Genomic DNA, 57,452 nt, shown 5'->3' with positions numbered 1-57,452 from the left:
AACCGCAGACATGGTCTGCTCACGGTTAACCGGGCGGAATGGCTTGTCTTTATGATGGCTGACCTGAACCGGCAGACTTTCGCCTTTCGGCGTCGTCAGGTTCGCGTCAACTTCCCAATATTCTTCTGGTACAAACGCTTTAATTTCACGTTCGCGGTCAACAACCAGACGCACAGCAACAGACTGTACGCGGCCAGCAGACAAACCACGGGCAATCTTCTTCCACAGCAGTGGCGACACCATGTAGCCCACAACGCGGTCCATAAAACGACGCGCTTGCTGTGCGTTAACACGGTCGATATTCAACTCGCCCGGTTTTTCGAATGCCTGCTGAATAGCATTTTTAGTGATTTCGTTAAACACCACGCGGCTATAGCGGGATTCATCACCACCGATCACTTCCCGCAGGTGCCATGCAATGGCTTCCCCTTCGCGGTCAAGGTCGGTTGCGAGATAGATATGGTCTGCTTTTTCAGCCAGTGATTTCAGTTCTGAAACCACTTTTTCCTTACCAGGCAGCACTTCGTACTGTGCTTCCCAGTTGTGCCATGGATCGACACCCATACGATTTACGAGCGCACCGCGTTCATCCTTTTTGACCTTTTTGGTCCCTTTGGTGGAGGCGGAGTCAGCGCTCTTCTTGGTGGTTGATCCACTGGTCGGCAAATCACGGATATGACCGACGCTGGACTTAACCACGTAGTCATTCCCGAGATATTTGTTGATCGTTTTGGCTTTTGCCGGGGACTCAACGATGACGAGAGCTTTACCCATATTCACCTTTACCTAATGTAATTCTTCCAGGAGACGTCGCACGCTAGTTGCACCTTCCACTGGCGACGCGCTTTTCTATATTGCGACAGCGTCAATGGATATCAACTCTTTTTTCATCACCGTCCGGATTAAGCGAACATTCGCAGGTGATTGAGATAACGAGTCTTTCGCATCGGTGACATAGCACGACGGAACTTTGGTTGAATGTCAAGCAATTCCGTTGCCAGATTTGCGAAAGCGTCACACTCTACCTGATAAAATGAGTTACGCAACTTTATTAGCATGCAGCACCGATTCCTGCCAGCACAGTAAACTGATTAAATCACCTTAGGTTTACAGGGAGATATTGCCCTTTGCAGTATAGCGGAAGTACACTACTGCCAGTTTTTAAAGGAGGAAATCATGAAACCGACCACTCAACCTATCGATAAACAGTCGCTAATTATTGAAGCCAACAAAGTAATCCGTGCCCATGAAGATTTCATGCATGGAATGGAAGCAACTGACGTCGAACAAAAAAACGGAGTGCTGGTATTCAAAGGTGAATACTTCCTTGATGAGCAAGGCTTACCTACCGGCAAAAGCACCGCAGTATTTAATATGTTTAAACATCTTGCACATGTATTTGCTGAAAAATATCACCTGCAAGACTAAACAAAAAAAACGAGGCCAAATGGCCTCGTTTTTAATCACGCAATGAATTTGATTACAACAGTGGTTTTTCACCACGTTGCCACCAGCGCAGCAACAGATTATCAAGACTGTTTGCCGCACTACCGGTAAAACGGTCCATCATTTTTTTACGGCGCGTATAGTGAACGTTGATCACTTCGCGGTCTTTCATCAGATTAATCAGCAAATCATCGCTGGTGCTCACCGCATCGACCAACCCTTTATCTAAAGCTTGAGTGCCGTACCAATGTTCACCTGTCGCCACAGAATCAATGTCTAATGATGGGCGCATATCGTGTACAAACTGCTTAAACAGCTGATGGGTTTCGTTAAGGTCTTCACGGAATTTCTCGCGCCCCTGCTCGGTGTTTTCACCAAACAGTGTCAGTGTGCGTTTGTACTGCCCTGCAGTATGCAACTCAACATCTATATCATTGCGTTTTAGCAAGCGATGGAAGTTTGGAACCTGCGCCACAACACCAATCGAGCCGATAATAGAAAACGGTGCAGCGACAATTTTATCCGCCACACACGCCATCATGTAACCACCGCTGGCAGCGACTTTGTCCACGGCAACCGTCAGACGTACTCTACTGTCACGCAGACGCTGTAATTGTGATGCTGCGAGCCCGTAGCCATGAACGACACCACCGGGGCTTTCCAGACGCAGCAGAACCTCATCTTCAGGTTTCACCACGGCCAACACAGCGGTTATCTCTTCGCGCAAAGAAGTGACTTCGTGAGCATCCATACTTCCTTTAAAATCCAATACATAAAGTGTTGGTTTGTCAGAAATAACCGTTTCACCACGTTTAGCGCGTGCTTTAGCTTGTTTCGCTTCGAGTTTGTGCTTTTTCTTTTGAGCTTTATGCCAGAGTTTTTGCTGATGGCCATCAAGCCTTGCCACCTGCATTTCTTCCTGCATTTCCTGGTATTGTTCACTTAAATTGGTGAGATGCAGCTCACCTCGCTGATGTCTTTTACGACTGGCAACATTCACAATAATCGTGACAAGTATGCCAATAGCCGCAACGACCGTGATAATTTTCGCCAAAAACAACCCATAATTTGCAATCAGATCCACGCTTTCCGCCTTCCATTCAGAGCATTAAATATCTGTCGCCCAGTGTAACCGAGCCGTGATTCTACGTCTGCAAGCAACTATAAATGCTGCGAGCCCTGTTCCTGAATGTCTTTATCGACATGAAACTTTTGCAAAATGTTAATCAAAGGTATTGTCTCCTGTCGCCTGATTGAAATAGCCAGTTCTTTCAGGCATAAAGCCTAAAGGTTATAAATCCGAGAAATAAGACGTGAGCAAAAGCATCGCGCGAGGAGTTGAGAGTGCACTATCAACCGAAAACAGATTTACTGCTAAATCGCATCATTTTAGTCACCGGTGCCAGTGATGGTATCGGACGAGAAGCCGCGTTAACTTATGCACGTTATGGCGCAAGAGTCATTCTACTTGGCCGCAGCGAAGATAAACTGCGTAGAGTCGCTCATGAAATCAATACCCGTTATGGCAGCTTGCCAAACTGGTTTACCCTGGATTTTTCAAACGCAACACCTGAAGACTGCCATACCCTTGCGCAAAAGCTTGCGGGACTTATTCCCCGCTTAGATGGTGTGCTGCACAATGCTGGTATTCTCGGCGATATTTGCCCAATGGATGAACAAGATCCGCAAACGTGGCAGAACGTGATGCAGGTAAATGTTAACGTCACGTTCTTCCTGACTCAGGCATTACTTCCTTTATTACTCAAATCTGATGCCGGTTCGCTAGTGTTCACAAGCTCAAGTGTAGGCCGTCAGGGGCGTGCAGGTTGGGGTGCTTACGCGGTATCAAAATTTGCCACCGAAGGTATGATGCAAGTGCTGGCGGAAGAATATAAACAACATAATTTACGCGTCAATTGCATAAACCCCGGTGGGACACGCACTGCAATGCGTGCTAGTGCATTCCCCACAGAAGATCCTGAAAAGCTGAAAACGCCACGGGATCTCATGCCGCTCTATTTATGGCTGATGGGCGATGACAGTCGTCGTAAAACAGGCATGAGCTTTGATGCTCAACCCAACCGCAAACCAGGAATTTCCGAATGAGTGAAGATCGTCACCAACAGCGTCAGCAACGTCAAAAAGAGAAAGTCGATGCACGAGTCGCTGCTGCACAAGAAGAACGAGGCATTTTGATTGTCTTTACCGGAAACGGAAAAGGTAAAACCACAGCGGCCTTTGGCACCGCCACTCGTGCGGTAGGCCACGGTAAGAAAGTAGGCGTAATCCAGTTCATCAAGGGCCAGTGGCCAAATGGTGAACGTAATCTATTAGAACCAATGGGTGTTGAATTTCAGGTGATGGCGACCGGTTTTACCTGGAATACGCAAAATCGTGAAACCGATACTGCAGCGTGCCTGGAAGTGTGGGAGCATGCAAAGCGTATGCTGGCAGACGAGACGCTGGATATGGTTATCCTGGACGAAATCACCTATATGGTCGCTTACGATTACCTGCCGCTGGAAGAGCTTCTGGCGGCGCTGACGCAGCGTCCTGTCAATCAGACGGTTATTATTACCGGCCGCGGTTGTCATCGCGATATTCTGGAAGTGGCGGATACGGTTAGTGAGTTAAGGCCGGTGAAACACGCCTTTGACGCGGGTGTTAAAGCGCAAATTGGTATTGATTATTAAAAAATAACCCCTCAATTGAGGGGTTTAGTTTTTAGCTGCTACGCCCACCGCGACGGCCGCCGCCGCTACCAGTAGTTTGCGTATGGCGTTTCACCGCACGACGAATCTGGTTCGCCTTCATGCGGCGACGGTCCTTCTCTACCGCCACTTTGCTTTCAGTCTCTTCCTGCAACTCTACCAGTTTACGCAGGTAGTTAGTTTGACCCAGGTCCAGCTCAGTGTAACCACCACGTGGCAGGCCTTTTGGCAACTGGATGTCACCGTAGCGCACACGAATCAGGCGGCTAACCTGCACACCGACTGCTTCCCACAGGCGGCGTACTTCACGGTTGCGGCCTTCAGTCAGAGTAACGTTGTACCATTGGTTAATGCCTTCACCACCGGTAAATTTGATGGTTTTAAACGCGGCCGGGCCATCTTCAAGCTGCACACCGCGGCCCAGTTGCTTCACTTTTACGTCGTCAACTTCACCGAACACACGTACTGCGTATTCTCGCTCCACTTCACGACTTGGGTGCATCAGGCGGTTTGCCAGCTCACCGTCGGTGGTGAAAAGTAATAAACCGCAGGTATTCACATCCAGACGACCGACAGCAATCCAGCGCGCGCCGCGCAGTTTTGGTAAACGATCAAATACGGTTGGGCGCCCTTCCGGGTCATTACGCGTACACAATTCGCCTTCTGGCTTGTAGTAAGCCAACACGCGGCAAATTTGTTCTGCAGATTCTTTAATGGAAATCAGGTGACCATCAATACGGATTTTCAGGGCCTGTGTTACTTCAACACGGTCACCTAATTTGGCAATTTTGCCATCCACACTGACACGGCCGGCAGAGATAATGGTTTCAATCTCACGACGTGAACCATGGCCTGCACGGGCCAAAACTTTTTGTAACTTTTCGCTCTTATCGCTCATTGAGCTTCCTCGGGTGTCGCCTTCACAGGCGTCGAATTGGGATAATGAAGCATATCAGCCCCATTTTAGGCCGCACAGTATAGCCGCAGATGCACTTATAAGAAAGGCTTAGCGTCACCGGCGCCTTCGCGGATAACAACAGGTGCATCCTCAGTTAAATCAACAACCGTAGTCGGTTGCTGCCCAAGGTAACCACCGTGGATAACTAAATCGACAACCTTTTCGAGACGATCTTTAATTTCTTCTGGATCTGACTCGGTAAATTCACTGCCAGGCAGCATCAATGATGTTGATAACATCGGTTGATCCAGTACTTCCAGTAACGCCAGCGCAATCGGGTTGGACGGAACACGTAAGCCAATCGTTTTACGTTTTTCCTGCAACAAACGGCGCGGGACTTCTTTGGTGCCTTTTAAAATAAAGGTGTAATTACCTGGCGTGTTATTTTTGATTAAGCGAAACGCCACATTATCAACAAATGCATATGTTGAAAGCTCGGACAAATCCCGGCACATCAACGTAAAATTATGCCCATCAGGCAAGTGGCGAATGCGGCAAATGCGCTCCATTGCCGTTTTATCTTCAAGTTTACAGCCCAATGCATAACCCGAGTCGGTTGGGTAGACAATAACGCCGCCCTTACGAACAATTTCAACGGCCTGGTTAATCAGACGCTGTTGTGGGTTATCCGGGTGAATATAGAAAAATTGACTCATAGTGCCCTCTCTTTTGCAATGTGCCCGCTATCCCAATTCTGCCAGACAGGTACTACACCGCCAGGCAGCCAGAGCTTGCGCCCAAGCTCAATCCACGCACACGGCATATGGAAATCTGAGCCCTGCGACGCCAGCAAATTAAATTGCTGTGCGTAACTTGCAAGCTGGGTGCGCTCATTTGGGGCTTGCTGACACTGCGCGACTTCCATCGCATCGCCACCACTTTCGGCAAACTGCGCCAGCAACCTTTTCAGCCATTTAGCGGTCAGATCATAACGGCCCGGATGTGCCAGAACCGCCTGACCGCCAGAATGATGAATCACATCAATAGCTTGTTCTATTGTACACCACTGTGGCGGAACGTAACCGGTTTTCCCTTTTGCAAGATATTTCTTAAACACATCAGCCATTGTATTGGCTTTGCCACATTCCACCAGATAACGGGCAAAATGGCCGCGGGTCACTTCACCACCGTTGGCGTGGCGCATGGCACCTTCAAGCGCGCCGGGGATATTCGCCTTTTCAAGCCGTTCAGCGATTAAAGCCGCGCGTTGTACACGACGTTCACTTTGTTCGCCCAGAAACGCCAGCAGCGCGGGGTGATGTTCATCAACACCTAGCCCAACTATGTGTATTTCATGGTTTTCCCAAACGGTGGAGATCTCCACACCGCTGATTAAACGCAAAGGCAATTGCAGACGTGATACCGCTTCCCTTGCAGCAGCAATTCCGGCTACTGTGTCATGGTCGGTGATTGCCAAAATACCAACACGCATATCCACGGCTCGTTGTACTAACGCTTCTGGCGTTAACAGGCCATCTGATGCGGTGGTATGGCTATGTAAGTCGTAAATCACCGCTAGTGTTGGTTGGCTCAAAATAACTCCGGGTTTGTTAATAAAAAGAAAAACGCCGCTCATGATAGCGATTTTCCTTCATAACTAAAAATCGCTATTGACTTTGATTCATCGAACTAGTTAACTAGTACGCAAGTTCACGCGAGAAAGGTATCTGATAATGAAAGCGATAATCCGCATGCATAGCTGGTGGCGTACTTCCTGATAACGGGCAGTGTAATCGCTATGGCTGTAGTTCAGCCCAGATACCAGGCCCGCCAATGAAGCGGGCTTTTTTTTGAACAAAATATGAGAGCAAAAAATGCAAACACAAAAACCAGCGCTCGAATTACTGATTAACGACGCGCCATATCGTGATAACCCGACAGCCGTTTTTCACCAGCTGTGCGGCGCACGTCCTGCAACCTTGCTGCTCGAATCCGCCGATATCGACAGTAAGGACGATTTAAAAAGCCTGCTGTTAGTTGACAGTGCGCTGCGTATTACCGCCTTGGGTGACACTGTCACTATTCACGCCCTTTCAGAGAATGGTGCATCATTGCTTCCATTGCTGGATGCGGCGCTGCCTGCAGGCGTTGAGAATAAGCATTCCCCACAAGGCCGCGTGCTGCGCTTCCCGGCTATCAGTTCGCTGTTGGATGAAGACGCGCGCCTGTGTTCCCTGTCAGTTTTTGATGCGTTCCGTATCATGCAGGAGCTGGTAACAGTGCCCGAAAACGAGCGTGAAGCGATGTTCTTCGGCGGCTTGTTTGCATACGATCTGGTTGCAGGGTTTGAAGACTTGCCCGCTCTCAAGCAAGACAACAACTGCCCTGACTACTGTTTCTACCTGGCAGAAACATTGTTGGTTATCGACCATCAGAAAAAACACACCCGCATTCAGGCCAGCTTGTTCACCCCATCAGCTTCTGAAAAGCAGCGTTTGATTCAGCGTTCTGAACAACTTAGCAAGCAGTTGCAACAGGAACCTTCTGCGTTGCCAGTGCAAAAAGTTGAACGCATGACCTGCGAATGCAATCAGAGCGATGAAGAGTTTGGCGATGTGGTGCGCAAAATGCAGAAAGCCATTCGCATCGGTGAGATTTTCCAGGTTGTCCCATCGCGCCGTTTCTCACTACCGTGCCCTTCTCCACTTGCCGCTTACCAGACACTGAAGAAGAGCAACCCAAGCCCGTACATGTTCTTTATGCAGGATAACGATTTCACTCTGTTTGGTGCGTCACCAGAAAGCTCGCTCAAATATGATGCGAAATCACGTCAGATTGAAATTTACCCCATTGCCGGTACTCGTCCACGCGGTCGCCGTGCTGATGGCTCGCTTGATCGTGACCTCGACAGCCGCATTGAGCTAGAAATGCGTACTGACCATAAAGAGATGTCCGAACATCTAATGCTGGTTGACCTGGCGCGTAACGACCTGGCACGTATTTGCACGCCGGGCAGTCGTTATGTTGCTGACCTGACTAAAGTCGACCGTTACTCCTTTGTGATGCACCTGGTTTCTAGGGTTGTTGGCGAACTGCATAAAGACCTCGACGTACTCCATGCTTACCGGGCCTGCATGAATATGGGCACGCTGAGCGGCGCCCCGAAAGTGCGCGCTATGCAGTTGATTGCCAAAGCTGAAGGTGTTCGCCGTGGCAGCTACGGCGGTGCCGTCGGCTACTTCACCGCTCATGGTGATTTAGACACCTGTATCGTTATTCGCTCCGCCTATGTCGAAAACGGCATCGCCACGGTACAGGCAGGGGCTGGCGTAGTGCTTGATTCCGTACCTCAGTCTGAAGCTGACGAAACCCGTAACAAAGCCCGCGCTGTACTGCGCGCTATCGCTACCGCGCATCACGCACAGGAGATTTTCTGATGGCTGACATTCTGCTGCTCGATAATATCGACTCGTTTACCTATAACCTGGCCGATCAGCTGCGTGCTAACGGACACAATGTCGTCATCTACCGTAACCATGTTCCCGCACAGACCTTAATTGAGCGACTGGAAACCATGGACAACCCGGTTCTGATGCTCTCACCAGGCCCTGGCGCGCCAAGTGAAGCGGGCTGTATGCCTGAATTGCTGACTCGTTTGCGTGGTAAGTTGCCGATTATCGGTATCTGTCTGGGTCATCAGGCTATTGTTGAAGCTTATGGTGGTTATGTCGGCCAGGCGGGTGAAATCCTGCATGGTAAAGCATCAATTATCTCCCATGACGGCGAAGCCATGTTTGCCGGTTTACCCAACCCACTACCGGTTGCGCGCTACCACTCATTAGTTGGCAGCAATATTCCTGCGGGTTTAACCATCAACGCTCATTTTGATGGCATGGTAATGGCCGTTCGCCACGATGCTGACCGTGTGTGTGGTTTCCAGTTCCACCCGGAATCGATTCTGACCACTCACGGCGCGCGTTTACTTGAGCAGACTCTCGACTGGGCATTGCTGAAGTTAAAACAAGCCAACACGCTGCAACCGATTCTCGACAAACTGTATAAAGCGCAAACCCTCAGCCGTGAAGAGAGCCACCAGCTATTTGCCGGAATTGTGCGCGGTGAACTCAAGCCAGAACAGTTGGCGGCAGCACTGGTAAGTATGAAAGTGCGTGGTGAACATCCTAATGAGATTGCTGGTGCAGCCACCGCATTGCTCGAAGCCGCAGCGCCATTCCCAAGCCCGGACTATCCGTTTGCCGATATTGTCGGTACTGGTGGCGATGGCAGCAACAGCATCAATATTTCCACTGCCAGCGCATTTGTGGCTGCGGCCGTGGGCCTGAAAGTGGCGAAACACGGTAACCGTAGCGTTTCCAGTAAATCTGGCTCTTCCGACTTACTGGCCGCGTTTGGTATTAATCTTGAAATGAGTGCCGAATCATCTCGGAAAGCACTTGATGATTTGGGCGTTTGTTTTCTGTTCGCACCGAAATACCACACCGGATTCCGCCATGCGATGCCTGTGCGTCAGCAGTTAAAGACGCGCACCTTGTTTAACGTGCTTGGGCCCTTGATTAACCCGGCACATCCACAAATGGCGTTGATTGGCGTTTATAGTGCGGAACTGGTGCTGCCGATTGCTGAAACACTGCGCGTGTTGGGTTACAAACGGGCAGCAGTCGTACATAGCGGTGGAATGGATGAAGTTTCACTGCATGCCACCACACAAGTTGCAGAGCTGCATGACGGCGAGATCAAAAGCTACCAGTTGGAAGCGACTGACTTTGGCCTTCCTGCTTATCACCAGGACCAGCTTGCAGGCGGCACACCGGAAGAAAACCGTGACATTCTCAGCCGCCTGTTACAAGGTAAAGGAGAGACAGCTCATGAGTCCGCTGTGGCGGCAAACGTCGCAATGTTAATGCGTCTACATGGGCAAGAAGATCTCAAAGCGAACGCACAACGAGTGCTGGAAGTATTACGCAGCGGCGCAGCATACGACCGGGTAACAGCACTTGCAGGAAGAGGATAAGTCATGCAGGACACCGTATTAAAGAAGATCGTCGATGATAAGGCGATTTGGGTTGAAGCGCGTAAGCAACAGCAACCCCTGGCAAGTTTCCAGAACAACATTGTACCGGCGACACGTAACTTCTATCACGCACTGCAAGGTGCCCGTACCGCCTTCATTCTGGAGTGCAAAAAAGCCTCTCCATCTAAAGGCGTGATTCGTGATGATTTCGACCCGGCGCGTATTGCGAATGTTTATAAACATTACGCTTCCGCTATTTCAGTACTGACTGATGAAAAATATTTCCAGGGCAGCTTCGATTTCCTGCCTATCGTCAGCAACATCGTCACGCAGCCAGTATTGTGCAAAGACTTTATTATCGACTCGTATCAGATTCACCTGGCCCGTTTTTATCAGGCCGATGCTTGTCTGTTGATGTTGTCTGTTCTTAACGACGAGCAGTACCGTCAGCTTGCCGCTGTGGCACATAGCCTGAATATGGGCGTGCTGACCGAAGTGAGCAATGAAGAAGAGCTCGAGCGCGCAATCACCCTGGGCGCTAAAGTTGTCGGTATCAACAACCGTGACTTGCGTGATTTGTCCATCGATCTGAACCGTACGCGCCAATTAGCGCCACGTTTGGGACACGGAGTGACAGTTATCAGCGAGTCTGGCATCAGCAACTACGGGCAAATCCGCGAACTTAGCCACTACGCTAATGGCTTCTTGATTGGTTCAGCCTTGATGGGCGAGGACGATCTGAACGCAGCGGTGCGCCGTGTGACGTTAGGCGAAAACAAAGTATGTGGTCTGACACGTCCACAAGATGCCCGCGCTGCTTATGAAGCAGGTGCTATCTATGGCGGCCTGATCTTCGTGCCATCCTCACCGCGCTTTGTTAGCGACGAAACCGCCACATCGGTGATTACCGCAGCCCCACTGAAATTTGCTGGTGTGTTCCGCAACACTCCGGTGAGTGACGTAGTGCAGAAAGCCGAAAAATTCACTTTGTCTGCTGTGCAACTGCATGGTGATGAGAATCAGGCATATATCGACGAGTTACGCACAATACTTCCGGCGAACGTGCAAATCTGGAAAGCCCTGAGCGTGAAAGAGAGTTTACCGGCGCGTGATTTAAACCACGTCGACAAATACCTCTTCGACAACGGCCAGGGCGGCAGCGGCCAGCGTTTTGATTGGTCCCTCCTGGCAGGTCAGAATCTGGAAAACGTCATTCTGGCTGGCGGACTGGGTGCAGATAATTGCGTCGAAGCAGCAACAACAGGCTGCATAGGTTTAGATTTCAACTCAGGTGTCGAAAGCGCACCGGGTATTAAAGATGCTAACAAGCTGGCAGCCGTCTTCCAGACGCTGCGGGCTTACTAAGGAAAATATCATGACTTTACTTAATCCCTATTTCGGTGAGTTTGGTGGCATGTACGTGCCACAAATCCTGATGCCTGCACTGCGTCAGTTAGAAGAAGCGTTTGTTGCCGCGCAAAGCGATGCTGAGTTTCAGGCTGAATTTAATGACCTGCTGAAAAACTACGCAGGCCGCCCAACTGCACTGACCAAATGCCGTAACCTGACAGCTGGCACCAAAACCACCTTGTATTTAAAACGTGAAGATTTACTGCACGGCGGCGCACACAAAACCAACCAGGTTCTCGGCCAGGCTTTGCTTGCTAAGAAAATGGGCAAAACTGAAATCATCGCCGAAACGGGTGCCGGTCAGCACGGCGTGGCTTCTGCACTGGCAAGCGCCCTGCTCGGCCTGAAATGCCGCATCTATATGGGTGCAAAAGACGTGGAGCGTCAGTCGCCGAACGTGTTCCGTATGCGCCTGATGGGTGCTGAAGTGATTCCAGTACATAGCGGCTCCGCCACGCTGAAAGATGCCTGTAACGAAGCATTGCGCGACTGGTCTGGCAGCTATGACACCGCGCACTATATGCTCGGCACCGCAGCAGGCCCGCATCCATTCCCGACCATCGTGCGTGAGTTCCAGCGCATGATCGGTGAAGAAACCAAAGCGCAGATTCTCGAAAAAGAAGGCCGTCTGCCAGATGCTGTTATCGCCTGTGTGGGCGGTGGTTCCAATGCCATCGGTATGTTTGCAGACTTTATCAACGATGCAAAAGTCGGCCTGATTGGTGTTGAGCCAGCCGGGCACGGTATTGAAAGCGGCGAGCACGGCGCACCGCTGAAACATGGTCGTGTTGGCATCTATTTCGGGATGAAATCCCCGATGATGCAAACTGACGAAGGCCAGATTGAAGAATCTTATTCTATTTCTGCCGGTCTGGATTTCCCGTCTGTAGGCCCACAGCATGCGCACCTGAACAGCATTGGCCGCGCCGATTATGTGTCCATCACCGATGACGAAGCACTTGAAGCATTCAAAACGTTGTGTCGCAGTGAAGGCATTATCCCGGCCCTGGAATCTTCCCATGCACTGGCGCACGCGCTGAAAATGATCAAAGAAAATCCAGAAAAAGAACAGCTGCTGGTGGTAAACCTCTCCGGCCGTGGTGACAAAGACATCTTCACCGTTCACGACATTTTGAAAGCGCGAGGGGAAATCTAATGGAACGTTATCAACACGCATTCGAACAGTTGCAAGCTCGTAAGGAAGGCGCTTTTGTTCCTTTCGTAACACTTGGTGACCCATCCCCGGAGCAATCGCTAAAGATTATCGACGCGCTCATTGAAGCGGGTGCCGATGCGCTGGAGCTGGGCATTCCCTTCTCCGACCCGTTAGCAGATGGCCCTACCATTCAGAATGCGGCACTACGTGCCTTTGCCGCAGGCGTTACACCAACGCAGTGCTTTGAAATGCTGGCAGCGATTCGCCAGAAACACCCGACCATTCCGATTGGCCTGCTGATGTATGCCAACCTGGTTTATAACCGTGGCATAGACGAGTTTTACGCGTTGTGTGCCAAAGTCGGTGTCGATTCGGTGTTAATTGCCGATGTGCCAATCGAAGAGTCTGCGCCCTTCCGCCAGGCAGCAATGCGCCACAATGTCGCACCTATCTTCATTTGCCCGCCGAACGCTGATGATGCGCTGCTGCGTGAAATCGCAACGCACGGCCGCGGTTATACCTACCTGTTATCTCGTGCCGGTGTAACGGGCGCCGAAACGCGCGCGCAATTGCCGCTTCATCATCTGGTAGAGAAATTGACAGAGTTTGGTGCCGCACCGTCATTGCAGGGCTTTGGGATTTCCGAACCTTCACAAGTTAAAGATGCCATCAGCGCAGGTGCAGCAGGGGCGATTTCTGGTTCTGCCATCGTGAAAATTATCGAGAAGAATCTGGATAAGCCTGATGTGATGCTAAGTGAGCTGAAAGCGTTTGTTCAGAGTTTGAAAGCTGCAACACGCACAGCTTAATCTTAAATTTAGGCTGAAATAAATGTCGGATATCGCCTTGCGGCATCCGACATTCTCTTAATATCAGAAGCGATAACCTGCCGAGAACATAAATACCCACGGGTCGATCCGTGTTTTGATATTCTGCTCTTCACCACCTGCTTTAAACTTCACTTCGGTATCGATATCCATATACCAGACGGACATGTTCAACAGCCAGTTATCATTAACCATGTAATCCAGCCCGACTTGCCCCGCCGCCCCCCATGAATCTTTCACGCTAAGATCGGTTAAGCCAGCATCTTTGCCAGTCTGGTTAAAGTCGGTATCAAAAAAGGTGGTGTAGTTAATGCCGGCACCAATATATGGACGCACTTTGCTTTTCGCATCACCAAAGTACCACTGCGCCATCAGCGTTGGTGGTAATTGGCGAACGGTAGCCAGATCACCTGTCGGGCCTAAACCAACGCGATGGCGAAAAGGTGTAGCCGCGAGCAACTCAATGCCGATGTTATCGGTCACCATATAGTCAAATGTCAGTCCCAGTTGGGTATTGTTGCTGACGCTAAAACCGCCCATGCCAAGCACATTGTCAGAACCTTCCGTTGGGCGCACGGTTGCAGAACCCGCACGCATGAAGAATTCACCTTGTTGATGCGCCAACACTTCACCAGACAAACAGGTTAATGCGAGTAACGCCACAGATAATTTTTTCATAGCCCTCTCCTTGTTATGGTTTTATAAAGCGGGCTGAATATACCCATTATTGGGTACAAAGTGATCTAGCATCGATCACACTTCATTGGATAATTTAACATTTAATGATCTGGATTAATTTTTCGCATTTTGCTTAAAGTCACACCTTTTATGTCGTTTGATCCGTAGCAAGACATGATCTGGTACAGGTAACGTTATTCAGCATCAAGAGCGAAATTGAGCAGCACTGCAGTGCTGCCCATTTGACTGGTGGTTAAAACACTTTGTTTAGCTAATCGACTTTGGTCTTTTCTTGAGCATCAAAAATTTAGAAAATTTTGATTTAGCTCAAAACATATTTGCCCGTGAAGATCTATTTATTTGCCGTTAAATCATCTCGTCTCAATACAACAAAAAAGGAGGAATGATGATGTTGACCTATGATTGCTACCGTAACGCTATTACAACTGGCAGCCGTGTTATGGTGTTCAATAAAGGTCTGACTGGTGTCATTAAGACCATTCACGGCGAAGGTAAATCAGCCGAGCAAATTCGTCGTTCTGAATGTGTTGAAATCGAAGGTTGCGAAGGGGTGTTCTGCCCGATGGAGTTAGTTAGACTTGAACTTCACTGATAGGGCTTATTGAGTGAGCACTTTGTTTGTACAAATAAGATAAACCTAAAAACAAATTGTTTAAGGCCACCGAACAGGTGGCCTTATTTGAATAGGGCATCAGAGCAAGGTGGTTTTGAATATTACTATCTACTCCAGGTAATTTATTGTTTCACCCACACTAGCTGATCGACCTGAAAGCCGAGACTGCGCGCGGTGTTCAGGTAATCTTGCTTCACCGCATCCGGAATGGTTGGCGTACGCGACAGTATCCACAAATAGTCACGGTTCGGCCCACTCACCAGTGCGTACTGGTAATTATCATCAAGCCGTATCACGTTGTAGCCGCCGTAGAACGGACCAAAGAATGAAACCTTGAGCGCGGCTGTTGTAGGTGCACCGGTGAATGAGGCTTTCCCTTCACTCTCATTCCATTTGTTTTTAATCGGATCATATCCACGATTGAGTACGCTGATACCGCCATCGGGGCGCGTGCCATAGGTAGCTGTTACCTGCTCAAGTCCACGTTCGAAGCGATTTTCAAGGCGAGCGACTTCGTACCATTTACCAAGGTAGCGGTTGGCATCAAAGTTAGTTATTGGTTGAACGCCTTTCGGTGGCGTGGGAGATTTACAAGCAACCAGTGTCAGTGCGATAGCAACACCGGTTACAACGGGCCATAGCTTCATAAGACCTCCTTTCGTCTGCGCGGTTGGAAGTAAAGTGTAGTGCAAACACCCTGCTCTTCATTCAGGCAGCAAATATTCGTAGTATATTGAGATTAATCTTTGTCATCAGGTGTACTTTATGCCCTATTCCATCGGTGAATTTGCCCGGCTTTGCGGGATAAACGCAACCACACTACGCGCCTGGCAGCGTCGTTATGGTTTAATCAAACCGTTGCGCACCGATGGCGGCCACCGCCTGTATAGTGATGACGATGTCCAACAGGCGCTTAAAATTCTCGACTGGGTGAAAAAGGGTGTCCCTGTCAGCCAGGTGAAGCCCTTGTTGGCCCGTCCGGAAGCACGCCGCACAAACAACTGGCTCACCCTTCAGGAGAGCATGTTGCAGAAGTTGAAAGAGGGAAAAATCGAATCTTTGCGTCAGCAGATTTACGATTCAGGCCGCGAGTATCCGCGCCCAGAGATAGTCACCGAAGTCCTGCGGCCGCTGCGCAGTAAAGTCTCGGCCAACATCCCCGCGATGATGACGTTGCGTGAAGTCCTCGATGGCATCATCATCTCCTATACCTCATTTTGCCTCGAGGGTGATAAAAAAGCGCCGGGAGATAATTACCTGATCACAGGCTGGCACCTTAGCGACCCATGTGAAATCTGGCTCGAAGTGCTTAAACGCACGGGTCAAGGGTATCGTATTGACGTGCTCCCCGTGCCGCCTGCCATATTGGCACCCGAGATCTTCCCGGAGCGAAACTGGCTGCTGGTCACCACCGGTAAAGTTACCGCTGCCCGCAAAAAACAGATCGCAATTTGGCAGCAACAGGTCGTTTCGCTCGACGTTATTTCGCTCTAAAACCGTTTCCCCACACCCGTTCCCTCTCCATGATAAGCAACTGTAAAAAGTTACTTATCTGGCATGTCTTTTTTAAAAAAACCATTAAGCACAGCAAAAACGGACATAAATAATCAATTGATATTGTTGAAAAATAAAAACCACCTCACTATAAACTTGTACAAATAATTTTAATTGTCTAAGTTTAATTATACGATTAAAAAACATCCCCACAGCCAGGGGAGACTCATGCGCACAATGCCATCCGTCGTCGATACGCCACCTATCCGCAAAGAGCAATAAGAGGGTTACACCATGCACACTAAACCTATCATTGGGATCAGCGGCTGTTTAACCGGCTCAACAGTAAGATTTGACGGCGGTCATAAGCGTATGGGTTTTGTCATGGACGAGTTGTCTCATTGGGTTACCTTCAAACCCATCTGCCCGGAGATGGCCATCGGCCTGCCCGTTCCACGCCCGGCCTTGCGCCTGGTCCAGACTACAGAAGGCGATATCCGGATGCGCTTTAGCCATGCCCCTCACGATGACGTTACCCAGAAAATGGTCAAATTCGCTGACTCCTGGTTACCACAGCAGGCTAATCTGTCAGGCTTTATTGTCTGCGCGAAATCACCGAGCTGTGGCATGGAACGCGTACGGCTGTATGACGAAAAAGGGAATCGCGGACGCAAAGAGGGAGTGGGTCTGTTTACCGGTGCGCTGCTGGAAAAATTCCCGTGGCTGCCCGTAGAGGAGGATGGTCGCCTTCACGACCCGGTCCTGCGTGAAAACTTTGTCGAGCGTGTCTTCGCCTTGCACGAACTCAATACTCTGCGTGAAAATGGCCTGACTCGCCGCGCACTACTGGAATTCCACAGCCGCTATAAACTTCAGTTGCTAGCTCATCACCAGCCAGGATACAGGGAAATTGGGCCTTTCGTCGCCTCGCTGCACGAGTGGGAAGATCTTGATACTTTCTTCGTTGAGTATCGCGAAAAACTAATGACGATCCTGAAAAATCCTGCATCGCGTAAAAATCACACTAACGTACTCATGCACATTCAGGGCTACTTCCGTAATCAACTCAATACTCGCCAACGTGGGGAGCTACGCGACGTGATCCTTCACTACCGTGATGGGCTGTTACCACTCCTTGCCCCACTCACCCTGTTGAATCATTATCTGGGCGAGTACCCGGACAGCTACCTGCTGACGCAAAACTACTTTTCTCCCTACCCCGAAAATTTATGCCTGCGTCTGACGGTTAACTGAGCAGACAACGAAATATTCGCTATAGTGCAGCTGTGCGGCATCAAGCCCAAAGTCTGCCTCTGGTCTATTTTATGTTCACTTATTGGCAAAACGGCAATGTCTACTCCAAATCAATTTTCACATTGACAGTAACTTACTTATAGCGCGCATCTTGTCGGTGCCAGCGCCCTTCATCCAGGGTACAATTCCCGCTGTTTTTTAACCGAGCAACATCAAGGAGAGTGCATGTCTATCACGGCGGGTTCTGTGTACCGTGACACGGGGAATTTTCTACGCAATCAGTTTGTTACTGTCTTACTGATCGCTTTACTTTGTGCCTTTATTTCGGTTGTGATCGGTCACGCCTTTTCACCCAGCGACGAGCAAATGTCTATCCTTAGCGAGGGAGATAATTTATCGAATAGCATGGGGCTGTTTGATCTTGTGCAAAACATGACACCTGAGCAGCAGCAAATGTTACTTAAAGCCTCTGCGGCGTCGACATTTGCGGGTCTGATCGGCAATGCAATCCTTGCGGGTAGTGTATTGGTTTTAATTCAGATGGTGAGTGCCGGACAGCGCGTGAGTGCGCTGCGTGCGATTGGTACGTCGGCTCCAGTGTTGCCTAAAATCTTTATTTTGATGTTCCTGACAACCTTCCTGGTGCAAATCGGCATCATGCTGATTGTGGTACCGGGCGTGCTGTTGGCAATTCTGCTTTCATTTGCACCGGTTATGGTCGTGCAGGATAAAGTAGGGATTTTCCAGTCGATGCGCGGCAGTATGCGTCTTGCCTGGGGAAATATGCGCCTCGTTGCACCTGCAGTGATTAGCTGGTTACTGGCAAAAACTGCACTCCTGATGCTCGCTTCTTCATTTGCAGCACTGTCACCTGCTGTTGGCGGGGTGATAGCAAATACGATAAGCAACCTGATTTCTGCGGTGTTGCTTATCTACGTATTCCGTTTATATATGCTGGTACGCCAATAACATTCACTTACTCCTGAACCTTTGAACTGAGGGCTCAGGAGTCATTTTACGGAACAGATTATGAAGCAGTTTCTCGACTTCCTGCCCCTGATTGTTTTCTTTGCATTCTATAAAATGTACGACATTTATGTGGCCTCCGGAGCTCTCATCGTCGCCACCGGTTTTGCACTGGTCTATAGCTGGTATAAATTCCGCAAGCTAGAAAAAATGGCGCTGATTACCTTCCTGATGGTGGCCGTTTTCGGCGGCCTGACGCTGTTCTTCCATAATGATGAATTTATCAAATGGAAAGTCACCGTGATCTACGGCCTGTTTGCTGCCGCATTACTGATTAGCCAGTTGGTGATGGGTAAACCGTTGATTCAACGTATGTTGGGCAAAGAGATCTCTCTACCACAAAGCGTGTGGTCACGTTTGAACGTCGCGTGGGCGTTGTTTTTCATCGTCTGCGGTGCGTTGAATATTTATGTTGCGTTCTGGCTGCCACAAAGCGTGTGGGTCAATTTTAAAGTGTTTGGCCTGACGGCTGCGACGCTGGTATTTACCCTACTAAGTGGCGTCTACATTTATCGCCACATGCCGCAGGAAGAGAAATAACCGCGTTTAAAATCAACAGCGATTACCTCTGAATATAAAAATGCCCCGCTCAAATTGAGCGGGGCATTTTTATCAGTAATACGTTTAATCGCGATTAGTGATGGTCGTCATATTGGTGTTCAATCACCATCCCTTCCGCTACGCTTGCAACATGGCGTGCACGTGGATGATAGGCTGCTACAGGCGCTGGAGCGGGAGCAACGTACACGGTCTGTGGTGTGGTAGTGACGTTGATCGCCTGGGAAACGGTGACTGAAGACGGTACCACCACAACTTTATAGCCGCTTGGCACATCGACAGTCACGTTTTGCGCCATTGCCGAACCGATCCCGCATGTCATCACAACCGCCAAAAGAAGAGTTTTTTTCATATAAACATTCGCCCACTAAATAATAAAAACACGTAGTACGTTGCAGGATGCTTTAGTTAATACGAGGCAACGTGCTTTAGAAGGTGCAACAGTGTTGCGGATAGTAGACAGTTTATTAATGTGATTATTAGCTTTGTGTGCTTAGGGCTTTTCGCGCATCATATTGCTCAAGACCGAGCGCCCAAGGGCGGCGGCAGGCCATAATAATCACAAATGTGATAAATTAGCGTTTAGCGAAAAATATTAAGCAAATTCAACAACGATTAAATCCATGATGACTTTTTGGAACGTGAAATGACGCAACAAGACACTCCCGCAGGGGAACTGGTATTACGCACCTTAGCCATGCCCGCTGACACCAACGCTAACGGTGATATCTTTGGCGGCTGGTTGATGGCGCAAATGGATATGGGTGGCGCGATTATGGCTAAAGAAATTGCCCATGGTCGTGTCGTCACTGTCCGTGTTGATGGGATGACGTTTCTTAAACCTGTCGCCGTAGGCGATGTGGTGTGTTGCTATGCTAATTGCATCAAACGCGGCAATAGCTCTATTACCATTAATGTGGAAGTTTGGGTGAAAAAGGTCTCGTCTGAGCCAATTGGCCAGCGCTATAAAGCGACAGAAGCCATTTTTATTTATGTTGCTGTTGATAACGAGGGTAAACCTCGCACTTTCCCGCGCTAGATTAGCGTTCAATAAAAAATGCGCCGAATGGCGCATTTTTTATTCTCTTTGCTCATATTTAGCTTTTTAAACCACGATTAACCAGCATGGGTTCGCTGTAAGGTGCATGTCCACGCCAATCGTTGTAGAGCGCTTTGAGTTCCCGACTGTTACCTCGTGACAAAATCGCCTCACGGAAACGCTGCCCGTTTTGAGCATTCAACCCGCCCTGTTCCACAAACCATTGATAGCCGTCATCAGCCAACATTTGCGTCCAGATATATGCGTAATAACCTGCCGCATAACCGCCACCAAAGATGTGCGCGAAATAACTGCTGCGATAACGCGGAGGAACGGTTGGAAGATTAATGTGCTCACTTTCCAGCGCTTGCGTTTCAAACTGCGCCACATCTTCAACCGTACTGCCAGCCGGTAAATTGTGCCAGTTCATATCCAGTAATGCTGCAGCAAGCAACTCCGTCATGTCGTAGCCTTTATTAAAGCGTGCGGCACGCAATAACTTCTCTTTCAACGCATCAGGCATCGCCTCACCCGTCTGATAATGGCGCGCGTAGTTCGCAAACACCAGAGGATGGCTCGCCCAGTGTTCATTGATTTGCGAAGGGAACTCAACGAAGTCGCGCGGTGTATTAGTACCAGAAAGTATCGCGTAGCATTGGGTGGCAAATAACCCATGTAGGGTATGACCAAATTCATGGAATAGCGTAACGACATCATCCCAGGAGATAAGCGCAGCTTCACCGGCTGCGGGTTTGTTGTAGTTGCAAACGTTATAAATCACCGGAGCTTTATCCAGCAGCGTGGATTGTTCAACAAAGTTACCCATCCATGCTCCGCCACCTTTACTGTCGCGAGCAAAGAAATCGCCATAGAACAGCGCCATGCCGCGCCCGTCTTTATCAAAGATTTCCCACACGCGCACATCGTCGTGATAGACAGGGATATCAAAGCGCTCGACAAAATTCAGACCAAATAGCTGGCTGGCTGCCCAAAAAACGCCATTACTTAGAACATTGTTCAACTCGAAATAAGGCTTAATTTGCCCTTCATCAAGGTCGTATTTCGCACGTCTGACTTGCTCTGCGTAGAATGCCCAGTCCCAGGCTTCGGCTTTAAATCCACCCTGTTGTTCGTCAATGATCTGCTGAATATCAGCCAGTTCACGCTGCGCGCGTGCGGTGGCAGCTGGCACGATGTCACGCATGAATTGCAGTGCTGCCTGCGGCTTTTCCGCCATTTGGTCGGCAATTTTCCAGGCAGCATAATTTTCGAAACCGAGCAATTGCGCCTGTTCTGCACGCAGTGTGGCCAGGCGCGAGACGATAGTACGCGTATCGTTATCATCATTTTGCTCAGTGCGATACCAACCCGCTTTAAACAGTTTCTCACGCGTCTGCCGGTCTTGAAGTGATTGCAGCGCGGGCTGCTGGGTGAAATTAAGTAATGGGATTAAGTATTTTCCATTCAGGCCCTTAGCACTGGCATGTTGCGCCGCAGAGGCAATTTCTGCCGGTGTTAAACCAGCCAGTTGCTGTACATCATCAACCACCAGGCCTGCGGCTTTATCCGCTGCATGCAGACGATTATTAAACTGGCTGCTAAGCTGGGCGGCTTCTTTATTCAGCACCTTAAGACGTGCTTTTTTTTCATCACTTAACGTTGCACCCGAAAACCTAAAACTCTGCCAGACGACTTCAACCAGGCGCAGAGATTCTTCATCTAGCCCTGCTGAGTTGCGGTGTTGATAAACGCTATCCAGACGCTCAAACAGCATGGTATTAAGGCGCATTTCATCGGCAAGCTCTGCTAATTCAGCGGCAAATTCTTCATCCAACTGTTGCAGATAATCGTTAGTGTGCGCTGATGTCATGGCAAAGAAGACATTGGTGACTCGCCCTAACATCTGCCCGGTTTTTTCCAGCGCCAGATAGGTATTTTCAAAAGTGGGTGGCGCTGTTTCATTCGCAATCGCCGCGATTTCGTCACGCTTGATGCGCTTAGCTTCATCAAACGCCGGACGATAGTGACTATCCTGGATGTCATCAAAGTGAGGGGCTTGATAGGGCAATAAACTGATGTGATAAAACGGGTTTTCCGTTTGCATGCTGCACTCCTGCTGACCGCAAAAGATAACTTATAGCTCAACTGGCCGCCTGATACACGGCAATAATCTCCGCGGCGATGGCGACGGCGATCTCTGCCGGAAGTTTACCTTTCACATCCGGCAGGCCAACCGGGCAACGCAGCGTACAGAGTTGTTCAGCCGTAATCCCTTTTCCTGCCAGGCGATATTCAAAGCGTTGCCGTTTGGTTTGCGAACCAATCAAGCCCAGATAGCGGTAATCGCCACGTTTAAGTATCGCTTCGGTCAGTTCAAGATCGCGCGGATGGTGATGTGTCATGATGATGAAGTAACTTTGTGCTGGTGCGGATTTAACGGCGTCCAACGGATCTTCCGCCTGCAAGGTTGTTACCCCTTTTGGGGCCGCTGCAAACATATCAGGACGCTCATCTACCCAGGTTATGTGACAGGGTAACGTTGATAATAATGCCACCAGCGCTTGCCCTACATGGCCTGCACCGAAAACCATGATGTGTGGCTGCGGCTGGATTAGCGGTTCAAATAAAACAGTGGTCATGCCGCCACAACACTGCCCTAGCCGCGCGCCAAGATTAAAATGCTCGGTATGCGGTGTTGTAGCCTGCTTTTCCAGCATCTCACGGGCCATCGCAATGCACTGGAATTCAAGATGCCCACCACCGATAGTCAGGAAATTCTGCTTTGGCCCAACAATCATCTTGGTGCCACAATTTCTCGGCACTGAGCCTTTGTCAGCCAACAGCGTAAGCAATATGCACGGTTCGCGGCGCTCGCGTAGCTGCATCAGAATGCTAATCCATTCATCATTCATGGCACCTCCTGACAGCCCCAGAAAACGCGTTCCGGCGTTGCAGGGGCATCTAACAGCGGGTGTTTATGGTAATTCGAGACGCTTGCCACCGCATCTTGCAAAGCGCACCACACTGAAATCCCTAACATAAATGGCGGTTCGCCCACGGCTTTGGAACGATAAACCGTGTGCTGCGGATTAGCATGATTCTCCAGCAACTTAACTCTGAAGTCGGTTGGCACATCGCTGATAGCCGGGATTTTGTAACTCATCGGGCTGTCGGTCAGCAGTCGCCCTTTTTCATCCCACACCAGCTCTTCACATGTGAGCCAACCTGCGCCCTGCACAAACCCCCCTTCGATTTGGCCAATATCCAGCGCAGGATTCAGCGAATTGCCAACATCATGCAGAATGTCCGTGCGCAGCAGGCGATATTCGCCCGTCAGCGTGTCGATAATCACTTCCGAACATGCCGCGCCGTAGGAGAAATAGTAAAACGGCTGCCCGCGCCCAGCCGCTCGATCGTAATGGATACCGGGCACTTTGTAGAATCCGGTTGCTGATAGAGGCACCTGATTCAACCACGCCAGGTTGGCGATCTCAGCGAAGCTAAAATGCCGCCCCGGGACTTTCACCACGCCATTACGAAACGCCACCTGTTCAGCGCTGCATTTGTGCAAACGGCATAGCATTTCCACCAGCCGTTCTTTAATAGCCAGCGCCGCAATTTCTGCGGCTTTGCCATTAAGATCGGCACCAGATGACGCTGCCGTTGGTGAGGTGTTGGGCACTTTCCCAGTATTGGTCGCCGTAACCTGGATCTGTTCCACAGGAATTTGCAGCACGTCGGCAACCACCTGCGCCACTTTGGTATTCAACCCCTGTCCCATTTCCGTGCCACCGTGGTTAAGTTGCACCGTGCCATCGGTATAAATCAGCAACAGTGCACCGGCCTGGTTGAGAAAACTGGAGGTAAAAGAGATGCCAAATTTGACCGGCGTGAGCGCCAGGCCACGTTTTAACACTGGGCTATGGCGGTTGAATTCGCTGATTTGTTCGCGCCTTTTATGGTAATCAGCGCTTGCCTCAAGCTGGCGGGTGATTTCCGGCATGATGTTGTATTCAACCGTCTGGTGATAGTGCGTGACGTTACGCTCAGTATCACCGTAGTAATTACGTTTACGCACTTCCAGCGGATCAAGACCGAGTTCACGAGCAATGTGATCCATAATCTGTTCGATGGCGACCATCCCCTGCGGCCCGCCAAACCCGCGATATGCCGTATTGGATGCCAGATTCGTACGACAGCGATAGCCTGTTATTCTGGCATCACCCAGATAGTAGGCGTTATCGGCATGGAACATCGCGCGATCGCAGATCGATCCCGACAGATCCAGCGAGTAACCGCAGTTGGCCGCCAGATCGATTACCACGCCGTTAAGGATTCCTTCGTCGGTAAAGCCTACGTCATAGCGCACAAAAAACGGATGCCGTTTACCGGTGATACGCATATCGTCACGACGCGAAAGGCGCATTTTCACCGGTCGTCCGGTTAACGCGGCAACCAGCGCCGCGTGGCAGGCAATCCCCGCAGCCTGCGTTTCTTTGCCACCAAAGCCGCCACCCATACGGCGCATATCAACAGTGACTTTATTCATCGTTACACCCAGCACTGATGCCACTAGTTTTTGTACTTCAGTGGGATGTTGGGTCGACGACCAGACCATAACGCTGCCGTCTTCACCTGGCTGCACCACGGCAATTTGCCCTTCGAGATAAAAGTGTTCCTGCCCGCCGATATGAAATTGCCCCTGAATACGATGCGATGCTGAAATCAGTGCTCGCTCTGCATCGCCACATTGTTGAACGTGCGGTTCTTGCACGTATAGCTCGCGGCGCAAGGCTTCTTCGACATCCAGCACCGGCTCAAGAACTTCGTATTCAATGACCGCTTTGAGTGCCGCAGCGCGCGCCGCCTCGGACGTTTCAGCAGCCACAGTCAGTACAACCTGCCCGTGGTATTCAACCAGATCTCGGGCAAATAGCGGATCGCCTGGTGCCAACGGGCCAATGTCCAGTTCGCCGGGAACATCCCGCCAGCTAAAGACTCGCACCACGCCAGCAACGGAGTAACACTCGGTAGTGTCGATTCTGGTAATTCGCGCATGAGCATGTTGGCTAAGAATCGGGCACAGATACAACATACCCGGCAATGTCAGCTTGTCATCAATGTATTCAGCTTTACCACTCACATGCTTATCAGCACTTTCATGCTTACGGCTCTTACCCGCTCCACCACTCATTTCACGGGAAAATTGCTCAATTAATGCCTGCTCTGAAAGGCGCACCGGATTAGTTGACATAGCTTTTTACCTCCAGCAAATAACCGGGTTCGGTTTGTTGTAACAGCAAACGCCTGAGTAGATTTTGCGCAACAATCAAACGGTAACGACCTGAACCCCGGAAATCTGTTAACGGCTGGAAGTCTGCAGCCAGTGCATGACATCCCAGGTCTAATGTTTGCTGTGTGAATGGTAAGCCTGAAAGCGTTTGCTCAGCACGTTTAGCCCGCGCCGGGATCGCAGCCATGCCACCAAATGCCAGCTTTGCACTTGTCACCACGCCATCATTGAAATGCAGGTTAAATGCGCCAAATACCGTCGAAATGTCATCATCCATTCGCTTTGAGATTTTCCACGCGGAAAATGTCGGGGCGATAGCAGCGCGCTCAATCAGCACCGCGCTGATAAATTCACCGGGCTGCAAAGCGGTTTTACGATAGCTCAGGAAGAATTCATCCAGCGGCAGTATGCGCACGGTGTCGCCGCAGCGCAGTTCGAGTTCAGCACCCAGAGCCAGTAACATCGGCGCCCCATCGCCGATAGGAGAAGCATTCGCCAAATTCCCTACCAGTGTGCCGTGGTTGCGAATTTGCGCAGAGGCAAAACGATCAAGTACCTGCGCAAACGCCGAAATTAAAGGTTGTAAGGCGTCCTGACACGCCTGCAACGTTGCCATCGCCCCAATACGAATCTGGCTTTCCGTCACCGTAATCGTCTTAAGTTCATCAATCTGGTTAAGCCCGATAATCAATGGCAGTGATTGATACTGCTGGGTTATCGTCAGCGCCAGATCGGTGCCCCCTGCCAGCAAGCTTGCCTGCGGATTTTGTTGATAAAGTACAGCTAACTGGGAAACTGTTTTAGGTAACAGGCAACGGTTGGATTTCGTCAGCTCTACCATCTCCGTTGGTTGTAGCGCTTTTAATCGCGACACAGTTTGCGATTCAGTGCGAGTGAACTGATCTTGCGTGGTTACACAGCTTTGCTGCATAGCGTCAATGATTGGGCGATAGCCAGTACAGCGGCAAAGATTTCCCGCAAGGCTTTTTTCAATCTCATGGCGCTGTGCGGATGCGTGAGATTTTTGCAGCGCAAATCCCGACATAACAAAACCTGGAGTACAAAAGCCGCATTGTGATGCATGGCAATCCGCCATCGCCTGCTGTACCGGATGCAACTCACTGCCTTGCGATAAATCTTCCACCGTCAGCAGTTGTTTGCCTGCGAGCTGGCTGACGAGTGTGATACAGCCATTTGCCGTCTGGTAGCGCATATTCTCGCCTTCGACTTGACCGAGCACTACCGTACAGGCCCCACAATCACCAGATGCACACCCTTCTTTGCTGCCGCAACGATGCTCACTGCCGCGTAACCAGTTCAGCACGGTGGTGTTCGGGTCCACATCGTCGAGGGTTTTTAATGTTTGATTTAGCAAAAATTGAATCATGCCGCGACCTCCAGCGCATCTCGCTGCCACACGCATTTGCCGTTGACCCAGGTGTGCCAGATGTTGCGATCGTCTCCAAGCGTCATCAGCACGAACAATTTTTCATAGATATCGCGACTATTGGCGTAGCGTAGTTTTTGCAGCGGAGTGACCGCTAAATCCAACACCACAAAATCGGCCTCTTTGCCGGGTAAGAAATTGCCAATTTTATCGTCGAGATCCAGCGCATGAGCGCCGCCAAGGGTTGCGTGATAAAACGCTTCGCTGGCACACAAACGGTAACCTTGAAGTTGCGCGACTTTGTACGCTTCAGCCAGCGTTTGCAGCATATTAAAGGTCGTGCCTGCGCCCACATCGGTACCGATGCCCATGCGGATCCCTCGGTCATGGCACTGCTTTAAGTTAAACAAGCCACTACCGAGAAACAGGTTAGAGGTTGGGCAGAAGGCGATTGCCGATTCGGTTCGATGCAGGCAATCCCATTCGCACTCCTGCAAGTGGATAGCATGAGCAAATACGCTGCGTTTCCCCGTCAATTGATACTGGTGATAGACGCCCAGGTAGCTTTCGGATTCCGGCCACAGACTTTTTACCCAAGCGACTTCATCGCTGTTTTCACTAAGATGAGTGTGCAGCCAGGTATCGGGAAACTCTTCACGTAACGTTTGTACCGCAGCGAGTAATTCCGGTGAGGATGTTGGCGCGAAACGTGGCGTCAGCGCATAGTTCAGCCGCCCTTTTTTGTGCCAGCGTTGAATAAGTTCGCGGGTCTGCAGGTAACTTTGCTCGGGTGTTTCCGTGAGATATTCCGGAGAGTTGCGGTCCATCATCACTTTACCGGCAATAAGCCGCATCGAGAGATGTTCTGCCGCGCTAAAAAGCGCATCGACCGATTGCGGATGTACGGTGCCAAATACCAGTGCCGTGGTTGTACCATTACTCAGTAACTGGCTAAGGAAGAAGGCTGACATTTTTTCCGCATGCGAACTATCCTGATATTGGCTTTCAACCGGGAAGGTATAGGTCTGCAGCCATTCCAATAGTTGTTCACCATAAGCACCAATCATTTCAGTTTGTGGATAATGCAGATGGGTATCAACGAAGCCCGGGATAATCAGCTTACCGCGATAATCAATGTAATCATTTTCAGCACGCAGATAGCTGCGCCCTTCTTCCCATGGCAACAACGCAACTACAGTGCCTTGATTAAGGAACAGCACTGCATCTTCGTGATGACGAGCATTAGCCAGTAATTCGTCGGGATGTGTCCCGGTTTGAGTCATATCGAAAAACTGACCGCGTAGCGCTTGCGTGTAATTAACTGTCATCGCTGTACCTGTAAGGGGCTTGTGAAGAATGAGTTAATAGCTGCAATGTTGATGCCATGTTGGAATTTAGATTTAATCATTTTCATAACAATAGCTTAGATTACACACACTCTTGCTGCGCAACATTTACGCAACTTTTTAGCATGCAAACGATTGCTCACTCCTGCAAACGGTTGCCTTTTGATATCATGAGTTGGATTGTTAAAATTTGAGGAATAGCCTGCACCAACACGTTGCACAGACATGGCCTTGTTGCACCAGTAATGCACAGGTGCTGCCATACTAAAGTTCAATTATCACTAACAGCCTTAGCGTGCTAAGGTATTGCGACATAAAAAGCGTTGAGGAACAGTGAGATGATTATTCTGGTAACCGGCGCCACTGCCGGATTTGGTGAGAGTATTACCCGTCGTTTTGTGCAACAGGGTCATAAAGTGATTGCCACTGGCCGCCGCCACGAACGTCTACAAGAGCTTAAAGAAGAACTGGGCGATAGCATCATTACGCTGCAACTTGATGTTCGTAACCGCGCGGCTATCGAACAAGTGATGGAGCAGTTGCCTGCCGAATGGCGCAATATTGATATTCTGGTCAACAATGCTGGTCTGGCGCTGGGCATGGAGCCTGCACACAAAGCCGACCCGGATGACTGGGAAACGATGATCGATACAAACAATAAAGGTCTGGTCTATATGACTCGCGCCGTGCTGCCTGGTATGGTGGAGCGCAATCGTGGTCACATCATCAATATTGGCTCTACCGCAGGGAGTTGGCCGTATGCCGGTGGCAATGTTTATGGCGCGACAAAAGCGTTCGTACGCCAGTTCAGCCTGAACCTGCGTACAGACCTGCATAAAACGGCCATCCGCGTGACAGATATTGAGCCGGGCCTGGTGGGCGGTACTGAGTTTTCTAACGTGCGTTTCAAAGGCGATGATGGCAAGGTTGAAAAAACCTACGAGAATGCCAATGCGCTGACGGCAGAAGATGTCACTGAAGCTGTCTGGTGGGTTGCAACGCTACCAAAGCACGTCAACATCAACACGCTGGAGATGATGCCAGTTAGCCAGTCATTTGCCGGATTGAGTGTTCACCGAGAAGGTTAATCAACCAGCCCATACCCACATCACTATTCTGGGTATGGGCGATCGTACAAATAAATGTTAAATTTGCGCGGCTCATCAACGATAAGAAAAAATTCATGTCACCGTCAAACTTGCTCAACCCCACACAACCTGTAAACCAACAAATCTACCGCATTTTGCGTCGTGATATTGTTCGTTGCTTAATTCCACCTGGAACACCCCTTTCTGAAAAAGAAGTGTCGATACGGTTTGAAGTCTCACGCCAACCGGTGCGCGAAGCATTTATTAAACTGGCAGAAACCGGGCTGGTGCAAATTCGCCCACAGCGCGGCACTTACGTGAACAAAATATCTGTAAGCCAGGTAAAGAATGGTTGTTTCGTGCGTGAAGCTATTGAGCGTGCCGTGGTGAAACGTGCAGCAAGTATGGCAACAGATGAACATCTGTATATGCTTGAGCAATTATTGAACCAGCAACGAACCGCCATTGACCGTAACCAGATGGATGATTTCTTCCAGTTAGACGATGAGTTCCACCAGCAATTAGCTCTGGTTGCCGATTGTAGCCTGGCGTGGGATACCGTCGAAAATATCAAAGCAACCATGGACCGAGTGCGTTACATGAGCCTTGATCACGTCACGCCACCGGAAATGTTGCTTTCACAGCATCACGATATTTTTGAGGCGCTTAAACGCAAAGATGAAGACAGTGTGGATCAGGCGATGCATCGCCATCTGCATGAGATTAGCCAATCAATACTGTTGATTCGCAAAGAAAAACGTGACTGGTTTAGTGAAGAGTAATATCTCGCCCGTTTCCGGGCGAGTGTAGAACGTTATATTCAGAACTTTGCAACCGTCGCTTTCGCGCCGTTTTCACGCAGTGCCAGATAAGATTCAGTCACCTGGGCTACGAATTTCTCGTTAGCAGGTAAATCTTCACCAAAGATAGTTTTCAGCCCCAGCAGAGCTTTAACACGGTTTTCCCCTTCCTGACTTGCGCTCACTGCTTGCTCAATAGCAGACAGCAGCGGATCACTGACTTCGATTGCATTGCCTTGCTCGTCAACACCACCCACGTAACGCATCCAACCTGCGACACCCAGAGCCAGCAGAGAGAATTTGCTGCCGTTTGCCAGATGCCAGCGAATGGAATCTAACCAGCGCTGTGGCAGTTTCTGGCTACCGTCCATGGCTATTTGCCAGGTACGGTGGCGCAGTGCCGGGTTGGTATAACGCGCAATCAATGAATCGGCATATTTCGCCAGATCAACGCCCTGCACTTTCAGCGTTGGCGCTTGTTCTTGCAGCATTAAAGCGTGCGCAGTGCGACGATAATTCTCATCCAGCATGCATTCAGAAATGTGCTGATAACCCGCCAGGTAGCCGAGGTATGCCAGGAATGAGTGGCTACCGTTAAGCATGCGCAATTTCATTTCTTCGTATGGCAGAACATCTTTAACCAGTTCAGCACCGGCTTTTTCCCACTCAGGACGGCCAGCAACGAAGTTATCTTCGATGACCCACTGGCGAAATGGTTCACATGCGATAGCCACAGGGTCAGCGACCCCCGTTGCTTTTGCAACTTGTTCCAGAGTTTCTGCCGTAGCAGCCGGAACAATGCGGTCAACCATAGTGGATGGGAATGTCACATGAGATTCAATCCATGTCGCCAGCTCTGGGTTAATTGCCTGAGCGTACGCCGTAATGACGTTACGGGTTACGTGGCCATTTTCTGGCATATTGTCGCAGGACATGACGCTAAATGCCGGCAAACCAGCCGCTTTACGGCGAGCCAGTGCTTCAACAATCACACCAGGTGCCGATTTCGGCTGCTGCGGATTGGCCAGGTCGTGTGCAATTAATGGATGATCCAGCAAGATAGTGCCGGTTGCCGGAGTGTGGCAGTAGCCTTTTTCAGTCACGGTTAAAGAGACAATCGCAACTTCAGGTTGAGTCATAGCGGTGAATACCGCTTCCAGGCCATCAACCTGTGCGTGAATGGCTTCTTTCACCACACCTACAACGCTGCAATGCCATGCGTCAGCAGACATTTCTGCCACGCTATAAAGGTTGTCTTGCTGTTTCAAATCAGCAATTTGCTGTTCGCCACCAATCAGATTGACTTCGCAGTAACCCCAATCGCTGCCGTGCTCATTAGCCAGGATATCGGCGTAAACTGCCTGATGAGCACGATGGAATGCACCGAAACCAAGATGAACGATACGGGATACCAGTTTGCTACGATCATATTTTGGGAGAATAGCTTTTGCAGATAAGAGCTTGTTTTCCATTTTAAAACTCGCTGAGTAGTGAACTTGGGGACTGCCACAGACTACCTGACATGGTAGTCTGCATATTGATTTGCATTAAACTTTAGTACTTTTGGTATGACACAACCCCTAAAGATGTATAACAACTCACATTTATGATATTCAAGCGTCAGCGCATCAGTGGCACAGGTGTCGTTGTTTTGGTTGAGTCAGCTTTTTTCTCAAGCCATAACTTCTCGTAACTACACCCCGTTAAATCCTCAACCACTTTCCGTGTCTCAGGATGAACATCTTTCTTCGCACCATTCGCTTTCAGGCGTTCAACTTCATCCACAAAAATCTTGTGAGTCCGTTTGTTTAAACGGAACGTGAGTGCCTGCCAAAGTGCCAAAATAAGCAGTCCTGCGGTGCCAGCAAACAACAGCGTTGCAATCATATTTACCGCTGCTTCAGGTTGAACCTGACTGCCTTTCACAAAACCGCCAAACTGCAACAATACACCGACAATAAAGGTTGCAATCGCAACGGTTGTTTTACGTGAGAACGTCATTACCGCAGCAAATAACCCTTCACGACGCTGGCGAGTGATCATTTCGTCAATGTCTGGAATGAACGGGAAAACATTCCAGGGGGTAAATTCAAGAACACAGCGTCCAACCTGGTAAACCGCAGCCAGTATCACAAGCAGCATGATTTTGTTTTCAGTCGGGAATTGATAGACCATAAGCAAACCAACTAAACACAACATCATGACGCTATACGCAAATACATAAAGTCGTGATGGCCCATATTTGATGATGGCCATCCCTGCAACTAATGTGACAGGTAAACCCACAATACTCATGGACAGCAATGTTCCAGCTAGTGAAGAAGAAACATTCAGGCAATATACGCAGAAGAAAACAAACACCGTGTTATAAACATCTTTTGCGGTAAACGAGAGTAAATAAATAGCCAGATGTTTTCTGAATGCTCTGACTTTAAGCGTGCTGGCGTATTCCGCGAATAATCTTCCAAGTGCAATAACTTTTTCTGAGAACGTCATTATCTTCCTTGGTTGTTCCAACTCAGCTAGCATTTCAGGGGTGAGATCACGTTCCCAGGTGACTTTCCAGGAGATAAATACGCACAACATAAACAGAACTGCGAATACCACACCATTAATCAAATAAGCATTTGCATCATGTTCACCATAGTGGCTAATTAACAACCCTGGAATAAATGTTGCCAGGAAAGTACCTAATGCGGAAAAGAACATTCGACAGGTGGATAGCTTGGTGCGAGAGTTAAAATCCTTAGTCATCTCTGACGGTAATGTTTCCCATGGAATCAGAACCATCGCTGCAATAATTTCAAAAGCCAAGTAAACAGCCAGATAGAAACCAAAATTCATGCCATTCACCCATAATAAAGAGTAAACCAGCATCAATGGTGCGCCAATTAACAAGAAGAAACGTCTACGACCAAACTTCTTACCTAAATAATTTTTATAAAAGTGGTCGGTAAAACTACCCATAAACAAACTAACAATAGCATCGACGATTCGCACAATAGCTACAATTGAGGCTGCTTCAACGGGAGACAAGCCAACAAACGTTGTGTAGAAAAATAATAACCAGGCGCCTATAACGGTAAAAGCACCACCACCCATAATATCCGTTACGCCATAACCGATACTAACGGGGATTGTAATTTTTTTATTGGTACGAGACATATTCCATCCTCATCACGTAGGTAGTAATCAAAACGAAAAATAGTTTTTGGCATTGTCGTGACAGATATTTTTTATAATTTTCGACAGCACTTTTTTATTGTCAGGAACCTCTCCGCGCTCTACCCAACCACCGATAAGGTTACAGAGTATGCGACGGAAATAATCATGACGCGTATAGGAAATAAAACTGCGCGAATCGGTGAGCATGCCAATAAAATTCATCAATAAGCCCTGGTCAGCCAGACAATTCAATTGGTTTTCCATACCCCGTCGCGTGTCGTTAAACCACCAACCAGAACCAAACTGGATCGGTGATTTAATACCGTCTTCACCAGACTGGAAATTTGCAATCGTTGTTGCCACAACATCGTTGTAGCTGGCGTTGAGATTGTAGATAATAGTCTTAGGGAGTGAATCACGTTGAGCCATTGCATCCAACAGCCCGTTTAGACCCTGAGCCAAGTGGCATTGGTCGCTAATCGAATCAAACCCAGTATTAATCCCCAATGCATTTTTCATCCGGGTATTATTACTGCGGATTGCTCCAAAATGAATTTGCATAGCCCAGTCATGCTCTTTGTAATGCTTTGCAAGCATGATTAAAATAGCACTACTGAGAACAATAGATTCACTCTTATTTATTTTTTCTCCTTTCAGTTTGCGCGAAAAAACAATATCAACCTCAGCTTCAGTAGCGGATAAATATTGAATATCAATAGGACCATGGTCGGAAATCCGACACCCTACTTCGTGAAACCAGTCAACCCTTTTACCAATAGCCTTACTAAAGTCAGAAAAGTCATTAATCTTAACGGAGGTCAGTTCGGATAACTTATTAATAAATTGAGAAAACGCTTTCAAGTCTTCCTCAAACACCTCATCTGGACGAAATGTTGGCAATACTTTGGTTGTGAAGTTAGAGTCCTCCTGTAATCGTTTATGATACTCCAGGGAATCTAATGGTGAATCTGTAGTGCAAACGACTTCGACATTAGAACGAGAAATTAAACTGCGTGGTTTAAAATCATCCTGACACAATAATCTATTGCAGGAGTCCATTATCTCATGCCAATTATGAGAACCTAGATTTTCTTGAATACCGAAGTAAAAATCGAGTTCCAGATGTGTCCAGTGATAGAGCGGATTACCATAACTGGATTCTACCGTTTCGGCCCATGCCTGAAATTTTTCTGCCGCTGTCGCATTACCAGTAATTTTATTTTCAGGGATACCATTGGCGCGCATTGCGCGCCATTTATAATGATCACCAGATAACCAGAGCTCGGTGATATCAGAAAATGATTTATTTTCGTAAATTTCTTGTGCATTAAGGTGACAATGATAATCGATCACCGGTAGCGACTTCGCCACCTCTGAATATAATCTACACCCTACTTCATTATTAATCATGAAACGATCGTTGATGAAACTCATGTTGCTTCTCCATTGTTCATCGTATGGTTATTTAAATTTAATTTGATGAGTGGATTACCAGTTCCACAATGTGCCATCTTCTAAGCGAGCAACCGGTAAATAAGCGGGTTCATAGGGATATTTCGCGGCCAGTTTTTCATCGAATTCAATGCCGAGCCCGGGTTTATCACCTGGGTGCATATAACCGTTATCAAACGTCCAGTTATGCGGGAAAACTTCCAGCATCTGCTCGGAGTAGCCCATATATTCCTGGACGCCAAAGTTCGGAACCCACAGGTCAAAATGCAGCGCGGCAGCCATGCAAACTGGAGAAAGATCGGACGGCCCGTGAGAGCCAGTTCGCACCTGATAAAGTGAGGCAAAATCTGCAATACGGCGCATACCCGTAATGCCCCCCGCATGAGTAATAGTGGTGCGGATGTAATCGATAAGCTGTTCTTCGATAAGCTGTTTGCAGTCCCAGATGCTGTTAAACACCTCACCAACAGCAATTGGCGTGACGGTGTGCTGGCGAATCAGGCGGAAGCACGCCTGATTTTCTGCGGGTGTTGGATCTTCCATCCAGAAAAGGCGATGTTCTTCGATGCTTTTACCAAAACGCGCGGCTTCGATTGGCGTCAGGCGGTGGTGCATGTCATGTAACAAATGCTCGTTGAAACCAAATTTGTTGCGCACGGCTTCAAACAATTTCGGTGTGAAATCGAGGTATTTCTCCGTCGACCATAACTGTTCTTCTGGCCAGTCGCCTTTGGTTGCTGGTTCGTAAGCCAAGCCTTTGCCTTTTGCCATACCGTAGGTCGTTTTCATTCCCGGCACGCCGCATTGCACTCTAATAGCTTTGAAGCCCATCTCTTTATGGCGCGCGTAATCTTCCAGCACGTCGTCGATGGAATGACCGGTGGTGTGGCAATAAACCATCACCCCTTCACGCGATGCCCCACCCAACAACTGGTAGAGCGGCATGTTGGCGGCTTTTGCTTTGATGTCCCACAACGCCATGTCGACGGCTGAAATAGCAGACATGGTTACTGGCCCACGGCGCCAGTAAGCGCCTTTATAGAAAAACTGCCAGATATCTTCGATGCGGTGCGCATCGCGACCAATGAGCTGTGGGCAAACGTGATCTTTCAGATACGATGCAACCGGTAATTCGCGGCCATTTAAGGTGGCATCACCGAGGCCTGTTAACCCATCGTCGGTGGTGATTTTTAGCGTGACAAAGTTGCGCCCAGGGCAAGTCACAAATACTTCTGCTTTTACAATTTTCATTCAGGTTTCCTTACAACACATCAGATCATTAGTCTTCAATGAGGAAGAAATTAACCCTGACCCAACTACCATACAAGTATATGAATCGAATTTTAGCGGAATGAGTCACAATTATTTTGCGACTCTTGCATAGGGTTACATTTCGAATGAGAAGGCGGCGGGGTTATTTTTAGAGGGAAAAGAGGAATTGTTCAGGCACGGCTCCAGCCAGCAACAATGATCAACATGCCGCAGAATGCGACTGTCGCGCCTACCCAGTCATAAGTACTTAATTTGACCCCATCTACCCAACGTAACCACAGCAAGGCGGTAACAACGTACACCCCACCGTATGCGGCATAAACGCGCCCGCTGGCAGCTGGATGAAAGGTTAATAACCAGACAAATATCGCAAGGGAGAAGGCTGCGGGAATCAACAATAGTGGGGAACCGTCACGTTTTAACCATAGCCACGGTAAAAAGCAGCCGATGATTTCAGCAAGCGCGGTGGCAAAAAAAAGCAAGGTTGTTTTGATCATATTGAACAATCTCTGGGATAATGGGGTCAATAATGGGTCGTCTGGTACGTATCCCACGCCATAATTTATTGACTTTAACAAGTCGGGCTTCACCCTAAAAGGAAACAGCAATGAACACAATCCTTCGCAAACGTCTCACCACGGCAACACTGCCATTGGCGTTGCTGCTGAGTGCATTTGCGTTTGTTCAACCACTCCATGCTCAGACCAATAAGCTGATCATTGAATCGGGTGACAATGCGCAAACTCGCCAGGATGCGGCGATGGACAAAGAGCAATGGAATGACACACGCTCTCTACGCCAAAAAGTGAACAAACGCGCCGAAAAAGAGTGGGACAAAACCGACACGGCTTTTGATGCCCGCGATAATTGCCAGAAAAGTGCTAACGTTAACGCTTACTGGGAACCTAATACCCTGCGTTGCCTGGACCGCCGTACTGGTCGAACTGTCGCGCCGTAATTTGGTACTGTTACCCAATAAGGCTTCTTAACAGGAGCCTTATTCACTTTGAAAGGAATTCAAATGAGCCACGATCTACAAATCAAGCTTCGCCCACTGGAGCGCGAAGATCTCCGCTTCGTCCACCAGTTGGACAACAATGCAAGCGTGATGCGCTACTGGTTTGAAGAACCTTATGAAGCGTTTGTCGAGCTGTCGGACCTTTATGACAAACATATTCACGATCAAAGTGAACGCCGCTTTGTTATCGAGTGTAACGGTGAAAAAGCAGGCCTGGTCGAGCTGGTTGAAATTAACCATGTTCACCGCCGCGCTGAATTCCAGATAATTATTTCTCCTGACTATCAGGGCAAAGGCCTTGCATCGCGCGCCGCAAAACTTGCGATGGATTATGGGTTTATGGTGTTAAACCTGTACAAGCTGTATTTGATTGTTGATAAAGAAAATGAAAAAGCCGTGCATATCTATAAGAAGCTGGGATTTATGGTGGAAGGCGAGTTAATCCATGAATTCTTTATTAACGGTGAATACCGCAACACGATTCGTATGTGTATTTTCCAGCACCAATATCTGGCAGAACACAAAAGCACTGGCACAATTTTAAAACCGACTGCGCAGTAAGGCGCTCATCTCACCCTGCTGTATAAACCAGGGTGAGATGTTGCTAACCACGAGTGTTACGCAAGGTTCAACGTTGCGCGGTGTTTCGCAGATTCCATACCTAATTCAATCATTTCCATAACCTGGATGGCCTGTGCCGCAGGAACTGGGTTTTCACCGTGTCCGGTCAGAGCGTCACGAATACCTGCGTAGTAAGCCGGATAATTACCCGGTACGGTTAGCAATGTTTGTTCGGCCATCACCTCGCCCTGCGCTAACGTTAATACGCCATCACGCATATCGTAGCCCCAATCCTCCTGCGGCAAACGTTCGCCCGCTTTCAGACGGTCTTCTTGTGGGTCAAGGCCATATTTGATGTAGCTGCCACGTGTGCCATGCACGATATAGCGAGCAGTTTCTGCCGCTGCCAGCAAAGTGCCATGCAGCACAACACGACGCTGTGGATAGGCCAGTACAGCATGGAAGTAATCTGTCGCTTGCGCACCTGGGCGCAATTGACCTAAATCCACGGTCAAACTAACCGGCAGACCGAAAAGATTCAGCGCCTGGTCAATAAGATGTGGCCCTAAATCGTACCAAATCCCGCTCCCGACACCGGCCTGCTCACGCCAGCGATTACGAACCTGCGGGCGGTAGCGGTCGAAATGCGATTCAAAATACGCAACTTCACCCAAAGTGCCGTCTGCCAGTAACGTTTTCAGTGTTAAGAAATCGCTGTCCCAACGGCGGTTATGAAATACCGAAAGTAATAAGCCGCAGCTTTTCGCCAGAGCATCAAGCTCACGTGCTTGTGACAACGTCACGGTAAACGGTTTATCGACAACGACATGTTTACCCGCCTCCAGCGCTGCTTTAGCCAGCGGAAAGTGCGTATCGTTTGGTGTTGGAATGACAATTAAATCGATATTAGGGTCATTGAACAGATGATGAGGATCAGAGACTACCGGCATGTTTGGCCAGTCAGCATGAACTTTCGTGGCATCGCTGCTGGAGACACCCGCCAGAACCATCCCCGGCGTACCCACAATTAAGGGGGCATGAAACGTCTTGCTGGCGTAACCGTAACCGATTAGTCCGACACGAATGTTATCACTCATTTGCTTTCCTCATATTTTTGGACAATCTATTGGATACTATCCTGGGGATTGTAACAACAGGTAATTATATTGTTGCGTTCTGGTTGCGCACTCACCAGGCGAGTGTCTTGTAGACAGCAACCCTGCGCATCAGTTAGGCCGCTTATCGGCCCATGAAAACTCCTAAAAAATCAATCATGAGCATTAGGTTATATATATGAATGACTCTTTTCGTTTATTATTTGCGCACACCATACGCACAGCGTGCCCTGGCCATTTACTGCATGGATAACTACACCTCATGACCGCTCTCGATTATTTAATGAAGTTTCGTAAAATCAGCTCGCTTGAAAGCCTTGAAAAACTCTTCGACCATCTTAATTACACTCTGACTGATAATACTGACCTGATGAATATGTATCGCGCGGCCGATCATCGTCGTGCTGAATTAGTTTCTGGTGGGCGACTGTTTGATTTAGGGTGTGTGCCAAAATCCGCCTGGCGGTATGTTGTCTAATGCTGCAACGGTAGCAAAGTGTTGAAAAAACCTTATAATCCCCCCGCCTTATGAATCGCATAAGGAAAGTCTTATTATTTTCGGGAGGAAACATGGCGACAACCCAAGTCCCTACGCAAGCACCACGTATTGCAGGCTGGCTCCTGGCCCCTCTCGCATGGCTATTAATGACCTTACTCAGCAGCAGTATTGCTCTGGCCATTTATCTTATGATGCTTATCTCCCCAGAAAGCCATCGACTTATGAGCGCACAAGGCCCCAAAATGGTGGTGCTCTGGTACACCTCTATCGCCTGCGCGATTGCTATGTGGGGTTATACCGTGTGGTTGACTATTGCCTTCTTCAAACGCCGTAAGAATGTAGTACGTCATTATATTCTTTGGTTATTGCTGTCGGTGTTGTTGGCGATTAAAACCTTCGCGTTCTCTCCAGTGAGTGACGATCTGGCATTGCGTCAGCTGATGTTCCCTCTGCTGGCTGCAGCCTTGCTGGTTCCTTATCTCAAGCGCTCAAGCCGCGTGAAGCAAACATTTATTAAACCGTAATAACCTTATAAAAGCCCCGTTGTCGTCATCGGTCTATTGGCCGATAATAGGCGGCTTTTTTTGTTTCAGGTCTCATTCATGACAGATTATCTGCTGCTCTTTGTTGGTACGGTTCTGGTCAATAACTTCGTATTAGTGAAGTTTCTTGGCCTGTGCCCATTTATGGGTGTTTCCAAAAAACTGGAAACAGCTATCGGCATGGGGCTGGCGACCACTTTTGTACTGACCCTGGCGTCGATTTGCGCATGGCTGGTCAATGAGTTGATCCTTATTCCTCTTGATCTGGTCTATCTGCGTACCCTGGCGTTTATTCTGGTGATTGCCGTAGTTGTGCAATTTACCGAAATGGTGGTCCGCAAAACCAGCCCGGCGCTCTATCGCCTGTTGGGTATCTTTTTACCGCTCATCACCACTAACTGCGCGGTACTTGGCGTTGCATTGCTGAATATCAATCTCGGCCATAACTTTTTGCAATCGGCGCTCTACGGTTTTTCGGCAGCTGTAGGTTTCTCATTAGTAATGGTGCTATTTGCCGCGATTCGCGAACGCCTTGCGGTAGCCGATGTTCCCGCTCCTTTTCGCGGCAATGCCATCGCGCTTATCACTGCAGGCTTAATGTCTCTGGCATTTATGGGCTTTAGCGGATTGGTGAAGTTCTGATGAGTACGATTTGGATTGCTGTGGTTGCTTTGGGTCTGTTAGGCCTGATCTTTGGGCTTATCCTGGGTTATGCCTCACGCCGCTTTCAGGTCCAGGAAGACCCGATTGTTGATAAAATCGATGAACTACTGCCACAAAGCCAATGTGGGCAGTGCGGCTATCCTGGTTGCCGTCCGTATGCAGAAGCTGTTGGTAACCAGGGCGCAAAGATCAATCTGTGCGCGCCTGGCGGCGAAGCCGTTATGCAAAAGATTGCCACGTTGCTTAACGTCGACCCGCAGCCGATTGAAGGCGATGCCGTAGCGCAGGAGCCTGTGCGTATGTTGGCGGTTATCGATGAAGCCAACTGCATTGGCTGCACAAAATGTATTCAGGCCTGCCCGGTAGATGCCATTGTTGGCGCAACCCGCGCAATGCATACCGTTATTAGTGACCTTTGCACCGGATGCAATTTATGTGTCGACCCATGTCCTACTCGCTGTATTGAGTTGCGACCGGTCGAAACCACCACAGAAAGCTGGAAGTGGGATCTGCAAACAATCCCGGTTCGTATCATTCCGGTGGAGCAACATGCTTAAGTTATTTACCCGTTTTAAAAAAGATAAAATCTGGGATTTCGACGGTGGCATTCATCCACCCGAAATGAAAACTCAGTCCAATGGCACGCCATTGCGCCAGGTTCCGTTACCACAAAAATTTGTTATGCCGCTGAAGCAGCACATTGGTGCTGAAGGTGAACTGTGCGTAAAACCTGGCGATTATGTGTTACGAGGGCAATCTTTAACGCGTGGGCGCGGCCGTATGTTACCTGTTCACGCCCCCACATCCGGAACCGTAACTGCCATTGCCCCCCACTCCACTGCCCATCCTTCTGCGCTGGCAGAGCTGAGTGTAATTATTGAAGCCGATGGTGACGATAAGTGGATTGAGCGTGATGGCTGGCATGACTATACCTCCCGTAGCCGCGAGGAGTTAATTACCCGTATTCACCAGTTCGGTGTTGCAGGCTTAGGTGGCGCAGGCTTCCCTACCGGGAATAAATTACAAGGCGGCGGCGATAAAATCGACACGCTGATTATCAATGCTGCTGAGTGCGAACCCTACATCACTGCCGATGACCGCCTGATGCAGGATTGCGCCGCGCAAATTATCGATGGCGTTCGAATTCTTGCACATATTCTGCAACCGCAGCGCGTGTTAATTGGCATCGAAGATAATAAACCGCAGGCGATTTCTATGCTGCGTGCGGTGCTTTGCAATGCACAGGGTATCGAGCTGCGGGTGATTCCAACCAAATATCCGTCCGGTGGTGCAAAGCAACTGACGCAAATTCTGACGGGTAAACAGGTCCCGCAAGGTGGTCGTTCTTCCGATATCGGTGTGCTGATGCAAAACGTCGGTACTGCGTTTGCGGTGAAGCGCGCCATTATAGACGGCGAACCGTTGACCGAGCGCGTGGTGACGTTGACAGGCGGCGCAGTCCAACAGCCAGGTAATGTCTGGGCACGGCTGGGCACACCTGTTCGTCATCTGCTCGACTTTGCCGGATTCCGCCCTGGGCACGATCAACAAGTGATTATGGGCGGCCCGCTGATGGGCTTCAGCCTGCCCTGGTTGGATGTGCCGGTCGTAAAAATCACTAACTGTTTGCTGGCACCGAACGCCAACGAAATGGGCGCACCGCAAGAAGAACAGGGCTGCATTCGTTGCAGCGCCTGTGCCGACTCCTGTCCGGCAGATTTGTTACCGCAACAACTTTACTGGTTCAGCCGAGGGCAACAGCACGATAAAGCCCAGGCCCATAATCTTAAAGACTGCATCGAATGCGGTGCTTGTGCCTATGTCTGCCCAAGTAATATTCCTTTAGTGCAGTATTTCCGCCAGGAAAAGGCTGAGATCCGCGAAATCGAGTTGGAAGCCAGACGTACAGCTGAAGCCAAAGTTCGCTTTGAAGCGCGTCAGGCTCGTCTTGAGCGCGAAAAGGCTGCTCGTCTTGAACGTCATAAGCAGGCTGCTGTTCAACCGACAGCGAAAGACAATGATGCTATCCAGGCGGCCCTTGCCCGAGTGAAAAACAAAAAGGCTCAAGGTAGTGAACCAATTGTTATTCAGCCAGGTAGTCTGCCTGATAACCAGCAGGTGATTGCGGCACGTGAAGCGCGCAAAGCGCAAGCTCGGGCACGTCAGGCAGAAAAAGAAGCGCAAGACAGCCCGACTGAGACTATCAGCCCGGATCCACGCAAAGCCGCTGTTGAAGCAGCTATTGCACGAGCCAAAGCCCGTAAAGCGGCGCAATCGCATGAAGCGGCATCAGATGCTAAAGCGACTGAGGTCGAAACCATCGACCCTCGCAAAGCCGCCGTTGAAGCAGCTATTGCCCGAGCTAAAGCCCGTAAAGCGGCGCAGTCGCATGAAGCGGCATCAGATGCTAAAGCGACTGAGGTCGAAACCATCGACCCGCGCAAAGCAACCGTTGAAGCCGCTATTGCCCGTGCCAAAGCCCGAAAAGCGGCGCAATCGCATGAAGCGGCACCAGACGCTGAAGCGATTGAGGTCGAAACCATCGACCCGCGCAAAGCCGCCGTTGAAGCAGCTATTGCCCGAGCTAAAGCCCGTAAAGCAGCCCAGGCTGAACAACAATCTGTAGAAACACCTGCCGAAGAACAAGATCCGCGCAAAGCCGCGGTGGCCGCTGCTATTGCCCGTGTTCAGGCACGTAAAGCTGCGCTTCAAATGGCATCAGAGGAATAGATGGTTTTCAAAATAGCAAGCTCCCCCTATACCCATAACCAGCGCAGCACCTCTCGGATTATGCTGTTGGTAACTTGGGCCACGTTGCCTGGAATGGCGATGCTTTGGTATTGGTTCGGCTGGGGTAGTCTGGTGCAAATAGCATTAGGCACCCTGACCGCAGTTGCTGCTGAGCTGTTGGTCCTTAAACTTCGCAAGCAACCGCTGAGAATCCTCGGTGACAACTCTGCCGCATTAACTGGTCTGCTGTTAGGGATGAGCATTCCACCATTTGCCCCCTGGTGGATGGCGGTGCTTGGAACTGTATTTGCAGTGATAATCGCAAAACAATTGTATGGCGGGCTCGGTAACAACCCGTTTAATCCGGCAATGGTCGGTTATGTCGTATTGCTGATTGCCTTCCCGGTACAGATGACATCCTGGTTACCTCCACACACACTTGCCGCTACGGTTCCTGGCTTTGTTGATTCGCTGCACGTTATTTTCTCCGGCTCTACTCTGGCTGGCGACACTATGACGCAGTTGCGCATGGGTATTGATGGGATAAGTCAGGCGACACCACTGGATACCTTTAAAACAGGCTTGCGTGCCGGGCATTCCGCCAACGATCTGTTACAAGAGCCAATTTATAACGGTGTACTGGCGGGTATCGGCTGGCAATGGGTTAACCTCGCTTTCCTGGCGGGCGGTCTGTTTATGCTTATTAAAGGTGCCATTCGTTGGCATATTCCGGTTAGTTTCCTGCTCACACTCGCCGTGTGTTCCACGCTCGGCTGGATGTTTGCTCCTGAAAAATGTGCATCCCCGCTGATTCACCTGTTCTCAGGTGCCACTATGCTCGGCGCATTTTTCATTCTCACCGACCCGGTAACGGCCTCGACCACCAATCGTGGGCGCCTGATTTTCGGGGCGTTGGCTGGATTACTGGTCTGGTTGATTCGTACATTTGGTGGTTATCCGGATGGTGTTGCTTTCGCCGTTTTGCTGGCAAATATCACTGTGCCATTGATTGATTATTACACCCGCCCACGTGCTTACGGGCATCGCTAAGGAGCCGTCATGCTAAAAACGATGCAAAAACATGGCGTTACTTTGGCTCTGTTTGCGATATTGGCAACCGGGCTCACTGCGGTCGTCAACGCCTTAACGAAAGACACTATCGAACAACAGGCCGCTGCACAGCAGAAGCTTTTGTTTGATCAGGTGATATCATCCGATAGCTACGACAATAACATTCAGGGCAGTTGTGTTGTCGTCAATGATTCCCCTTTAGGTAAAGGCGAACGCCATATTTATGTGGCACGTAAAAGTGAACAACCCATTGCGGTCGTCATGGAAACTACCGCCCCTGATGGCTATTCTGGCGCCATTCAATTGCTGGTCGCGGCTGATTTTAACGGCAAAGTATTAGGTTCACGTGTCACAGAACACCATGAAACACCCGGCCTGGGCGATAAAATCGAAACCCGCCTGAGCGATTGGATCACGCATTTTGCCGGCAAAACCATTCAGGGCAATGATGATTCAAGCTGGGCGGTAAAAAAGGATGGTGGCCAGTTTGATCAGTTTACCGGCGCGACCATTACCCCGCGCGCAGTTGTCAATGCGATAAAACGAGCGGGATTATTCGCCAAAACGCTGCCTTCTCAAGTTGATAATCTTCCTGCCTGTGGAGCTCAACCATGAGCGAAGTAAAAAATATTCTCGTTCAGGGATTATGGAAAAATAACTCGGCACTGGTGCAGCTATTAGGCCTTTGCCCACTGTTGGCTGTAACCTCTACTGCCACCAACGCCCTTGGACTTGGTCTTGCGACTACGCTGGTGCTGGTATTGACCAACAGTGCCGTATCCGCCCTGCGCCGTTGGGTTCCGACAGAAATTCGTATTCCAATTTATGTAATGATCATCGCCTCGGTTGTCAGTACCGTACAGATGCTGATAAATGCCTACGCTTACGGTCTGTATCAGTCGTTGGGGATTTTCATTCCATTGATTGTTACCAACTGCATCGTTATTGGTCGAGCCGAAGCGTTTGCTGCAAAAAGCAGTGTGCCACTCGCTGCTTTGGATGGTTTAGCCATTGGTATGGGTGCTACCAGTGCAATGTTTGTTTTAGGTTCGTTGCGTGAAATTATTGGCAATGGGACGTTGTTCGACGGTGCTGATGCGCTGCTGGGTAGTTGGGCAAAAATCCTGCGCATTGAGGTTTTCCACACTGATACCCCTTTCCTGCTGGCAATGTTGCCACCTGGCGCGTTTATCGGCCTGGGCTTAATGCTGGCAGTGAAGTATCTTATTGATGAAAAGATGAAAACGCGTCGCGCAGCGCAAGTTGCTGCAATGGAAGGAAATCCTGAGAAAGCGTCATGAATAAGAGCAAACGGTTAGAGATCCTCACGCGCTTGCGTGACAACAATCCTCACCCTACCACTGAGTTACAATTCAATTCCCCATTCGAATTGCTGATAGCCGTGTTGCTATCAGCTCAGGCGACCGATGTCAGCGTCAATAAGGCAACGGCGAAGCTCTATCCTGTGGCTAATACACCGCAGGCGATGTTGGAGCTGGGTGTTGATGGTATTAAGTCATACATCAGAACCATTGGCCTTTTTAACAGCAAGGCTGAGAACATCATCAAGACATGCCGGATGTTGATTGAGCTACATAACGCAGAAGTGCCCGAAGACAGGGCCGCACTCGAAGCTCTGCCGGGCGTTGGTCGCAAAACAGCGAACGTTGTGCTTAACACTGCTTTTGGCTGGCCCACTATTGCTGTAGATACTCATATCTTCCGCGTCTGCAACCGCACCAATTTTGCACCCGGCAAAAATGTTGAGCAGGTTGAGGAAAAACTGCTCAAGGTGGTTCCGGCAGAATTTAAAGTCGACTGTCACCACTGGCTGATTTTGCATGGCCGTTACACTTGTATCGCCCGCAAACCGCGCTGTGGCTCGTGCATCATTGAAGATCTATGTGAATTCAAAGAGAAAGTAGAACTTTAATCCTCCGGCCTGCTGCTTTTGTGGTAGGCCATCTTGTTATCCTCTACTCCCCCATACAGCTAACACCTCCAGCTCTAATGATTTATGCTATAAATCCCGGCCGCTTCGTTTACATCCTGTGGCGAATAATCACCTCAACAGGTTAATCGTTTTTTTACGATAAGAATTTTCCATAACTATGTGACATAGATCACACTGATAACTCAGTGTTAAATTTAAGTCATCAGAATGAAACAAATAACCTCGCATTCCTCAGTGATTAACTCACTTAAGCAGTACAATAGGCTGCACAAATCTTTACACCCCGCCCATATCACTACACATTCAGCCATAAAGCAGAATATACAACTAAAATGCGTTTTTTTTAGCGTTACCAAAGAGAATAAATCGGTAAAGCGCATTTTGATAAAATTTAACGCTGAATAACAATTTGCTTTTTGAAGCTTTATTCCGCCGGAGTTATATGTAACAGAGTATTACAAACCCCTTGCCTGGAACCGCAGGATAGTGAACATTACCCGCCGTTTCCCCTTTCTTATAACTAAAAAAGCGAATGCCACTGGCATGACGCTTAGAAAATTCCTGTTAAATTGGGATGTAAAAAAAGAGGTATATGTGTCGACTGCAAACAAGAAACCAGCAGAAAGCATTAGTCTGAATGCTTTCAAACAACCTAAATCGTTCTATCTGATTTTCTCTATCGAATTGTGGGAGCGTTTTGGCTACTACGGTCTGCAAGGTATTATGGCCGTTTACCTGGTCAAAATGCTGGGTATGTCCGAAGCTGACTCCATCACCCTGTTCTCTTCCTTCAGCGCACTGGTCTACGGAATGGTCGCTATCGGTGGTTGGTTAGGCGATAAAGTTCTCGGCACCAAGCGTGTCATTGTGCTCGGTACTATCGTACTGGCTATCGGTTACGCGCTGGTAGCTTACTCCGGTCACGATGTGGCTGTGGTGTACATGGGTATGGCAACTATCGCTGTAGGTAACGGTCTGTTTAAGGCTAACCCATCCTCCCTGCTTTCTACTTGCTATGAAAAAGATGATCCGCGTTTGGACGGTGCATTTACTATGTACTACATGTCCATCAACATCGGTTCATTCTTCTCCATGCTTGCCACTCCATGGCTTGCAGCGAAGTATGGCTGGAGCGTTGCGTTCTCCCTGAGCTTCGTGGGTATGCTGATCACTCTCGTGAACTTCATGTTCTGTAAGAAGTGGGTCAAAAACCACGGTTCAAAACCTGACTTCCAGCCTGTGCATTTTGGCAAACTGGCAACGACCATCGTTGGCGTTCTGGTACTGATTACTGCGGCAACCTGGCTGCTGCACAACCAGGGCATCGCACGTATGGTTCTGGGCGTAGTTGCTCTGGGCATCGTGGTTATCTTTGCTAAAGAAGCTTTCGCAATGCAGGGTGCTGCTCGTCGTAAGATGATTGTTGCATTCATTCTGATGGTTGAAGCAATTGTGTTCTTCGTGCTGTATAGCCAAATGCCAACCTCTCTGAACTTCTTTGCTATTCGTAACGTTGAACACTCCATTCTGGGTGTGATGTTCGAACCTGAGCAGTTCCAGGCACTGAACCCATTCTGGATCATGATTGGTAGCCCGATTCTGGCTGCAATCTACAACAAAATGGGCGACCGTATGCCTATGCCGCACAAATTTGCGTTCGGTATGATCCTGTGTTCCCTGGCCTTCCTGGTGCTGCCACTGGGTGCGAAATTCGCATCTGATGCCGGTATCGTCTCTGTAAGCTGGTTGATTCTGAGCTATGCGCTGCAGAGTATCGGTGAACTGATGATTTCCGGTCTGGGTCTGGCAATGGTTGCACAGCTGGTTCCACAGCGCCTGATGGGCTTCATCATGGGTAGCTGGTTCCTGACTACCGCTGGTGCTGCAATCATTGCAGGTAAAGTTGCAAACCTGATGGCTGTTCCAGAAAACGTAACCGACCCACTGCAATCACTGGCTGTATATGGTCACGTGTTCATGCAGATTGGTATTGCTACCGCTGTTATCGCGGTTCTGATGATGCTCACTGCGCCTAAGCTGAACCGTATGGCACAGCAGACTGATGAAAAAGCTGAGACCGCTAAGGAAACAGCTACCGCGTAATGTAGCGGGGAACATGTTATTTTCAGCCGTTAGCTTTTATCGCTAACGGCTTTTTTTTTGCCCATATGCGCACTAACATAGGGTATCTTAGCGCCCCATAGGAGTTCAGTAATGAAACTGTATTATAAAGCTGGTGCCTGTTCCCTCTCCCCACACATTATCCTGCGCGAAACCGGTGTTGATTTCTCCCTGGTGAAAGTCGATTTAGCCGCAAAGAAAACCGAAGCTGGTGATGATTACCTTGAAATTAATGCTAAGGGGCAAGTCCCTGCACTGCTGCTGGACGATGGCTCGTTGCTGACAGAAGGCGTGGCAATTGTGCAATACCTGGCAGATAAAGTGCCTGACCGCCAGTTACTTGCCCCTTCAGGGAGCATGACGCGCTACCACACGCTGGAATGGTTGAACTACATCGCCACCGAACTGCACAAAGGTTTCTCTCCGCTGTTCAACCCGGCTACGCCAGAAGAGTACAAAACGATTGCTCGTGCAGCACTCGAGAAGAAATTCCAGTACGTGAACGAAGAGCTTAACGATAAGCAGTGGCTGATGGGTCTGCGCTTTAGTGTGGCAGATGCGTATCTGTTTACTGTGTTGCGCTGGGCGCACGCCGTGAAACTGAATCTCGCGGGTCTGAGCAACATTGATGCGTTTATGGTGCGAATGAAAGCACGCCCGGCTGTTGCGGCGGCGTTGACGGCAGAAGGGATTTAAGCGGTTTTGTTGTTGGTATTTATTGCCAGTGAAAGATGCCCTCATTCCGAGGGCATTTTGCTTTAGAGTTTTACGGCTGTAAAATAGTGCTCTGGTTTCGCAATACCTTCTTGCGCCGCAACCAGTTGCAGTTCGTACTCGTCCATTTTCTTCGTCACGACCATAATGTCGTACACAGCAGCAGTGACATGCTCCAGGGCCTCACGAAGCGTTGCACCCTGCAACAATTTCACCAACAGCAGACCACTGGTCACATCACCAACACCGACGGGCTGACGATCGCCAAAATCCACCAGCGGACGGTGAATATGCCAGGCTTCGTCTGCAGTCACCAACAACATCTCAAAGCGATCCTGCTGATATGCCGCACGCGCAAGATGTTTCACCAACACAATTTCCGGACCTATTGCGATAAGTTCTCTCGCAGTCGAAACGGCTTCATCAACGGAATTAACCGCATGACCGCTCAGGATCTCAAGTTCAATCAGGTTTGGGGCAATAATATCACTGGCTGGCAACGCGTAACGCGTGTGGAATTCGGCAACACCAGGGGCGACGATGCAGCCTTTTTCAGGATGGCCCATTACCGGGTCGCAGAAATACTTCGCCTGCGGATTGGCCTCTTTCGTTTTACGAACAATAGAAAGAATATGTTCGCCCTGCTCGGCAGAGCCAAGGTAACCACTGAGCACCGCGTCGCAACGTTTAAGCTGCCCGATGTCTGCAATTCCTTCAACAATGTCGCTTAGGTGGCTGGCAGGCATCACGCTACCAGTCCATTTTCCGTATTGGGTATGGTTGGAGAACTGAACGGTGTTCAGTGACCATACATTCGCGCCAAGACGGCGCATCGGGAATTCGGCGGCACTATTGCCTGCGTGACCGAAGACCACGTGGGACTGGATGGCAAGGATGTTTTTCATATATCTACTCGGATGGAACGATATTGGTTCTGGTTGTGTGTAAACAAATCGGGCAAACATAAAGGGCGTGGTTTCCCACGCCCTTCTGATCTTTCTTAATTACTTCCAGCAAACGAGGCAGTAATTTTTCTTACCCCGGCGCAGTAAGGTGTAGCGATTAAACAGAATATCGCTATCAGCAAATGTATATTCCGGGTCGGACTGCTTCTCACCATTGATGGTGATAGCATTTTGCGCGATGGTTTTACGCGCCTGGCCACGAGATGGTTGCAGTTCCGAATCAACCAGAGCTTGTTGCAAATCAGCACCACGCTCCATTTCAACCATCGGTACACCATCCTGAGCCAGTTGCTCAAGGTCAGCTTCAGTCAAATCACTCAGGTTGCCGTTAAACAGGCTGCTGGTAATACGCTTGGCCGCTTCCAGACCTTCTTCGCCGTGAACCAGACGAGTGACCTGTTCAGCCAGCACATATTGCGCACGTGGAGCCGTACCGCTGTTTTTGTCTTCTTCTTCCAGCGCGTCAATCTCTTCAAGGCTCATGAAGGTGAAGAATTTCAGGAAGCGATACACATCAGAGTCAGCGGTGTTGATCCAGAACTGGTAGAACTTGTAAGGGCTGGTTTTTTTCGGATCAAGCCACACTGCGCCGCCTTCGGTTTTACCGAATTTGGTGCCATCAGATTTAGTAATCAACGGAACAGTCAGACCAAACGCTTGTTGCTGATGCAGACGGCGAGTTAAGTCGATACCGGAGGTGATGTTACCCCACTGGTCAGAACCGCCAATTTGCAGCACTACACCGTGCAGTTTGTTCAGACATGCAAAGTCATAACCTTGCAGCAGGTTGTAGGAAAACTCGGTAAAGGAGATACCCACATCGTCACGGTTCAGACGCTGCTTCACGGCTTCTTTGTTAATCATCTGGTTAACAGAGAAGTGTTTACCGATATCACGAAGGAAGGTCAGCACGTTCATGCCGCCAAACCAGTCGTAGTTGTTAGCCGCAATGGCCGAGTTTTCGCCGCAATCGAAATCGAGGAACGGTGCAACCTGGCGGCGGATTTTTTCCACCCACTCATGCACGGTATCTTCAGTGTTGAGTTTACGCTCAACCGCTTTAAAACTTGGGTCGCCAATCAGGCCTGTCGCACCACCCACCAGCGCAACCGGTTTGTGGCCTGCTTCCTGGAAGCGTTTCAGGCACAGCAGTGGAACCAGATGGCCCAAATGCAAGCTGTCAGCGGTAGGATCGAAGCCGCAATACAGCGCAATTGGCCCTTGCGCCAGTCGCTGTGCTAACGCTTCCTCATCCGTTACCTGGGCGACTAAGCCCCGCTCTTGCAATTGTTTTATCAAATTGATGCTCGCCATCAAATTCTCCATCTATATACGACTGCACCTTTACCGGTACACGGCTTTTCGCCTTGTGGCGAAAGAAGTTAATTTCTTAGGGGACATAGAATAAAGCGCCAATAGAAGGAGTACCAGCGCTTAGAACAACAAATTCCGTCTGTTATGGGGCCAGACGGTCTATTTTCCAGGCATCGCCTTCACGCTGGTATAAAAAACGATCGTGCAGACGGTGTTCACCGCCCTGCCAGAATTCCATTTGGTCAATTGTTACGCGATAGCCACCCCAGAAACTCGGCAGCGGAATTTCGCCTTGCTGGAATTTCTGTTTCAACTCTAAAAATTTACTTTCCAGAATACCGCGCGCAGAAATACGGCTGGATTGTTTTGAAACCCAGGCACCAATCTGGCTATCACGCGGGCGACTGTGGAAATATTTCATCACTTCGAGAGTTGATAAACGCTCCGCCGTTCCTTGCACCATCACCTGGCGGTCGAGCATATGCCACGGGAAGTGCAAGCTGATACGCGGGTTATTTTCCAGATGATGGGCTTTGCGTGATCCGAGGTTGGTATAGAATACCAGACCACGCTCGTCGAAGTGTTTTAGCAAAACGATTCGTTGATAAGGCTGCCCGCTTTCATCAACGGTTGCCACCACCATGGCGGTAGGATCAGCAAGTTTTGCTTCACATGCCTGGGCAAGCCAGCGCTCAAACAATGGCAAAGGTTGTTCGGTAAGATCCGTGCGGCGTAAACCACCTTTGGTGTATTCACGGCGCAAATGTGCGATTTGTTGCAAAGAGTCGTTATCAGACATGGCGTTACGTCAGGGTATGATTAGGTGGAGGCTATTGTGCGCTCCACCCTGAGAAATCTCTACTCAAAATAATTCAAGTTGCAGGTGGGGGTAAACGAACGAAGCCCCTGGAGCTTACTTAAGCGAGTGACCAGATTAAGAGAATGCAGCCACCCCCCTGCGACTTTAAGTATGAAGAGTATCAACGTTTGGGATTTTGTAACTGGCAATTATCCAACACGACTGTGTCTTTACGATACACCGTTGCGGTATCGCCTTTTGACCAGAATACGTAAACACCATCGGTATAGCGCGCACCTGATGCGGACAAACCTTGTGTTAACGACAAATACTCGTTGTCATAAACAAAGTTCACCATCTGCTTTTGGTTATTTAATTTAACGGTAAGCGGTTTTTCATCACACTGATATTGCAGAGTGTCCGTCTGCATCTTTTCAACAAAAGTGTTGTAGTAGCTACATCCTGAAAGCATGAAGGGAATGGCGGCAATAAGTAGTTTTTTCATCTGCATGTCCTGAAGTTCTTTTTTTTATAGCGGGGGATAGTAGCGTCCCCCATTAGCTTCAGTTTAGAGATTTAGTGCGGTAGTGAATTTCAGTTAACTCTGATTATGCTCATTCTGGTTCAAGTTACTTCTTTAATGAGCAACACTCACCTGCTCGCACTATTCAAGGTAAACACAGCGGGTTAGCAGGAAAAATTGCACCAATCACGCTTGCTGCAGACGCCCCGGTCACCGAAGGCAAGTTTCCTGGCAAACCTGACATTGTACGATAAGCAAGCCAGGCGAATGCCAGCGCCTCCATATCGTCACCGCTAATTCCCGCCTCATCAGTGGTCGTGACTTCGATACCCGGCAGCAACCCACTCAAACGAGCCATCAGCAATGGATTACGGCTTCCACCACCGCATACCATTAGCCGCTCACAACCGCCGCTCAGCAATACTTGTTCTGAAATAGTGACGGCAGTCAGCTCCGTCAGCGTTGCCTGGACATCTTCTCCAGCAAGCCCCGGGAATGCGGCTAACTGGCGCTCAAGCCAACTATAATTGAAATATTCACGGCCAGTGCTCTTTGGCGCAGGCATGGCGAAGTATGGATCGCTTAGCATCTGCTGCAATAGTGGAATAATGACTTTACCGCTGCTCGCCCATTGAGCGTCTTTATCGTACGCTTTGCCGCGTTGACGCCAGATCCACGCATCAATCAGCATGTTTCCTGGGCCAGTATCAAACCCTCGAACTGGCTGTTCAGGGAAAAGCAGAGAGAGATTAGCGATCCCGCCAATATTTAACACCATGCGATGTTCCGTGGGATGCGCCAGCAAAGCATGATGAAATGCAGGCACCAGCGGAGCGCCCTGTCCCCCCAAAGCCATGTCCCGACGACGGAAATCACCAACCACAGTTACGCCTGTTCGCGCAACGATTTGATTGTTATCCCCAATTTGCATGGTATGCGCCGCTTCACCTTGTGGCTCGTGCCAGACGGTTTGCCCGTGGCAACCAATTGCCGTGATATCTGTATAGGTCAGCCCCTGGTTGTTCATCAATGTCTGAACAGCTTCAGCGAATAATTTACCAAGACGATTATCAAGCTGGCCGAGTTGAGAAAGGGTTAATGGCTGCCCCTGGCAAATGGCAAGAATGGCATTTTTTATCTCTAAAGGGATGGGATGGCTGTAACTTGCCTGTTGTGCAACAAGATGTTCATCAATCGCGGCCAGAACGACATCAATCCCGTCCAGGCTGGTGCCTGACATCACACCGATATAGCGCCCTGATTTCATCTGTTACTCCTTACGACTTGCCAAATTGGGGATAAACTCAACCATAAACTAGCATTCTATGCGATGGTTACTTAATAATTTTTAACAAAAATATTCTATGGATAGATATTAATAGCGCCATAGATTTAATTTATGAATGGTTGATACTCGGTTAAGAGAGTCTTTTTTAATATGAATGCCATTAATCGTCTGAACTTATTTTAAATTCAGCACCTAAATACCATATAATTTAGCCATGAAGGATGCTCAGTTGAGCGTTTCACGTGTTCAGGAGAGTCACAAATGATTTCACGTATACTGGTAGTCTCGTTAGTTGGGTTAACTCTGGCTGGTTGCGCTAACACCAGTTCACTTTCAGGCGACGTATATAGCGCTTCTGATGCTAAACAAGTACAAAGCGTGACTTATGGTACTTTGGTATCTGCTCGCCCGGTTCAGATCCAGGCCGATAACGATTCAAATGTGATGGGCGCAATTGGTGGCGCTGTGCTGGGTGGTTTCCTGGGTAACACAGTGGGTGGTGGTACAGGTCGTTCACTGGCTACCGCTGCGGGTGCAGTGGCAGGTGGTGTAGCGGGTCAGAGTGTTCAGGGTGCGATGAACAAAACTCAGGGTGTGGAACTGGAAATTCGTAAGGACGATGGCAACACCATTCTGGTCGTTCAGAAACAAGGTGATACCAAGTTTACTGTAGGTCAACGTGTAAGACTTGCCAGCAACGGCAGCCAGGTTACCGTCTCACCAAATTAATTATGAAGGGTGACTTGTTTACAGGTCACCCCTCTTCGCTTCTTTGCTAGCCAAATAATCAAAACAGAAAACCTCATCGAATGATGAGGCTTGCAACAAACAGCTTATTCTTTCGTCTGCAAATCAACGATATTTTTTTCCAGCCGATTTATCAAATTAAGCAACAGCGTCTGTTCTTCAGCGTTGATACCTAACAAAATTTCCTCGCGCGTTTTCTTGATAACCGTCTCCATCTCATTGATGATAGGCTCAGCACGCTCAGTGAGCTTGATGCGTTTTGCCCTACGATCATTCGCGCAGGTTTGACGAGAAATCAGCCCTTTTTCTTCGAGTTGATCAAGCGTTCTGACCAGTGATGGTTGTTCTATGCCGATCGCTTTGGCCAACTGAATCTGCGACTGCTCGGGCGGCAACTGATGAATATTATGCAGCGTAACCCAATGTGTCTGTGTCAATTCCAGAGGTTTCAGGCGATGGTCAATCAGAGCACGCCAAATGCGCACCAACCGTGCCAGATCTGATCCTAATGGCGATTCCAATTTCATCTCCTTATAATTAGCTTGCTAACTTATTATACTGATTTTAAACTATTGTGCAGGCTTTACTTGAAAAAACAAAATCCTTATTTTTGCTGATGTTATGCAAATAGCTATACTTTTAGTTTACATCTAAGTCTGGAGAAACGGCAGTTTTCCCAGCATTTTAAAGGATTATCTGACGTGAGCTTCAATTTTTTAACATCAGGCCTACCTCTACAGGACTTAGTGTTTGGCGCTTCTATCTATTTCCCCCCTCTTTTTAAAGCGGTTATCGTGGGCTTTTTTATCTGGCTCATTTTGCATCATCTGTTACGTGACTGGATGTATTCCGGCGAGATCTGGCATCCAACATTAATGGATTTGTCATTATTCTCGCTGTCAGTTAGTGCAGCCCTTGTCATTCTGGTGGTGTGGTAAAGCATGAATATGAAAACAATAAAGTACTTTTCCACACTAGTGATTTTCGCGGCAGCCATCATTGTTGGCTGGCTGTTATGGAATTATTACATGCAATCCCCCTGGACGCGAGACGGGAAAGTCCGGGCGGAGCAAGTCAGCATCACGCCGCAAGTGTCCGGAACGATAACTCAGCTAAATATTGAAGATAACCAATTCGTCAAAGCGGGTACCATTCTGTTCACCATTGACTCAACGCCCTACCACATTGCGCAACTCAATGCTGAAGCGCAATTAGCTCAGTCTCAGTCAGAATTATCAAAAGCCAGCAATGAAGCAAATCGCCGTAAAAACCTGCCGCACAACTACATTTCCGCCGAGGATATGGACACGGCAAATATTAATGTCAAAGCCGCGCAAGCTGCCGTAAAAGCCGCTGAAGCTACCGTCGAACAAGCGAAATGGCAGATTTCTCAAACCACAGTTACCGCACCTGTTGATGGCTGGGTAACCAATCTTTCAACGCGTACTGGTAATTATGCAACCTCTGGACAGCCCGTGTTTGCGCTGGTCGACAGCCATTCTTTCTATGTGGTGGGGTATTTTGAAGAAACCAAACTGCGCCATATTCAACCCGGTGATCTAGCCGAAATTGTTCTCTATAGCGGGCATATACCGTTATCAGGAAAAGTGCAAAGTATTGGCCGCGCTATTTATGACCAAAGTGTTGAAAGCGACAGCGATTTGGTGGCAGATATTAAACCCAATGTACCCTGGGTGCGCCTTGCTCAGCGCGTGCCGGTGCGCATTCAGCTAAACCAGATCCCGCAAGGTATTACGCTGGTTTCTGGCACCACCTGCACTGTTTCAATTAAACACTGATCCTGGCGATGAAACTCTCGTCACTGGCATGGAAAAACACGCCCTGGGGGAAAGCAAACGCCGGGCAATGGCGTTATGCCTTGCGTAATGCCATTGCGATGTGCCTCGCATTAACCATCGCTTACTATCTGAATTTAGATGAACCTTATTGGGCTATGACCTCCGCGGCGGTTGTCAGTTTCCCCACCGTCGGCGGCGTGGTAAGTAAAAGTCTGGGACGAGTCGCCGGTAGCCTGATTGGCGCGATGGCCTCATTAATTATTGCGGGTAATACACTCAACGATCCTTGGTTATTTACCTTTGCAATGGCGTCCTGGCTCGCACTGTGCACCTGGAGTTCCAGCCATTTCCAGAACAACGTAGCCTATGCTTTTATGCTGGCGGGCTACACCGCTGCGATCATCGCTTTCCCGATGGTCAATACCGTTGAAACAACCCAGCTTTGGGACATTACTCAGGCGCGCGTTTGTGAGGTCATTGTCGGGATTTTATGTGGTGGCTTGATGATGATGGTACTGCCCAGTACCTCAGATGGCACCACCCTTCTTAGTGCGTTGCGAAATATGCATGCCCGGTTGTTAGAGCACGCAACGATGTTGTGGAAGCCAGAAACCACAGATGCAATTCGAACAGCACACGAAGGTGTTATTGGGCAGATTCTAACCATGAATCTATTGAGAATTCAGGCGTTCTGGAGCCATTACCGCTTCCGCCGCCAGAATAATTTGCTCAACTATTTAATACATCAACAATTACGTCTGACCAGCGTCATCTCAAGCCTTCGACGCATGCTAATGAACTGGCCAAATCCCCCGGAAAATCTGTGGCCAGTTCTTGAAGCATTGATTAGTGAGTTGGCACGGGAAGGTACCCATAAATATAGCGTCGCCCGATTGTTGCAACAGATTGCCCCAGGCCCCGAAGCTGATTATCGCCATCAGGCATTCTGGCTACGCTTGCGGTATTTCTGCTGGCTGTATCTGAACAGTAGCCGCTGGTTACGTGAGTTGGAAAATGTCACCCCGGTTTCAGAACTCACTCCCCCCAAAACGCCACCGCTGGC

General features: G+C 49.1%; 58 protein-coding genes and 1 other annotated feature (2 of these 59 only partly in view). Of the genes, 33 read left to right on the top strand and 25 right to left on the bottom strand.

What is annotated here, in order from left to right; all coding sequences use genetic code 11:
• Positions 1-774 carry the beginning of a type I DNA topoisomerase gene (topA, locus tag IX31_RS01805; protein WP_034455431.1) on the bottom strand. The gene continues 1,824 nt to the left of window position 1, outside the view, so 774 of the gene's 2,598 nt are visible here — the first part of the coding sequence; the start codon lies at positions 772-774; its stop codon lies beyond the left edge, outside the window.
• A gap of 402 nt (positions 775-1,176) precedes the next feature.
• Between topA and IX31_RS01800 the strand changes: the two genes are divergently transcribed.
• A complete protein-coding gene (locus IX31_RS01800; RefSeq protein ID WP_034455430.1) occupies positions 1,177-1,428 on the top strand; it encodes a YciN family protein in 252 nt (83 codons plus the stop codon).
• Between the two features lie 52 nt (positions 1,429-1,480).
• Here IX31_RS01800 and sohB read toward each other — a convergent pair whose 3' ends face one another.
• Positions 1,481-2,530: a protease SohB gene (sohB, locus tag IX31_RS01795; RefSeq protein WP_034455429.1), complete on the bottom strand. Its 1,050-nt coding sequence runs from the start codon at positions 2,528-2,530 to the stop codon at positions 1,481-1,483.
• A gap of 260 nt (positions 2,531-2,790) precedes the next feature.
• Here sohB and IX31_RS01790 point away from each other — a divergent pair, with 260 nt between their 5' ends.
• Together IX31_RS01790 and cobO are read left to right on the top strand one after the other, a co-directional pair.
• The gene (locus IX31_RS01790) at positions 2,791-3,552 is read left to right on the top strand and encodes a YciK family oxidoreductase (protein ID WP_034455428.1); all 762 of its coding nucleotides are present in this window, start codon (positions 2,791-2,793) and stop codon (positions 3,550-3,552) included.
• A complete protein-coding gene (gene cobO / locus IX31_RS01785) occupies positions 3,549-4,139 on the top strand; it encodes a cob(I)yrinic acid a,c-diamide adenosyltransferase (RefSeq protein WP_034455427.1) in 591 nt (196 codons plus the stop codon). The genes IX31_RS01790 and cobO overlap by 4 nt, the downstream gene beginning before the upstream one ends.
• A 31-nt stretch (positions 4,140-4,170) precedes the next feature.
• On the opposite strand, the gene rluB is transcribed toward cobO, so the two are convergent.
• The 3 genes from rluB to rnm all read right to left on the bottom strand — a co-directional run bounded on the left by rluB (position 4,171) and on the right by rnm (position 6,691).
• On the bottom strand, positions 4,171-5,055 hold the full coding sequence (gene rluB / locus IX31_RS01780; RefSeq protein ID WP_034455426.1) for a 23S rRNA pseudouridine(2605) synthase RluB: 885 nt from the start codon (positions 5,053-5,055) through the stop codon (positions 4,171-4,173).
• A 95-nt stretch (positions 5,056-5,150) separates the two neighbouring features.
• Complete coding sequence (locus tag IX31_RS01775; protein WP_034455425.1) at positions 5,151-5,771, bottom strand: L-threonylcarbamoyladenylate synthase; 621 nt, start codon at positions 5,769-5,771, stop codon at positions 5,151-5,153.
• Positions 5,768-6,691: an RNase RNM gene (gene rnm, locus IX31_RS01770; RefSeq protein ID WP_051880468.1), complete on the bottom strand. Its 924-nt coding sequence runs from the start codon at positions 6,689-6,691 to the stop codon at positions 5,768-5,770. Before rnm ends, IX31_RS01775 begins: the two co-directional genes overlap by 4 nt.
• 118 nt (positions 6,692-6,809) lie before the next feature.
• Positions 6,810-6,907 (top strand) — a sequence feature (Trp leader region).
• Between the two features lie 22 nt (positions 6,908-6,929).
• Between rnm and IX31_RS01765 the strand changes: the two genes are divergently transcribed.
• Genes IX31_RS01765 through trpA form a run of 5 tightly spaced genes read left to right on the top strand, consistent with a single transcriptional unit; the run spans position 6,930 to position 13,462 of the window.
• Complete coding sequence (locus IX31_RS01765) at positions 6,930-8,492, top strand: anthranilate synthase component 1 (RefSeq protein WP_034455424.1); 1,563 nt, start codon at positions 6,930-6,932, stop codon at positions 8,490-8,492.
• Positions 8,492-10,087: a bifunctional anthranilate synthase glutamate amidotransferase component TrpG/anthranilate phosphoribosyltransferase TrpD gene (trpD, locus tag IX31_RS01760; protein WP_034455423.1), complete on the top strand. Its 1,596-nt coding sequence runs from the start codon at positions 8,492-8,494 to the stop codon at positions 10,085-10,087. The genes IX31_RS01765 and trpD overlap by 1 nt, the downstream gene beginning before the upstream one ends.
• Positions 10,088-10,090: 3 nt before the next feature.
• Positions 10,091-11,452: a bifunctional indole-3-glycerol-phosphate synthase TrpC/phosphoribosylanthranilate isomerase TrpF gene (gene trpCF / locus IX31_RS01755; RefSeq protein WP_034455422.1), complete on the top strand. Its 1,362-nt coding sequence runs from the start codon at positions 10,091-10,093 to the stop codon at positions 11,450-11,452.
• 7 nt (positions 11,453-11,459) lie between these two features.
• Entirely contained in the window at positions 11,460-12,653 is a 1,194-nt protein-coding gene (trpB, locus tag IX31_RS01750; protein ID WP_034457050.1) for a tryptophan synthase subunit beta, read from the top strand.
• Positions 12,653-13,462, top strand: a complete 810-nt coding sequence (gene trpA / locus IX31_RS01745) for a tryptophan synthase subunit alpha (RefSeq protein WP_034455421.1) — start codon at positions 12,653-12,655, stop codon at positions 13,460-13,462. Before trpB ends, trpA begins: the two co-directional genes overlap by 1 nt.
• A gap of 63 nt (positions 13,463-13,525) precedes the next feature.
• On the opposite strand, the gene ompW is transcribed toward trpA, so the two are convergent.
• Positions 13,526-14,158, bottom strand: coding sequence for an outer membrane protein OmpW (ompW, locus tag IX31_RS01740; RefSeq protein ID WP_034455420.1), 633 nt, complete (start codon positions 14,156-14,158; stop codon positions 13,526-13,528).
• 409 nt (positions 14,159-14,567) lie between these two features.
• On the opposite strand from ompW, the gene ydfZ reads away from it, so the two are divergent.
• On the top strand, positions 14,568-14,771 hold the full coding sequence (ydfZ, locus tag IX31_RS01735; protein WP_034457048.1) for a putative selenium delivery protein YdfZ: 204 nt from the start codon (positions 14,568-14,570) through the stop codon (positions 14,769-14,771).
• A 143-nt stretch (positions 14,772-14,914) separates the two neighbouring features.
• Here ydfZ and IX31_RS01730 read toward each other — a convergent pair whose 3' ends face one another.
• A complete protein-coding gene (locus IX31_RS01730; RefSeq protein WP_034455419.1) occupies positions 14,915-15,439 on the bottom strand; it encodes a lipocalin family protein in 525 nt (174 codons plus the stop codon).
• 118 nt (positions 15,440-15,557) lie between these two features.
• Here IX31_RS01730 and IX31_RS01725 point away from each other — a divergent pair, with 118 nt between their 5' ends.
• From IX31_RS01725 to IX31_RS01710, 4 genes are all read left to right on the top strand, one after another.
• Positions 15,558-16,286, top strand: coding sequence for a MerR family transcriptional regulator (locus IX31_RS01725; protein ID WP_034455418.1), 729 nt, complete (start codon positions 15,558-15,560; stop codon positions 16,284-16,286).
• Between the two features lie 294 nt (positions 16,287-16,580).
• Positions 16,581-17,540 carry a YbgA family protein gene (locus tag IX31_RS01720; protein ID WP_034455417.1) on the top strand — a complete coding sequence of 320 codons (960 nt, stop codon included), beginning with the start codon at positions 16,581-16,583 and terminating at the stop codon, positions 17,538-17,540.
• 225 nt (positions 17,541-17,765) lie between these two features.
• Entirely contained in the window at positions 17,766-18,509 is a 744-nt protein-coding gene (locus IX31_RS01715; RefSeq protein WP_034455416.1) for a YciC family protein, read from the top strand.
• Positions 18,510-18,569: 60 nt separating this feature from the next.
• On the top strand, positions 18,570-19,106 hold the full coding sequence (locus tag IX31_RS01710) for a septation protein A (protein WP_034455415.1): 537 nt from the start codon (positions 18,570-18,572) through the stop codon (positions 19,104-19,106).
• 94 nt (positions 19,107-19,200) lie between these two features.
• On the opposite strand, the gene IX31_RS01705 is transcribed toward IX31_RS01710, so the two are convergent.
• Positions 19,201-19,476 carry a hypothetical protein gene (locus IX31_RS01705; protein WP_034455414.1) on the bottom strand — a complete coding sequence of 92 codons (276 nt, stop codon included), beginning with the start codon at positions 19,474-19,476 and terminating at the stop codon, positions 19,201-19,203.
• Positions 19,477-19,770: 294 nt separating this feature from the next.
• On the opposite strand from IX31_RS01705, the gene yciA reads away from it, so the two are divergent.
• Positions 19,771-20,163 carry an acyl-CoA thioester hydrolase YciA gene (gene yciA / locus IX31_RS01700; protein WP_034455413.1) on the top strand — a complete coding sequence of 131 codons (393 nt, stop codon included), beginning with the start codon at positions 19,771-19,773 and terminating at the stop codon, positions 20,161-20,163.
• A 58-nt stretch (positions 20,164-20,221) separates the two neighbouring features.
• Here the strand turns inward: yciA and dcp are convergent, their stop codons facing one another.
• From dcp to guaD, 5 genes are read right to left on the bottom strand one after another with little or no spacing between them, the layout of a single operon-like run.
• Positions 20,222-22,267, bottom strand: a complete 2,046-nt coding sequence (gene dcp, locus IX31_RS01695; RefSeq protein WP_034455412.1) for a peptidyl-dipeptidase Dcp — start codon at positions 22,265-22,267, stop codon at positions 20,222-20,224.
• A gap of 37 nt (positions 22,268-22,304) precedes the next feature.
• Entirely contained in the window at positions 22,305-23,075 is a 771-nt protein-coding gene (gene xdhC, locus IX31_RS01690) for a xanthine dehydrogenase accessory protein XdhC (protein WP_034455411.1), read from the bottom strand.
• Positions 23,072-25,417, bottom strand: coding sequence for a xanthine dehydrogenase molybdopterin binding subunit (gene xdhB, locus IX31_RS01685; RefSeq protein WP_034455410.1), 2,346 nt, complete (start codon positions 25,415-25,417; stop codon positions 23,072-23,074). Before xdhB ends, xdhC begins: the two co-directional genes overlap by 4 nt.
• Entirely contained in the window at positions 25,407-26,843 is a 1,437-nt protein-coding gene (gene xdhA, locus IX31_RS01680; RefSeq protein ID WP_034455409.1) for a xanthine dehydrogenase small subunit, read from the bottom strand. Before xdhA ends, xdhB begins: the two co-directional genes overlap by 11 nt.
• Positions 26,840-28,171 (bottom strand): guanine deaminase, encoded by a 1,332-nt coding sequence (guaD, locus tag IX31_RS01675; protein ID WP_034455408.1) that lies wholly within the window; start codon positions 28,169-28,171, stop codon positions 26,840-26,842. Before guaD ends, xdhA begins: the two co-directional genes overlap by 4 nt.
• 356 nt (positions 28,172-28,527) lie before the next feature.
• Between guaD and ydfG the strand changes: the two genes are divergently transcribed.
• Positions 28,528-29,277: a bifunctional NADP-dependent 3-hydroxy acid dehydrogenase/3-hydroxypropionate dehydrogenase YdfG gene (gene ydfG / locus IX31_RS01670; protein WP_034455407.1), complete on the top strand. Its 750-nt coding sequence runs from the start codon at positions 28,528-28,530 to the stop codon at positions 29,275-29,277.
• 95 nt (positions 29,278-29,372) lie between these two features.
• Positions 29,373-30,059 carry a GntR family transcriptional regulator gene (locus tag IX31_RS01665; protein WP_034455406.1) on the top strand — a complete coding sequence of 229 codons (687 nt, stop codon included), beginning with the start codon at positions 29,373-29,375 and terminating at the stop codon, positions 30,057-30,059.
• Positions 30,060-30,097: 38 nt separating this feature from the next.
• Here the strand turns inward: IX31_RS01665 and IX31_RS01660 are convergent, their stop codons facing one another.
• The 5 genes from IX31_RS01660 to IX31_RS01640 form a co-directional block, all read right to left on the bottom strand.
• Positions 30,098-31,549, bottom strand: a complete 1,452-nt coding sequence (locus tag IX31_RS01660; RefSeq protein WP_034455405.1) for a mannitol dehydrogenase family protein — start codon at positions 31,547-31,549, stop codon at positions 30,098-30,100.
• Positions 31,550-31,697: 148 nt separating this feature from the next.
• A complete protein-coding gene (locus IX31_RS01655) occupies positions 31,698-33,242 on the bottom strand; it encodes an MFS transporter (RefSeq protein ID WP_034455404.1) in 1,545 nt (514 codons plus the stop codon).
• A 27-nt stretch (positions 33,243-33,269) separates the two neighbouring features.
• Entirely contained in the window at positions 33,270-34,676 is a 1,407-nt protein-coding gene (gene uxaC / locus IX31_RS01650) for a glucuronate isomerase (RefSeq protein WP_034455403.1), read from the bottom strand.
• A gap of 54 nt (positions 34,677-34,730) precedes the next feature.
• On the bottom strand, positions 34,731-35,945 hold the full coding sequence (rspA, locus tag IX31_RS01645; RefSeq protein ID WP_034455402.1) for a starvation-sensing protein RspA: 1,215 nt from the start codon (positions 35,943-35,945) through the stop codon (positions 34,731-34,733).
• 191 nt (positions 35,946-36,136) lie between these two features.
• Complete coding sequence (locus tag IX31_RS01640; protein WP_034455401.1) at positions 36,137-36,463, bottom strand: YnfA family protein; 327 nt, start codon at positions 36,461-36,463, stop codon at positions 36,137-36,139.
• Between the two features lie 110 nt (positions 36,464-36,573).
• Here IX31_RS01640 and IX31_RS01635 point away from each other — a divergent pair, with 110 nt between their 5' ends.
• Together IX31_RS01635 and speG are read left to right on the top strand one after the other, a co-directional pair.
• A complete protein-coding gene (locus IX31_RS01635) occupies positions 36,574-36,924 on the top strand; it encodes a DUF1283 family protein (RefSeq protein WP_034455400.1) in 351 nt (116 codons plus the stop codon).
• 63 nt (positions 36,925-36,987) lie between these two features.
• A complete protein-coding gene (speG, locus tag IX31_RS01630) occupies positions 36,988-37,545 on the top strand; it encodes a spermidine N1-acetyltransferase (RefSeq protein ID WP_034455399.1) in 558 nt (185 codons plus the stop codon).
• 56 nt (positions 37,546-37,601) lie between these two features.
• Here speG and IX31_RS01625 read toward each other — a convergent pair whose 3' ends face one another.
• Positions 37,602-38,642: an oxidoreductase gene (locus IX31_RS01625; protein WP_034455398.1), complete on the bottom strand. Its 1,041-nt coding sequence runs from the start codon at positions 38,640-38,642 to the stop codon at positions 37,602-37,604.
• A 280-nt stretch (positions 38,643-38,922) separates the two neighbouring features.
• Here IX31_RS01625 and ydgT point away from each other — a divergent pair, with 280 nt between their 5' ends.
• From ydgT to gstA, 11 genes are all read left to right on the top strand, one after another.
• Positions 38,923-39,138 (top strand): transcription modulator YdgT, encoded by a 216-nt coding sequence (ydgT, locus tag IX31_RS01620; RefSeq protein WP_034455397.1) that lies wholly within the window; start codon positions 38,923-38,925, stop codon positions 39,136-39,138.
• A gap of 92 nt (positions 39,139-39,230) precedes the next feature.
• Entirely contained in the window at positions 39,231-39,683 is a 453-nt protein-coding gene (locus IX31_RS01615) for a DUF2569 domain-containing protein (protein ID WP_034455396.1), read from the top strand.
• 78 nt (positions 39,684-39,761) lie between these two features.
• Positions 39,762-40,343 carry an electron transport complex subunit RsxA gene (gene rsxA / locus IX31_RS01610; RefSeq protein ID WP_034455395.1) on the top strand — a complete coding sequence of 194 codons (582 nt, stop codon included), beginning with the start codon at positions 39,762-39,764 and terminating at the stop codon, positions 40,341-40,343.
• Entirely contained in the window at positions 40,343-40,921 is a 579-nt protein-coding gene (rsxB, locus tag IX31_RS01605; RefSeq protein WP_034455394.1) for an electron transport complex subunit RsxB, read from the top strand. Before rsxA ends, rsxB begins: the two co-directional genes overlap by 1 nt.
• On the top strand, positions 40,914-43,094 hold the full coding sequence (rsxC, locus tag IX31_RS01600) for an electron transport complex subunit RsxC (RefSeq protein ID WP_034455393.1): 2,181 nt from the start codon (positions 40,914-40,916) through the stop codon (positions 43,092-43,094). Before rsxB ends, rsxC begins: the two co-directional genes overlap by 8 nt.
• On the top strand, positions 43,095-44,144 hold the full coding sequence (gene rsxD / locus IX31_RS01595) for an electron transport complex subunit RsxD (RefSeq protein WP_034455392.1): 1,050 nt from the start codon (positions 43,095-43,097) through the stop codon (positions 44,142-44,144).
• Positions 44,145-44,153: 9 nt separating this feature from the next.
• Positions 44,154-44,780: an electron transport complex subunit RsxG gene (gene rsxG / locus IX31_RS01590; RefSeq protein ID WP_034455391.1), complete on the top strand. Its 627-nt coding sequence runs from the start codon at positions 44,154-44,156 to the stop codon at positions 44,778-44,780.
• The gene (locus IX31_RS01585) at positions 44,777-45,466 is read left to right on the top strand and encodes an electron transport complex subunit E (RefSeq protein WP_034455390.1); all 690 of its coding nucleotides are present in this window, start codon (positions 44,777-44,779) and stop codon (positions 45,464-45,466) included. Before rsxG ends, IX31_RS01585 begins: the two co-directional genes overlap by 4 nt.
• Positions 45,463-46,098: an endonuclease III gene (gene nth / locus IX31_RS01580; RefSeq protein WP_034455389.1), complete on the top strand. Its 636-nt coding sequence runs from the start codon at positions 45,463-45,465 to the stop codon at positions 46,096-46,098. The genes IX31_RS01585 and nth overlap by 4 nt, the downstream gene beginning before the upstream one ends.
• Before the next feature lie 615 nt (positions 46,099-46,713).
• Complete coding sequence (gene dtpA / locus IX31_RS01575) at positions 46,714-48,222, top strand: dipeptide/tripeptide permease DtpA (protein ID WP_034457046.1); 1,509 nt, start codon at positions 46,714-46,716, stop codon at positions 48,220-48,222.
• Between the two features lie 111 nt (positions 48,223-48,333).
• Complete coding sequence (gene gstA / locus IX31_RS01570) at positions 48,334-48,936, top strand: glutathione transferase GstA (RefSeq protein ID WP_034455388.1); 603 nt, start codon at positions 48,334-48,336, stop codon at positions 48,934-48,936.
• A 62-nt stretch (positions 48,937-48,998) separates the two neighbouring features.
• Here gstA and pdxY read toward each other — a convergent pair whose 3' ends face one another.
• The 5 genes from pdxY to anmK form a co-directional block, all read right to left on the bottom strand.
• Entirely contained in the window at positions 48,999-49,859 is an 861-nt protein-coding gene (gene pdxY / locus IX31_RS01565) for a pyridoxal kinase PdxY (RefSeq protein ID WP_034455387.1), read from the bottom strand.
• Positions 49,860-49,958: 99 nt separating this feature from the next.
• On the bottom strand, positions 49,959-51,233 hold the full coding sequence (gene tyrS / locus IX31_RS01560; protein ID WP_034455386.1) for a tyrosine--tRNA ligase: 1,275 nt from the start codon (positions 51,231-51,233) through the stop codon (positions 49,959-49,961).
• A 142-nt stretch (positions 51,234-51,375) separates the two neighbouring features.
• The gene (gene pdxH / locus IX31_RS01555; protein WP_034455385.1) at positions 51,376-52,032 is read right to left on the bottom strand and encodes a pyridoxamine 5'-phosphate oxidase; all 657 of its coding nucleotides are present in this window, start codon (positions 52,030-52,032) and stop codon (positions 51,376-51,378) included.
• A 181-nt stretch (positions 52,033-52,213) separates the two neighbouring features.
• Positions 52,214-52,537: a C-type lysozyme inhibitor gene (gene mliC / locus IX31_RS01550; protein WP_051880466.1), complete on the bottom strand. Its 324-nt coding sequence runs from the start codon at positions 52,535-52,537 to the stop codon at positions 52,214-52,216.
• A 163-nt stretch (positions 52,538-52,700) separates the two neighbouring features.
• The gene (gene anmK / locus IX31_RS01545) at positions 52,701-53,822 is read right to left on the bottom strand and encodes an anhydro-N-acetylmuramic acid kinase (protein WP_034455383.1); all 1,122 of its coding nucleotides are present in this window, start codon (positions 53,820-53,822) and stop codon (positions 52,701-52,703) included.
• A 282-nt stretch (positions 53,823-54,104) separates the two neighbouring features.
• Between anmK and slyB the strand changes: the two genes are divergently transcribed.
• The gene (gene slyB / locus IX31_RS01540; RefSeq protein ID WP_034455382.1) at positions 54,105-54,572 is read left to right on the top strand and encodes an outer membrane lipoprotein SlyB; all 468 of its coding nucleotides are present in this window, start codon (positions 54,105-54,107) and stop codon (positions 54,570-54,572) included.
• A 104-nt stretch (positions 54,573-54,676) separates the two neighbouring features.
• Here slyB and slyA read toward each other — a convergent pair whose 3' ends face one another.
• Positions 54,677-55,117, bottom strand: a complete 441-nt coding sequence (gene slyA, locus IX31_RS01535) for a transcriptional regulator SlyA (protein WP_034455381.1) — start codon at positions 55,115-55,117, stop codon at positions 54,677-54,679.
• Positions 55,118-55,291: 174 nt separating this feature from the next.
• Between slyA and IX31_RS01530 the strand changes: the two genes are divergently transcribed.
• The 3 genes in view from IX31_RS01530 to IX31_RS01520 are tightly spaced (at most 8 nt apart) and all read left to right on the top strand, a layout consistent with a single transcriptional unit that may run on beyond the window.
• Positions 55,292-55,528, top strand: coding sequence for a DUF1656 domain-containing protein (locus IX31_RS01530; protein ID WP_034455380.1), 237 nt, complete (start codon positions 55,292-55,294; stop codon positions 55,526-55,528).
• A gap of 3 nt (positions 55,529-55,531) precedes the next feature.
• Entirely contained in the window at positions 55,532-56,389 is an 858-nt protein-coding gene (locus IX31_RS01525; protein WP_034455379.1) for an efflux RND transporter periplasmic adaptor subunit, read from the top strand.
• Positions 56,390-56,397: 8 nt separating this feature from the next.
• On the top strand, positions 56,398-57,452 hold the 5' portion of the coding sequence (locus IX31_RS01520) for an FUSC family protein (protein ID WP_034455378.1). It continues 967 nt past the right edge of the window; only the first 1,055 of its 2,022 coding nucleotides appear in the window; the start codon lies at positions 56,398-56,400; the stop codon falls past the right edge of the window.

It is taken from the genome of Buttiauxella noackiae, from assembly GCF_000737905.1.
GTDB lineage: Bacteria > Pseudomonadota > Gammaproteobacteria > Enterobacterales > Enterobacteriaceae > Buttiauxella > Buttiauxella noackiae.
The sequence above is the reverse complement of the archived record's forward strand: the minus strand, read 5'-3'. Positions and strand labels throughout refer to the sequence as shown.

Excerpts from the sequence above, each read along its gene's own strand:
- IX31_RS01800 (WP_034455430.1), top strand. The coding sequence starts at position 1,177 with ATGAAACCGACCACTCAACCTATCGATAAACAGTCGCTAATTATTGAA.
- cobO (WP_034455427.1), top strand. The coding sequence starts at position 3,549 with ATGAGTGAAGATCGTCACCAACAGCGTCAGCAACGTCAAAAAGAGAAA.
- rluB (WP_034455426.1), bottom strand. The coding sequence starts at position 5,055 with ATGAGCGATAAGAGCGAAAAGTTACAAAAAGTTTTGGCCCGTGCAGGC.
- IX31_RS01775 (WP_034455425.1), bottom strand. The coding sequence starts at position 5,771 with ATGAGTCAATTTTTCTATATTCACCCGGATAACCCACAACAGCGTCTG.
- rnm (WP_051880468.1), bottom strand. The coding sequence starts at position 6,691 with ATGAGCGGCGTTTTTCTTTTTATTAACAAACCCGGAGTTATTTTGAGC.
- IX31_RS01765 (WP_034455424.1), top strand. The coding sequence starts at position 6,930 with ATGCAAACACAAAAACCAGCGCTCGAATTACTGATTAACGACGCGCCA.
- trpD (WP_034455423.1), top strand. The coding sequence starts at position 8,492 with ATGGCTGACATTCTGCTGCTCGATAATATCGACTCGTTTACCTATAAC.
- trpCF (WP_034455422.1), top strand. The coding sequence starts at position 10,091 with ATGCAGGACACCGTATTAAAGAAGATCGTCGATGATAAGGCGATTTGG.
- trpA (WP_034455421.1), top strand. The coding sequence starts at position 12,653 with ATGGAACGTTATCAACACGCATTCGAACAGTTGCAAGCTCGTAAGGAA.
- ompW (WP_034455420.1), bottom strand. The coding sequence starts at position 14,158 with ATGAAAAAATTATCTGTGGCGTTACTCGCATTAACCTGTTTGTCTGGT.
- ydfZ (WP_034457048.1), top strand. The coding sequence starts at position 14,568 with ATGTTGACCTATGATTGCTACCGTAACGCTATTACAACTGGCAGCCGT.
- IX31_RS01730 (WP_034455419.1), bottom strand. The coding sequence starts at position 15,439 with ATGAAGCTATGGCCCGTTGTAACCGGTGTTGCTATCGCACTGACACTG.
- IX31_RS01725 (WP_034455418.1), top strand. The coding sequence starts at position 15,558 with ATGCCCTATTCCATCGGTGAATTTGCCCGGCTTTGCGGGATAAACGCA.
- IX31_RS01720 (WP_034455417.1), top strand. The coding sequence starts at position 16,581 with ATGCACACTAAACCTATCATTGGGATCAGCGGCTGTTTAACCGGCTCA.
- IX31_RS01715 (WP_034455416.1), top strand. The coding sequence starts at position 17,766 with ATGTCTATCACGGCGGGTTCTGTGTACCGTGACACGGGGAATTTTCTA.
- IX31_RS01710 (WP_034455415.1), top strand. The coding sequence starts at position 18,570 with ATGAAGCAGTTTCTCGACTTCCTGCCCCTGATTGTTTTCTTTGCATTC.
- IX31_RS01705 (WP_034455414.1), bottom strand. The coding sequence starts at position 19,476 with ATGAAAAAAACTCTTCTTTTGGCGGTTGTGATGACATGCGGGATCGGT.
- yciA (WP_034455413.1), top strand. The coding sequence starts at position 19,771 with ATGACGCAACAAGACACTCCCGCAGGGGAACTGGTATTACGCACCTTA.
- dcp (WP_034455412.1), bottom strand. The coding sequence starts at position 22,267 with ATGCAAACGGAAAACCCGTTTTATCACATCAGTTTATTGCCCTATCAA.
- xdhC (WP_034455411.1), bottom strand. The coding sequence starts at position 23,075 with ATGAATGATGAATGGATTAGCATTCTGATGCAGCTACGCGAGCGCCGC.
- xdhB (WP_034455410.1), bottom strand. The coding sequence starts at position 25,417 with ATGTCAACTAATCCGGTGCGCCTTTCAGAGCAGGCATTAATTGAGCAA.
- xdhA (WP_034455409.1), bottom strand. The coding sequence starts at position 26,843 with ATGATTCAATTTTTGCTAAATCAAACATTAAAAACCCTCGACGATGTG.
- guaD (WP_034455408.1), bottom strand. The coding sequence starts at position 28,171 with ATGACAGTTAATTACACGCAAGCGCTACGCGGTCAGTTTTTCGATATG.
- ydfG (WP_034455407.1), top strand. The coding sequence starts at position 28,528 with ATGATTATTCTGGTAACCGGCGCCACTGCCGGATTTGGTGAGAGTATT.
- IX31_RS01665 (WP_034455406.1), top strand. The coding sequence starts at position 29,373 with ATGTCACCGTCAAACTTGCTCAACCCCACACAACCTGTAAACCAACAA.
- IX31_RS01660 (WP_034455405.1), bottom strand. The coding sequence starts at position 31,549 with ATGGAAAACAAGCTCTTATCTGCAAAAGCTATTCTCCCAAAATATGAT.
- IX31_RS01655 (WP_034455404.1), bottom strand. The coding sequence starts at position 33,242 with ATGTCTCGTACCAATAAAAAAATTACAATCCCCGTTAGTATCGGTTAT.
- uxaC (WP_034455403.1), bottom strand. The coding sequence starts at position 34,676 with ATGAGTTTCATCAACGATCGTTTCATGATTAATAATGAAGTAGGGTGT.
- rspA (WP_034455402.1), bottom strand. The coding sequence starts at position 35,945 with ATGAAAATTGTAAAAGCAGAAGTATTTGTGACTTGCCCTGGGCGCAAC.
- IX31_RS01640 (WP_034455401.1), bottom strand. The coding sequence starts at position 36,463 with ATGATCAAAACAACCTTGCTTTTTTTTGCCACCGCGCTTGCTGAAATC.
- IX31_RS01635 (WP_034455400.1), top strand. The coding sequence starts at position 36,574 with ATGAACACAATCCTTCGCAAACGTCTCACCACGGCAACACTGCCATTG.
- speG (WP_034455399.1), top strand. The coding sequence starts at position 36,988 with ATGAGCCACGATCTACAAATCAAGCTTCGCCCACTGGAGCGCGAAGAT.
- IX31_RS01625 (WP_034455398.1), bottom strand. The coding sequence starts at position 38,642 with ATGAGTGATAACATTCGTGTCGGACTAATCGGTTACGGTTACGCCAGC.
- ydgT (WP_034455397.1), top strand. The coding sequence starts at position 38,923 with ATGACCGCTCTCGATTATTTAATGAAGTTTCGTAAAATCAGCTCGCTT.
- IX31_RS01615 (WP_034455396.1), top strand. The coding sequence starts at position 39,231 with ATGGCGACAACCCAAGTCCCTACGCAAGCACCACGTATTGCAGGCTGG.
- rsxA (WP_034455395.1), top strand. The coding sequence starts at position 39,762 with ATGACAGATTATCTGCTGCTCTTTGTTGGTACGGTTCTGGTCAATAAC.
- rsxB (WP_034455394.1), top strand. The coding sequence starts at position 40,343 with ATGAGTACGATTTGGATTGCTGTGGTTGCTTTGGGTCTGTTAGGCCTG.
- rsxC (WP_034455393.1), top strand. The coding sequence starts at position 40,914 with ATGCTTAAGTTATTTACCCGTTTTAAAAAAGATAAAATCTGGGATTTC.
- rsxD (WP_034455392.1), top strand. The coding sequence starts at position 43,095 with ATGGTTTTCAAAATAGCAAGCTCCCCCTATACCCATAACCAGCGCAGC.
- rsxG (WP_034455391.1), top strand. The coding sequence starts at position 44,154 with ATGCTAAAAACGATGCAAAAACATGGCGTTACTTTGGCTCTGTTTGCG.
- IX31_RS01585 (WP_034455390.1), top strand. The coding sequence starts at position 44,777 with ATGAGCGAAGTAAAAAATATTCTCGTTCAGGGATTATGGAAAAATAAC.
- nth (WP_034455389.1), top strand. The coding sequence starts at position 45,463 with ATGAATAAGAGCAAACGGTTAGAGATCCTCACGCGCTTGCGTGACAAC.
- gstA (WP_034455388.1), top strand. The coding sequence starts at position 48,334 with ATGAAACTGTATTATAAAGCTGGTGCCTGTTCCCTCTCCCCACACATT.
- pdxY (WP_034455387.1), bottom strand. The coding sequence starts at position 49,859 with ATGAAAAACATCCTTGCCATCCAGTCCCACGTGGTCTTCGGTCACGCA.
- tyrS (WP_034455386.1), bottom strand. The coding sequence starts at position 51,233 with ATGGCGAGCATCAATTTGATAAAACAATTGCAAGAGCGGGGCTTAGTC.
- pdxH (WP_034455385.1), bottom strand. The coding sequence starts at position 52,032 with ATGTCTGATAACGACTCTTTGCAACAAATCGCACATTTGCGCCGTGAA.
- mliC (WP_051880466.1), bottom strand. The coding sequence starts at position 52,537 with ATGAAAAAACTACTTATTGCCGCCATTCCCTTCATGCTTTCAGGATGT.
- anmK (WP_034455383.1), bottom strand. The coding sequence starts at position 53,822 with ATGAAATCAGGGCGCTATATCGGTGTGATGTCAGGCACCAGCCTGGAC.
- slyB (WP_034455382.1), top strand. The coding sequence starts at position 54,105 with ATGATTTCACGTATACTGGTAGTCTCGTTAGTTGGGTTAACTCTGGCT.
- slyA (WP_034455381.1), bottom strand. The coding sequence starts at position 55,117 with ATGAAATTGGAATCGCCATTAGGATCAGATCTGGCACGGTTGGTGCGC.
- IX31_RS01525 (WP_034455379.1), top strand. The coding sequence starts at position 55,532 with ATGAATATGAAAACAATAAAGTACTTTTCCACACTAGTGATTTTCGCG.